The 43,862-nt window shown below is 35.7% G+C and carries 37 protein-coding genes and 1 pseudogene; 15 read left to right on the forward strand and 23 right to left on the reverse strand.

Annotated features, from left to right (window positions below; all coding sequences use genetic code 11):
* Positions 1 to 169: 169 nt before the first annotated feature.
* The 14 genes from pgl to pdxR all read right to left on the reverse strand — a co-directional run bounded on the left by pgl (position 170) and on the right by pdxR (position 17,449).
* Positions 170 to 880, reverse strand: coding sequence for a 6-phosphogluconolactonase (gene pgl, locus DRF65_RS26335; protein WP_115973680.1), 711 nt, complete (start codon positions 878 to 880; stop codon positions 170 to 172).
* Between the two features lie 20 nt (positions 881 to 900).
* Positions 901 to 2,382 carry a glucose-6-phosphate dehydrogenase gene (zwf, locus tag DRF65_RS26340; RefSeq protein ID WP_115973681.1) on the reverse strand — a complete coding sequence of 494 codons (1,482 nt, stop codon included), beginning with the start codon at positions 2,380 to 2,382 and terminating at the stop codon, positions 901 to 903.
* Between the two features lie 9 nt (positions 2,383 to 2,391).
* On the reverse strand, positions 2,392 to 3,810 hold the full coding sequence (gene gndA, locus DRF65_RS26345; protein WP_115973682.1) for an NADP-dependent phosphogluconate dehydrogenase: 1,419 nt from the start codon (positions 3,808 to 3,810) through the stop codon (positions 2,392 to 2,394).
* Positions 3,811 to 4,152: 342 nt separating this feature from the next.
* On the reverse strand, positions 4,153 to 4,848 hold the full coding sequence (locus DRF65_RS26350) for an ABC transporter ATP-binding protein (RefSeq protein WP_115973683.1): 696 nt from the start codon (positions 4,846 to 4,848) through the stop codon (positions 4,153 to 4,155).
* Positions 4,842 to 6,188, reverse strand: a complete 1,347-nt coding sequence (locus tag DRF65_RS26355; RefSeq protein WP_115973684.1) for a DUF3526 domain-containing protein — start codon at positions 6,186 to 6,188, stop codon at positions 4,842 to 4,844. Before DRF65_RS26355 ends, DRF65_RS26350 begins: the two co-directional genes overlap by 7 nt.
* A complete protein-coding gene (locus DRF65_RS26360; protein WP_165852319.1) occupies positions 6,188 to 7,627 on the reverse strand; it encodes an ABC transporter permease in 1,440 nt (479 codons plus the stop codon). The genes DRF65_RS26355 and DRF65_RS26360 overlap by 1 nt, the downstream gene beginning before the upstream one ends.
* Before the next feature lie 9 nt (positions 7,628 to 7,636).
* Positions 7,637 to 9,955, reverse strand: coding sequence for a TonB-dependent siderophore receptor (locus DRF65_RS26365; protein WP_115973686.1), 2,319 nt, complete (start codon positions 9,953 to 9,955; stop codon positions 7,637 to 7,639).
* A 958-nt stretch (positions 9,956 to 10,913) separates the two neighbouring features.
* The gene (locus tag DRF65_RS26375) at positions 10,914 to 11,621 is read right to left on the reverse strand and encodes a LytR/AlgR family response regulator transcription factor (RefSeq protein WP_115973688.1); all 708 of its coding nucleotides are present in this window, start codon (positions 11,619 to 11,621) and stop codon (positions 10,914 to 10,916) included.
* Between the two features lie 2 nt (positions 11,622 to 11,623).
* Complete coding sequence (locus tag DRF65_RS26380) at positions 11,624 to 12,808, reverse strand: sensor histidine kinase (RefSeq protein WP_228438965.1); 1,185 nt, start codon at positions 12,806 to 12,808, stop codon at positions 11,624 to 11,626.
* Between the two features lie 50 nt (positions 12,809 to 12,858).
* A complete protein-coding gene (locus tag DRF65_RS26385) occupies positions 12,859 to 13,701 on the reverse strand; it encodes a DUF5694 domain-containing protein (RefSeq protein ID WP_115973689.1) in 843 nt (280 codons plus the stop codon).
* A gap of 18 nt (positions 13,702 to 13,719) precedes the next feature.
* Positions 13,720 to 14,454 (reverse strand): CPBP family intramembrane glutamic endopeptidase, encoded by a 735-nt coding sequence (locus tag DRF65_RS26390; protein ID WP_115973690.1) that lies wholly within the window; start codon positions 14,452 to 14,454, stop codon positions 13,720 to 13,722.
* 505 nt (positions 14,455 to 14,959) lie between these two features.
* Positions 14,960 to 15,397, reverse strand: coding sequence for a carboxymuconolactone decarboxylase family protein (locus DRF65_RS26395; protein WP_115973691.1), 438 nt, complete (start codon positions 15,395 to 15,397; stop codon positions 14,960 to 14,962).
* A gap of 69 nt (positions 15,398 to 15,466) precedes the next feature.
* Complete coding sequence (locus DRF65_RS26400) at positions 15,467 to 15,904, reverse strand: GNAT family N-acetyltransferase (RefSeq protein WP_115973692.1); 438 nt, start codon at positions 15,902 to 15,904, stop codon at positions 15,467 to 15,469.
* Between the two features lie 81 nt (positions 15,905 to 15,985).
* Entirely contained in the window at positions 15,986 to 17,449 is a 1,464-nt protein-coding gene (gene pdxR / locus DRF65_RS26405) for a MocR-like pyridoxine biosynthesis transcription factor PdxR (protein ID WP_165852320.1), read from the reverse strand.
* 76 nt (positions 17,450 to 17,525) lie between these two features.
* On the opposite strand from pdxR, the gene DRF65_RS26410 reads away from it, so the two are divergent.
* The 12 genes and pseudogenes from DRF65_RS26410 (at position 17,526) to DRF65_RS26470 (ending at position 32,032) form a co-directional block, all read left to right on the forward strand.
* On the forward strand, positions 17,526 to 18,188 hold the full coding sequence (locus DRF65_RS26410; RefSeq protein ID WP_115973694.1) for an FMN-dependent NADH-azoreductase: 663 nt from the start codon (positions 17,526 to 17,528) through the stop codon (positions 18,186 to 18,188).
* A gap of 79 nt (positions 18,189 to 18,267) precedes the next feature.
* The gene (locus tag DRF65_RS26415; protein ID WP_228438967.1) at positions 18,268 to 19,383 is read left to right on the forward strand and encodes an efflux RND transporter periplasmic adaptor subunit; all 1,116 of its coding nucleotides are present in this window, start codon (positions 18,268 to 18,270) and stop codon (positions 19,381 to 19,383) included.
* A gap of 14 nt (positions 19,384 to 19,397) precedes the next feature.
* Positions 19,398 to 22,547, forward strand: a complete 3,150-nt coding sequence (locus tag DRF65_RS26420; protein ID WP_115973696.1) for an efflux RND transporter permease subunit — start codon at positions 19,398 to 19,400, stop codon at positions 22,545 to 22,547.
* Positions 22,548 to 22,604: 57 nt separating this feature from the next.
* Positions 22,605 to 23,993, forward strand: coding sequence for a TolC family protein (locus DRF65_RS26425; protein WP_115973697.1), 1,389 nt, complete (start codon positions 22,605 to 22,607; stop codon positions 23,991 to 23,993).
* Between the two features lie 118 nt (positions 23,994 to 24,111).
* Positions 24,112 to 24,843 (forward strand): annotated as a pseudogene (locus DRF65_RS26430) (MFS transporter); the annotation flags it as partial.
* A 349-nt stretch (positions 24,844 to 25,192) separates the two neighbouring features.
* The gene (locus DRF65_RS26435; protein ID WP_228438969.1) at positions 25,193 to 26,026 is read left to right on the forward strand and encodes a helix-turn-helix domain-containing protein; all 834 of its coding nucleotides are present in this window, start codon (positions 25,193 to 25,195) and stop codon (positions 26,024 to 26,026) included.
* A gap of 67 nt (positions 26,027 to 26,093) precedes the next feature.
* Complete coding sequence (locus tag DRF65_RS26440) at positions 26,094 to 27,089, forward strand: DUF6268 family outer membrane beta-barrel protein (protein ID WP_115973699.1); 996 nt, start codon at positions 26,094 to 26,096, stop codon at positions 27,087 to 27,089.
* Positions 27,090 to 27,747: 658 nt separating this feature from the next.
* The gene (locus DRF65_RS26450) at positions 27,748 to 28,659 is read left to right on the forward strand and encodes an NmrA family NAD(P)-binding protein (RefSeq protein ID WP_115973701.1); all 912 of its coding nucleotides are present in this window, start codon (positions 27,748 to 27,750) and stop codon (positions 28,657 to 28,659) included.
* Positions 28,660 to 29,465: 806 nt separating this feature from the next.
* Positions 29,466 to 29,660, forward strand: coding sequence for a cold-shock protein (locus DRF65_RS26455; protein WP_115973702.1), 195 nt, complete (start codon positions 29,466 to 29,468; stop codon positions 29,658 to 29,660).
* A gap of 124 nt (positions 29,661 to 29,784) precedes the next feature.
* On the forward strand, positions 29,785 to 30,240 hold the full coding sequence (locus DRF65_RS26460) for a MaoC/PaaZ C-terminal domain-containing protein (protein WP_115973703.1): 456 nt from the start codon (positions 29,785 to 29,787) through the stop codon (positions 30,238 to 30,240).
* Positions 30,241 to 30,363: 123 nt separating this feature from the next.
* On the forward strand, positions 30,364 to 31,461 hold the full coding sequence (locus DRF65_RS26465) for a calcium:proton antiporter (protein WP_115973704.1): 1,098 nt from the start codon (positions 30,364 to 30,366) through the stop codon (positions 31,459 to 31,461).
* A 364-nt stretch (positions 31,462 to 31,825) separates the two neighbouring features.
* Positions 31,826 to 32,032 (forward strand): hypothetical protein, encoded by a 207-nt coding sequence (locus tag DRF65_RS26470; protein ID WP_115973705.1) that lies wholly within the window; start codon positions 31,826 to 31,828, stop codon positions 32,030 to 32,032.
* Between the two features lie 543 nt (positions 32,033 to 32,575).
* On the opposite strand, the gene DRF65_RS26480 is transcribed toward DRF65_RS26470, so the two are convergent.
* Together DRF65_RS26480 and DRF65_RS26485 are read right to left on the reverse strand one after the other, a co-directional pair.
* Positions 32,576 to 33,544 carry a hypothetical protein gene (locus DRF65_RS26480; RefSeq protein ID WP_115973707.1) on the reverse strand — a complete coding sequence of 323 codons (969 nt, stop codon included), beginning with the start codon at positions 33,542 to 33,544 and terminating at the stop codon, positions 32,576 to 32,578.
* Positions 33,519 to 34,376 carry a hypothetical protein gene (locus DRF65_RS26485; RefSeq protein ID WP_115973708.1) on the reverse strand — a complete coding sequence of 286 codons (858 nt, stop codon included), beginning with the start codon at positions 34,374 to 34,376 and terminating at the stop codon, positions 33,519 to 33,521. Before DRF65_RS26485 ends, DRF65_RS26480 begins: the two co-directional genes overlap by 26 nt.
* Positions 34,377 to 34,381: 5 nt before the next feature.
* Between DRF65_RS26485 and DRF65_RS26490 the strand changes: the two genes are divergently transcribed.
* The 3 genes from DRF65_RS26490 to DRF65_RS26505 all read left to right on the forward strand — a co-directional run bounded on the left by DRF65_RS26490 (position 34,382) and on the right by DRF65_RS26505 (position 36,732).
* Entirely contained in the window at positions 34,382 to 35,197 is an 816-nt protein-coding gene (locus tag DRF65_RS26490) for a hypothetical protein (RefSeq protein ID WP_115973709.1), read from the forward strand.
* A 1-nt stretch (position 35,198) separates the two neighbouring features.
* Entirely contained in the window at positions 35,199 to 35,633 is a 435-nt protein-coding gene (locus tag DRF65_RS26495; protein WP_115973710.1) for a hypothetical protein, read from the forward strand.
* A gap of 415 nt (positions 35,634 to 36,048) precedes the next feature.
* On the forward strand, positions 36,049 to 36,732 hold the full coding sequence (locus tag DRF65_RS26505) for a hypothetical protein (protein ID WP_115973712.1): 684 nt from the start codon (positions 36,049 to 36,051) through the stop codon (positions 36,730 to 36,732).
* A 68-nt stretch (positions 36,733 to 36,800) separates the two neighbouring features.
* On the opposite strand, the gene DRF65_RS26510 is transcribed toward DRF65_RS26505, so the two are convergent.
* From DRF65_RS26510 to DRF65_RS26540, 7 genes are all read right to left on the reverse strand, one after another.
* Complete coding sequence (locus DRF65_RS26510; protein WP_115973713.1) at positions 36,801 to 37,520, reverse strand: SH3 domain-containing protein; 720 nt, start codon at positions 37,518 to 37,520, stop codon at positions 36,801 to 36,803.
* A gap of 120 nt (positions 37,521 to 37,640) precedes the next feature.
* On the reverse strand, positions 37,641 to 39,254 hold the full coding sequence (locus DRF65_RS26515; protein ID WP_115973714.1) for a GIY-YIG nuclease family protein: 1,614 nt from the start codon (positions 39,252 to 39,254) through the stop codon (positions 37,641 to 37,643).
* A 74-nt stretch (positions 39,255 to 39,328) separates the two neighbouring features.
* Positions 39,329 to 40,099 carry an abortive infection family protein gene (locus tag DRF65_RS26520; protein WP_115973715.1) on the reverse strand — a complete coding sequence of 257 codons (771 nt, stop codon included), beginning with the start codon at positions 40,097 to 40,099 and terminating at the stop codon, positions 39,329 to 39,331.
* Between the two features lie 410 nt (positions 40,100 to 40,509).
* Positions 40,510 to 40,839 (reverse strand): DUF4280 domain-containing protein, encoded by a 330-nt coding sequence (locus DRF65_RS26525; protein WP_115973716.1) that lies wholly within the window; start codon positions 40,837 to 40,839, stop codon positions 40,510 to 40,512.
* A gap of 4 nt (positions 40,840 to 40,843) precedes the next feature.
* Positions 40,844 to 41,263 carry a hypothetical protein gene (locus DRF65_RS26530; RefSeq protein WP_115973717.1) on the reverse strand — a complete coding sequence of 140 codons (420 nt, stop codon included), beginning with the start codon at positions 41,261 to 41,263 and terminating at the stop codon, positions 40,844 to 40,846.
* The gene (locus tag DRF65_RS26535) at positions 41,248 to 41,955 is read right to left on the reverse strand and encodes a type VI secretion system amidase effector protein Tae4 (RefSeq protein ID WP_115973718.1); all 708 of its coding nucleotides are present in this window, start codon (positions 41,953 to 41,955) and stop codon (positions 41,248 to 41,250) included. The genes DRF65_RS26530 and DRF65_RS26535 overlap by 16 nt, the downstream gene beginning before the upstream one ends.
* Positions 41,956 to 41,962: 7 nt before the next feature.
* The gene (locus DRF65_RS26540; RefSeq protein ID WP_115973719.1) at positions 41,963 to 43,732 is read right to left on the reverse strand and encodes a phage baseplate assembly protein V; all 1,770 of its coding nucleotides are present in this window, start codon (positions 43,730 to 43,732) and stop codon (positions 41,963 to 41,965) included.
* Positions 43,733 to 43,862: the final 130 nt, after the last annotated feature.

A 43,862-nucleotide genomic window follows, 5' to 3' on the forward strand; every position in this document is an offset into this window, starting at 1 on the left:
GGATAAGGCTTAATCTAAAAGGAAAGAGTCCAGTACAGTACCGAACTCTTTCATATAATAATATTATTTAATTTTGTCTAAACTTTTGGGTGCAGTCTATTAACCGGGATTTTTTGTTTACAATTTTGATACTGTATATTGGTCACCAAGTGAAAAACCTTTACGACATTTAAGCTCCTGCTTCTTTGTCGGTAAAAATCTGAACACCGTCTTTCTTTTCAATTAACTGAAGCGGGTACAGTTTCGGATTGTATTCACCGTTTAAAACTTCGTTCAGAGCATGTTTTTTAGAAGCACCGAATGTGACAATCAAAATATGGTCGGCTTTATTGATGATAGGCTCTGTCAAAGTAATCCTGAACATTTCCTGAGGTTTCAGATAATAAGCTGCCACCCATTTTTCTTTTTCATCCAGAACGGTTTCTCCCGGAAATAAGGACGCTGTATGACCATCATCACCCATTCCTAAAAGGATAAAATCGAAAATACCTTCTTCTCCTAATGTGTTTTTGATCTGCATTTCATATTCTTTAGCATAATCTTCAGGTTCAGTTCCGTTTTTATACATTGGAAAAATCTGATCTTTATGGACGGGAACTTTATTCAAAAGTGTTTCCAGAGTCATTTTAAAATTACTCTTTTCGTCATCAAGAGCAACCCATCTTTCATCCACCCAAAAAATATACACTTTGCTCCAATCTATTTTATCTGCATATTCCGGAGTCGCCAATAAGCTGAAAATGGCTTTAGGAGAAGAGCCTCCGCTCACCGCTGTTACAAATTTTCCATGTTTTTGAATAGATTGTTCTGAAAGCTCAACAAACGTATCTGCTGCTTTTTTATATAAAGTATCGAGCGTATTAAATATTGTAATATCCATTTTTATTTCTTAGTTAAATTCTAAACCCACTCATGCCCTTGTCTTTCCACTAAAGCATTGCTGTCATCAGGTCCCCAGCTTCCTGCATCGTAATTCGGGAAAGAGGGATCTTTGGTTGTTTCCCAGGTTTCCTGAATCGTTTTTACAACATCCCAGGCTTCTTCTACCTGATCAGAACGCATAAACAGGGTAAGATCACCTGCAAGTGCCTCTAACAATAGGGTCTCATAAGCTTCAGGAGTATCTGTCTGACAGGCAAAATTATCAAAAATCATTTCTACCGGTTTTAATTCTAATGAAAGCCCCGGTTTTTTAGACATAAACTGCAGCCTTATATCCATTTGTGGCTGAATATTAATAATCAGTCGGTTAGCGGATAAAGGGGATGAGCTTTCTGAAAATGTAGAATGGGGAAGGGGTTTAAACTGAATGGTAATGTAAGAATGCTTCTCTTTCATCTTTTTTCCGGTACGAACGTAGAAAGGAACGTTTTCCCATCGATGGTTATCCAGATAAAACTTAATAGCAACGAATGTTTCGGTATTGGAATCAGGGGCAATTCCTTCTTCCTCACGATAGCCGTTTACTTTGACTCCATTTACTTTCCCCTTTCCATACTGACCCCGGACAGCATAATGATCTACTTTATCTGATGAAATTCTGCGGATTGATTTTAAAACGTCCACTTTACGATCTCTGATTTCTCCAGACTCCAATGAAACTGGCGGTTCCATAGCGACCATACAGAGAATTTGTAAAAGGTGATTCTGAATCATATCACGCAAAGCCCCTGTCTGCTCATAAAAGCTGGCTCTTGTTTCTACCCCTACTTCTTCTGCAACAGTAATCTGTACCGATTCTATATGCCTGTGATTCCATAAAGGCTCAAAAATTGAATTTCCGAATCTGAATGCCAAAATATTCTGAACCGTTTCTTTTCCTAGATAGTGGTCGATACGGTAAATCTGTTCTTCCTGAAAGGTTTGTGAAAGAAGATTATTCAGTTCTATAGCAGATTCTTTATTGTGGCCAAAAGGTTTTTCGATAATAATCCGGTCTTTTGCAGGATCAGAAGCGATAGAAGTAGTCTTAATATGATTTGAAATAACGGACACAAAGTTCGGCGCAATGGAAAGATAGAAGAGTCTGTTCCCCCTCACTCCATAAACTTTATCAAAATTTTCCAGTTTCTGATGTAAATTTTGATAGGAACTTTCTTCATCCAGCTGATGCTGAAAGTAGCTGATGTGAGCCTGAAAACCTGCCCAATCTTCCTTGGTTACCGTTTTTCTTGAAAAGCTTTCCAGATTTTCTTTAATATAAGCTCTGAATTTTTCATCCGTATTTTCGGCTCTTCCCAACGCTAAAATATTAAAGCCTTTGGGCATTCTGCCATCAATATATAGGTTGTAAAATGCAGGAAAAAGTTTTCTTTTTGCCAAATCTCCCGTTGCACCAAAAATAACAATGGTTGTTGGATGCAGGATTGTATTGTCGCTCATTTTCCGAGTTTAGTTATTTAGGTTTTGCCATGAAGTGTGAAAAACTCCTTCTCTGTCAATTCTTTGGTAAGTATGTGCCCCAAAATAATCCCGCTGAGCCTGAAGTAAATTGATCGGCAAAGATTCTGTAGTGTAGGCTTCGAAATATCCTAAAGCTGACTGAATTCCTAAGCCTGGGATTCCGTTTGATGCAGCAAAAGCAGCCATTTTTCTTAATGCAGGAATCTTATCTTTTACAATTTCTGAAATCTCCTGATCCAATAGAATATTAGATAAATCCTGATCTTTAGAATATGCTGAATAGAATTTTTCTAATAAAACAGAACGGATAATACATCCGCCTCTCCATATTTTGACAACATCTTTTAACGGAATTTCAAACTGATATTCTTCAGATGCTTTTACCAGTAATGCCAATCCTTGTGCATAGCTGATTAAAGTAGCCAAATACAACGCATCACCCACTTCTTTGATGAAGGCTTCTGTATTTTCAGGAATTGTTATTTCCCCTTTAGGATACAACTGAGATGCTTTTATTCTCTCCTCTTTATAAGCTGATAAAATTCTTGAAGTTACAGCAATATCAATAGTCGGGATAGAAACACCGATTTCCATTGCCTGTTCGGATGTCCATTTTCCGGTTCCTTTTGCTCCGGCTTTATCCAGAATTTGATCAACAAGAAATCCATCTGTTAGATCATCTTTTTGCTGGAAAATATCCCTTGTGATTTCAATAAGGAAAGAATTCATTTCACCTTCATTCCACTTTTTGAACACCTCATAAAGCTGATCATTGTTCAGATGAGCTCCTTTTTTCAGTAGATCGTAAGCCTCACTGATCAATTGCATGATGGCATACTCAATTCCATTGTGAACCATCTTTACATAGTTTCCGGCAGAACCTTTGCCCATGTAAGCGGTACAGGCTTCACCATTAACCTTTGCTGAAATTAATTCCAACATAGGTTTTAGCAGGTTGAAAGCTTCCAAATCGCCACCAGGCATAATACTTGGGCCTCTTCTTGCGCCTTGCTCGCCTCCTGAAACACCCATTCCCATGAAATGTAGGTTTTTAGAAGCTAAATCAGCAATGCGTCTTTCAGTATCTTTGAAATAAGAATTCCCAGCATCAATTACGATATCTTTTGGGCTGAGAAGCGGTGTAATGCTTTCCAGAACAGCATCTACAGGTTTTCCTGCGGGTACCATTAAAATAATTTTTCTCGGACTGTCCAAAACTGAGACGAACTCTTCCATAGAAGCGGTTCCCTTCACTGAAGTTCCCGGAGTTGCTCCATTATGCAGTTCTCTTACTTTTTCCTCATCCAAATCGAATCCTGCTGTAGAAAAACCGTTATCGGCAATATTGTAAAGCAGGTTTCTTCCCATGACTCCGAGACCGATGACCCCGTAATTGTACTTTTCCATTCTTATCTTATTTAAGATTTATTTTATTTTTACAGATCAAATTTACGGAAATGCATAGCAGTAAAAAAATTATACAAAATTTTCTTTCAATCATTATAGTAGTTATCATCAACTGAAAAATCTAAATACATTCATATAATTTATTTCAGCTATTTAGTTTGCATGATGATTATATTAGAAAAAGGATTTGATCTATTTGAGATTGCCTTGAAATACAGATGATTGGGTTCATTTAAGGGCAATAGGAAAGCTGGGTCTTATCATTCAATGGCCAAAAAGCCAGATAGGATCATCATCTGGCTTTTTTTAATTGCTTATATTATTGAATGTGTGGAAACAAAATCAGATTGTTTTAAGATAAAGTTCCTGAAGTTCTTCTGCCGTAAATGCTTTGGACTGGAGATTCTGTACCAGCTGTCCCTGTTTCATAATTCCGATATTTGAGGCCACACTTACTGCATTGAAAATATCATGGGTAGCCATGAGTATGGTTCTGCCTTCCTGTCCCAGCTGACGGATAATTTCTGTAAACTCTGCCGTGGCAATAGGATCCAGACCGCTCGTAGGCTCGTCCAGTAAAAGGACTTTGGCATCTTTGGCCAGAGCGATGGCAATTCCTACCTTTTGACGCATTCCCTTAGAATAGCCGCCCAATGTTTTATGATGGGCTGCTTCCTGCAATCCGGTGTGTCTCAGAAATGCGGACAGTTCGACTCTGGTATAATTGAATCCTGCTATTTTGGAAAAGAAATCCAGATTTTCCATGCCGGTAAGATTAGGGTATAAAAGCACGGTCTCCGGAATATAAGCCAGTTCTTTTTTTATTTTCTGCGGATGATCTGTCACCGATATATTATTGATAAAAGCATCTCCGGATGTAGCTTTGATGAGGCCCAGAAGAATATTGATTGTCGTACTTTTGCCTGCTCCGTTTTGGCCTAATAAAGCATAAATTTCTCCCTTCCCAACTTCTAAATTAAGGGATTGAAGCGCTGTGAAATCATTATATTTTTTGTGTAGATTAATGGTTTTTAACATAGTTTTCGGTATTTATTTTGTGAAAAAAGAAGAAGTAAAACGATGATGATCAAATACGGTAAGAAAAGCTGCAGCATATTCAGCTTTTCAGGTTTTGTGAAATGGTCTACAGTTTGTGTAGTCCAGTTAACGGATTCTGCATTCTGACCTGAAAAGATAAGAGGATAAAAAAACAAACGTTTTCCTTCATGAAACTTTTGCAGTGCCGCACTGTATTGCAGGTGATTATCCATTCCGGTCTGAGCCAGCCGGCTCTCGGTAAGCTGAGTATGGATGTTGGGAAGAAAATAACCAAGGAAAACTGCGGCACGGTTACGCTTGTCCATTTTCTCTCTGTAAAGAAGTGCAGATTGTGATGCTTCTGCATCTCCCATATGCTGCATGGCGTAATACCAGGTCCAGGTGAAGGTATCATTCTCTTCTACGGTAAACTTCCTGTACTGAGGATATACTTTGTAAAACTTTTCCATGGTAGGCTTCTTGGGCTCATCCCATTTGTTATGGTAGCCTTCACGCTGTTCCATGACTGCTTTAAGGGATTCCTGAACAGGATAAGACTTTTGGATCAACAGATTACAACCCATCGGAATAATGAAATTCACAGCAACCCACACAATAAGAAGGATGAGGGCATTCTGAGCAGATGATTTTCTGAACAGGATGATCCAGCGGCATAATACAAACCAAAAGAGAATATACAGCCACCCCGAGAGGATAAAAAGTATATAGAACTTATCCAGAGGAATCCGGATCGAAAGTGTTGCAATGACGATCAAAAGAAGGTAGATCACGCTTACCGCAATACCCCGTATGATTATTTTGGCATTTAGAAATCTTCCCAGATGTCCGCTTTGTACAGAAAGAAGTTTCCAGGTTCCTTTTTCCTCCTCTTCGGAGATGAGGTTATAGCAGAAGGCAATAATAACCAGTGGGAAAAGAAAAATCAGGACAAAGCTAAAATCGAAATTCCCGACAGCAGCATTGGCAGGATTATAAAAATCCGAATTGTAACGCTGCTCCTCCAGATTTCTTATGGTAACGCCCTGTATCGATGGATTCAGATCGTGCATACCAATATTCAGTGCTGCAAGTTTTGGCGTTTCATTCACCAGGTTGAATTTGACGTAATATAAGATCAGGCCCAGATCATCCTTGTGAAATTTAACATTGCGTGCAATGCTTTCTTTCTGAAAATTGCCACTCTTTGCAATGATATCTTCATTTCTGTCGAGGAATTTTTTTCCGGTATAGATAGCCATGAGGCCTGCCGCCAGTAAAAATACCAGGGCGATAAGATAGGCTTTGTTGCGGTAAAATTGTTTATATAAATAATGATTCATTAGATAAGTTTTAGGTTTCTACTGCTTATTTCGATGATTAATATACAGGCTGCAAGCCAGAACAACAGGGCTGCAGCAGATATCCACTGATTCTTCATGCTTTCGGTAAGAGAAGTATACTCGTACTCGAAATCAGGGAATTCTTTCCAGTTTTTTCCGTCGATCACAGCCGGAGGACCTCCTTTTTCCGGTTTTATATTGCTGATATACTGTATCTGCAGATCATTCAGCCGCTGTGCCATCTTGTAGCGGTATTCTTCGGCCTGTTTCTGAAACTGGATGTAAGAGAAAAAATCTGTTCCCGTCGCTGCCATAGAAAAATGTCCGATGGCCAGAGAAGGGTCTATAAACCCGAACAGCTCTGAGAATTTCTGCTGCTGGTGATACTGTTCCTGTAACCTTTTTTGGTGCGAGATGTAAATCTGAGAACTGATCTTTTCTCCTTCCTTCATCACAAACCCACTGTAGTTAAAGGGCAACTCATTGGGATTGCTTACTCCGTAGTGAAGAAGCAGAGAGTCTTTAATCTTTTTGAAATGAGGATCATCCGGATTATGGCTGTCTCCCGCTTTCAGAATATCTTTTTCCAGCTGGGTTTCAAAAGCAATACGGGATGGGGTAGAGTACAGGTTCTGTGCGGCAAACTGGACCCCTTTCGGAAGAAAAATGACCAGGAGAAGCCAGCATCCGATCAGGCTTACCAAAGCTGTTGCAGAAGTCCTGCTTACTGATGATATTACCATCGCCAGGGTGCTGATAAAGAAATAATAAATCATATAAGCGGGCAGGAGAGAAAGTATTCTCAGTACAATATCGTTAAGGAGAACCGTTTCCGAAAATGCGGCAGTAAACAGGACCAGAGGTAATACAGGCAGCAGAAAGAATAATGAAAACTGCCATAATCCAAGGATCTTGCCCCAAAGAATATCCCTGTTGGACGCCCCCTGAATGCTCAGTATTTTCAGGGTGGTGTTCTCACGCTCCTGAACAATGAGTCCGAAACCAAGAAACAGGATGATCAGCGGTACGATGCTCTGAAGAATGAATGCACTGCTGAAGGCTCCGAAACGGACCAAAGCTCCGGAACTTCCTGCCTCGGAAAGGTTGGCGGTATTCTGTTTGTGGGCTTCCAGAAAAATAACATTTCCCAGATAATCATCCAGTCCGTTATCAAAAAGACTTAAAGGATGAGCGGTCCGGAATACCAGATATCCGTAGTGGGCCATCCTGTGCGGATGCTTGTCTGGCCGGTCTTCCCAATGTTCCCGCACCTCGCTGCGGTATTCTTTGATCTGGGAAACGTTGTCTGTATATTGCATGAATCTGCCCCCAATGCTCATCATACAGAATAAGAGCACAATAACGGTGATAAGCAGGTTTTGTTTTCCTTTGAGCAAATCCTGCCGGGTTTTTCTGACGATATGTCGTAAGTTTGACATAGGCATAGTTTAAAAATTATAGGTAGCAGTTAATAGATAATTTGTGGGAGCTCCCGGAAAAAGTCTGAGATAATTCTGTGCACCCACCCAATAAGACGTGTTGGTGATATTATTGACCGTAAGAGCCAGCTGCACTTTCGACTGTAAAAGAGTATAATAGACCGCAGCATCCAGAGTGGTGTAAGCCGGAAGCTCAAATCCTCGGGTGAACCAGGGAACTTTGGAACTCTGGTACAACATACCCAGCCCAACTCCGAAGTCGCTCAGGAAGCTTGTTTTTGAAAAATTATAACGGGTCCAGATATTGACGGAGTTCTTAGAAGTATTCTCCTTTCTCTGGCCTATGAGACCTGCGTCTGCATCGTCTACTATCCGGGCGTCAATATAACTGTATCCGGCGTAGACATGCCATTGAGGAAGAATATAGCCTGTCACTTCAGCCTCAAAACCTCTGCTACGGTCGGCACCACGCTGTATCAGCTGATCCGGTTCTGCAGGATTATTGGCATTGATCAGGATATTTTTCTGATTGATTTCATATACCGCAAGGCTGGCCGAAAGCATCCCGAACAAACGCCCTTTAATCCCTATTTCCTTAAGATCAGAAGTTAAAGGTTTGAATTGGGCAGCAGATTCTGAACCGGTAAACCGCCCGGTGTTGGGCATTAATGTCACTGTATTGGACTGAGGCTGGTATCCGGTAAGATACGTTCCATAAAGGTTGATACGATCGGTCAGGCTATAGGTGATTCCCAGTCTGTATAAAAACTTATTGTTGCTGAATGAAGATTCATTGGCTTCTTTAAAGTTGGTTGTATCTTTAAACCATTCATGACGGATTCCGGAAAGTACTTTGAATTTTTTCCACGTAAAAAGATGCTGAATATAGGCTGCATGAGTGGTAGTAAGGGCAGCAGGCAGCTGGGTCGTCACATTGGTCTTATACAAATCTGCTCCCTGATAATTTTGCGCTCCGGGGCTTAAATCAAAAGGAGTGACGTTCGGTTTGGGTACGGTTATTCCATTGTACAGGATCGTTTCATAGCGGTCTGCATTGGCAGGATTATAAGAGGATGCCACAGAACCGTCTTTCATCAGAAATCCTCTTGCAGCATTCTGCAGGCCTCCTTTTCGCTTTTCCCAGATCTGGTTATCGTACCCGATAAGGGTCTGATGTTCCACCTGTCCGGTTTTAAAATTGAAATTAAAATAGGCATTCAGGTTGTCTGTAGCCCAGTTTTGCTTTCTCTGGACAAACTGCATCATAGCCAGGGTGGATATGGGTTTGTTTTCAATATCAGGGACAAAAGCCCCCGTAGTACGATGCTCCTGAAGGTCTTCTTTCCACAGCTGTTTCATGTAGGAGGCATTAAAACTGATATGCTTATTAATATACCTGGAAAAGTTTCCCATAATGATCAGCTCCCTCGTTTTAAAAAAGTCGTCAGGCGCTCCAAGATTTAAACTTTTCGAGGTACTGTTGAGGTCGGTTTTCCCTGCTACGGCTCCAAAAATAGGCTGGCCGCGGTCCAGGTTTCCATTGAGATGATTCATCACTATCTCCACATTCAAAGAAGTTTTTTCATCAGGAATATAGGTAATGGAAGGCGAGATCAGAAAACCACTGTTGTTAATATGATCCCTGAAAGATTTTGCGTTCTGATACGCCCCATTAAAACGGTACAGTAAAGTCTTGCTCTTATTCAGAGGTCCTGTAAGGTCTGTTGTAATCCGGTAGGTATCAAAACTTCCGCCTGAGAGACTGATTTCGTGCCGTGGATCCGATAAAGGTTTTTTAGTCACCATATTGATGGTTCCACCAGGATCTACGCTGGACATGGTGATGCTGGCAGGACCTTTAAAAACCTCTACACGTTCTATATTGGAGGTCATAGGCTGCAGAAAATAATACTGCCTGGTTCTCATTCCGTTGATGATCTGACCTTCTTCATTCTGGCTGATTCCCCGGATGTTGTACTGATTGTAATAACTTGAAGGAGAAACTCCGCTTACATTTTTCAATACTTCTCCCAGCTGAAAGGCCTGGCGTTCACGGATGAACTCTTTGGTAATGGTATTAAGCGTTAAAGGAAGGTCCTTATTCTTCATGGCTGTTTTAGTGGCTGCAAAAGAATAATCAGAAATATAATCTTTTGATTTTCTGCCGATGATCTCTACCGTTTGTATTGATCCTGATGCGGAATCTTTGCTCACAGACTGAGCATTCAGTAAAGAGGATGAAATAATAGCTCCCAAAGCAGAAAGCTGTATGGTTTTGCCGGAAATGATGTTCACTACTTCCGGACCGTTAAAGTGGTTGATGCGCATTATAAATAGAATGATACAGACATCTGTGATGCCGTATATTAATAAAAAGGATTTTGTATACAGAGAGGTATACAAATGCCTACAGAAATAGACTTACAGATCATAAGACCTGCAATAGGTAAAGCGCTGCAGCGAAAAATAATCAGGCTGCAGTATAGAAATCTGATGGGGGTGCGCGGGAGCTGAAAAAATCGAGTAAACACCGGTAATTAATGGCCTTCGGTTGAGGCATTTCACTGTCGTTGGCAGTGTTTACAGCAAAATCTACCGTTAAAGATTCCGGCAGAACCACATTATGCATATGCATATGGAGGGCACACTGGCAATGGTCATCCTTGGAGAATGTAGGTCCTTTTTCTTCTTTAGAATCTTTTTTAGGGAAGGTTTTGGCGGTTGCGTGCTTCGCATGTTCAAGACATATACTTATTCCACTGACATTCGATAGGAAGATCAGTAACAAAGAAAAGACAAAAAAGGTTTTCAATGTTTTTTGCATAAGAAGCGTCAAAAATAGGGATAAAATTTTATAAAATGAAACTTTGTTGCAATAATAAATATGAAACAGACTCAATATAATCACCCAAAACAGAAAATCTATGCTTGTATGGGTATGGCTAAGACCGTGCTATGGTAGTGTTGAATACTGTAACCACCTCAAAGATAGGTTGATCAAGACTTTCATTAGAGGGATTCGGTAGCAAAAAAAACTATGGTGGATAATAGCACTGAAGAAAGGAAGATGCAGAACCGCAGAGTGGAACTGGTGAAAAAATAATGTAAATCCTGTAAGAATATAGGATTAGATATTCTTTTGCTTAAAAATCCCAACGAAAGATGGGATTTTTTTTGTTTTAATTTCTGCTGGGCGAAGTCGGGAGACTTCGGAGACCAGGGGTATCTACTCAAAGACTTTTGCCTTTGCGGGAAGATTTTTTGGTATCAATGATATTCTGAATAATCATCTAATCCCCAAAATTTGATACAATTCCTCTTTCTTATTCAGGGCAATAGAAATATTTTTGCCATTGGTTAATTCAACCATATTTCCATTAAGACTTCTGATGGCTTCCAGATTAACAATGAATGATCTCTGAACCCGGAAAAATTTGGGTAAAGTCAGAACTTCATCCATCGATTTCAACGTTGAAAGAGTGGTGTAAGATTCATTATTAATAACAATTTTCAGATAATCTCCCTGTGCTTCAACGTAAAGGATTTCATCTAAAAGAATCTTCGTGAGTTTCCCGTCAGATTTGATGAAAATTCGGTCGGAATTAACCTGATGAACCGTTGAATTTTGTTTCAGATTGATATAATCTTTTGCTTTATTTACAGCTTTTATAAAACGGTCAAATCGAACAGGTTTTACCAGATAATCAGTAGCTCCTGTTTCGAATCCGTCCAAAGCAAAATCTCTGTGAGCTGTAATGAAAATAATGACCGGCGGATTTTCCAGAGCCTTAACCAAGTCCAAACCATTGATCTTCGGCATCTGAATATCACTAAAAACAATATCCACCGAATTGTTTTCCAGAAACATCAGCGCTTCCACAGAATCTCCAAAAGAATCAGTCAGTTCCAGAAACGGAATTTCCTTAACGAAATTCTCAATAATTTCTCTTCCAATTGGTTCATCATCCAATACGATACAACGTAGTTTTTCCATCGTTACAAGTTAATTTTTAGTTCGATTCTGAAGCTGTTTTCCAAAGTTTGGATATTCAGAATATGTTGGTTTGGGTAGAGGAGTTGTAATCTCTTTTTGATGTTTTCCAGTCCGATTCCCCCAAATTCTTTTTTGATTTCTGCCTGATCAATATCATTTTCCAAAACAAAATGAAACATACCATTTTTGATTTCGATTTCTTGTTTGATGAACTGATTTTGAGAGCTTTGTAAACCATATTTAAAAGCATTTTCTATAAAAGTAAAAGTCATCAGTGGCGCAATATAAAGTCCAGGAATTTCATCTTCTCCAGAGACTTGCAACTGAATATTCTTATCTTTTGGATAACGCATTTTTTCGAGTTCAAAATAATTTTTGATGAAATCGATTTCCTTTTCCAGTGTTACTTTTTCAGAATTAGATTCATAAAGTGTATAGCTCATTATATCGGAAAGGTTGAGAATCACTTCAGGTGCAAGGTCATCTTTCTTGACACTGAGGCCATAGAGGTTATTCAAAGTATTGAAGAGAAAATGCGGGTTCAATTGCGATTTCAGAAAGTCTTTTTCTATATTGATATTCTGGATTTCAACTTCTAATTTTTGTTGCTGTAATTCCGTAGTTCTGTTATAAATTTTGATGATTTCTAACAAAATCTTAACGAAGAAAAATGGCAGCATTGAAAAGATGACAAGAACTGAATTGGCGACAACTGCCTTTACATTTAGGGCTTCCATCAAGCCTCTGGAACCATTTCGCTTGATGATGTCTTTATAAACCGGAAAGTTGATTTCGTAGCCTAAATGATAGTAAATTTTAAATATAAAATGATTGACTGTCACCCAAATGTAAATCAAAACCGGTATACTGAGAATCAGTAAGACGACAGATACCTTTCTGTTTAACAGAAGTATTTTCGGAACTAATAAATAAAAGAAGGCGTAGAAAACAACCATATTGTTTACTGCATTTCTTATGGTTAAAATAACGCTGTCAAAAACAGGTAATTTTAGTTCCCAATAATAATTAAGATATAGCAAAACCGAAAACACAAACCACATCAGAAAATGGAAAATTATTTTGGGGCTTTTGTTATAGAATTTCTCAAAATCCACTAAGAAATTTTGATTAGCAAGAATTTCGATTTGTTTCTGTTCTGTATGCATTTTTCTTTTGTTGAAAGGCATTTCAAAAATAGGCTTTTGAGATTAGAATTAATAACCGGATTGAGATTATTCTACAAAATATCATCAACTTCAATTAAATTAAAATTTTCATCATTTTCAAAAAATTCTTTGAAGATTGCAGCATGTCCGGTACCGACCAGAACAAAAATATTCTTAGTTTTAGGCTCCAGCTGATTCTGAATATTAGCATACATGATCAGGTTTCTTTTGTACCAATCTGCAACCAGATTTGAACCGAAATATTTACCATCAGAATTGATTTTGTTAGCAACAGAAATATAAAAACCTTTATTCTGAGCCAGATCTTCTTTTTCATTTAAGCAAATGAAAACATCCCTTAATGATTTTTTTTCCATACATCTATTACTTGATTGGGTCATTTTGGCTAGTTCTTTTTCAAAAAGTACCTTTGTTTCATTCTTCGAATACATTTCTTTCTTAAGGATATCCAATCTCATTTCTATAAGGCTGTCGATTGGGTAAATCTGATTGATATTGGCTCTTTTTGCTAATCTGAAAGCCAATTGAGAGGTTTCTCCTTCTATATAATATCGCTTATACCGTGGTTTTTTTACAGTGTCTGTAAACTTGCTGTATTGGTTATTTAGATACAGTTGATACTGGTTGTTTAAATCATCTTTTTTATTAAAATTACTTTCCACAAATATCTGATCCGGTTTGAATTTTGAAATAATGGATTGAGTGATTTGATCCAGATCTTTCTGGTTTTCTGGTGTTAAAATATTGCGCTCAGTATTTTTGACGGCATCACTTCCCGGATTGTTAAAATGATAGGTTCCTAATAACAAAACGTTGATTTTTTCCTGAGAAAAACTAAAGCTGAAAACGAATAAAACAATAAGTAGTGAAACTTTTTTGAGTGTGATAAGCATAATTATATATTTTTAAAATTAAAGAATTCTGATAATAGCGTTCATTAGGTTGATTACATTATGACCAACAACAGAGTAGATAAGATTTCCGGAGAATTTTCTAAGAATTCCAACGCTTAAAGATGAGATCAGAGTGAGATAAACAATTGTGATCAAATCGAATTTGAATTGATGATCCGAAGTCAAAACAATGCCGTGAGCAACTCCGAAAAGCACTGTCACAATAACAAATGACCAACCGAATTGGATTCCTTTGAAATTCCAATTGGGTAAAAAGACTTTGTCAAAAATCCATAGATAGATTCCACGGAATAATAATTCTTCTGTCAACCCTGGCATTGTGGCTTGAAAAAGAAATGTTTCCCAATCAAATTCACCACCTTTTGGAAATAGAATGAGTTTGAAAATAAAATCGAAAATCAGGAATCCCAGAAAAACCAAAACTCCGTATTTGATCTGACTTTTTGAAGTAGTGGAAGTCGTGAATCCAATTTCTTTTCTGTCATTTTTATTGACGAAATAGATGACTGATAAAGACAACGTTAAACTTAGAAGTTTTCCAATCCAGGCGAACTTTAATCCTAAAAAAGGAGGAGATAATTGTTTGCTGAATATCTGTAAATAATTGTCAGCTAAAAATATAGCTAAGAATAATAAAAGAAATTTCAGGTTTCCTTTTTTAGATTTGAAGAAAGCCAAAATGAAAATTGGTGATATCAGCAAGAGCCAAATGAATGGAGTAAATAAAGACATAGTGATCGTTTTAATTTCTGATTCAAAAGTAGAATTGAGTGAAACGAATTCAAATCAAAATCGATGAAAGAGAAATTTTATCGGTTAGAATTTTGTTTTTTCCCGATGAAAGAAATTTTATTTTCTAATGATTCGCATTTTCTATAATAGCTGATAAGTATAAAGAATTAGACCGCTGTATATGTAAAGAATTCTAGCTTCAAAAATCGAATTTGAAATATCTCAATTGTAAAGGTTTGGATTACATGTTTTTATGCATAAAAAAGAGACAGCTATCAAATAGTTGTCTCTTTAAGTGAAATTGGCAGGATCCTCAAACATTTTTGTACGGGATTTGATATAATTAGCACAGTTAGTTTGATAATTTCTCTGTTTCTTATTTTACTGCTTCTGTTAAATGCTTGATGTCCGGTAGGCTTCCAGGTGGAAAGATACAGATCAATCAATCTTTGAAATTTACAAGCTACCTAATATCATTTTTTGAATATTTAATTTGCAGATAGAATTAATCTAAAGGTTTATGAGTACTGATTGCCACTCTGTTCCATGCATTAATGGTAATAATAGCCATCATAATCAGGCCAATATATTCTTCTCTAAACAACTGGGCTGCCTTTTCATAAGTATCCTGAGATAATCCATTTTTACTGATCAGCGTTATTTCTTCTGTCATTGCTAAAATAGTGCGTTCTTCTTCTGAAAATAAATCTGTTTCTCTCCATGCATTTAACAGGAAAATCCTTTGGGTAGTTTCTACCTGATTAATGGCATCACGAGTATGTAAATTGAGGCAGTAAGCACATCCATTTATTTGGGAAGCTCTGATCTTGATAAGCTCAAGATGAGTTTTGTCTAATTCTGAATTTTGGATGGAATTATCTAATGCCATAATTCTTTTATAAACAGCAGAAGATACGCTGGATAAATCAATTCTTTTTTTCATATTTCAAGTTTTTAGTTCGTATAATGTATTACTATCTTAATAACAGCCACAATGTATGGCGGGCAGAAATTATTTTAAATAGGAATGTAAATGCACTGCTGAAAGTTTAAACCCATTTTTAAAGTATAATTTTTGTGCGGTATGATTATCAAAACCCGTATCTAAAGTGATGGAATCCATGTTTTTGTACTCTGCTACTGTTCTGACGTGTGATAATAACTGGCTGGCAAGCCCTCTGCCTCTATAACTTTCCAAGGTACATAAATCATCAATGTAAATCATGTTTCCACTGTGCAGCGTAGTCATGATGCGATATCCAATAAAAGCAATCACTTTCTCATGATCAAAAATGCCCATTAAAGTATATTTTTCATTCGAAACCATTTCAGCTATAATATCAGACCATCTGTCTTTATTTAAATGAGGTCTGAGGACCAGAGCAACTTCTAAACACTGCTGAATTTCTGAATTTGACTCAATAGGCTTAATTTCATAAGTATTTTGCATGTCTTATTTTTTGGTAAAATTAAAACACATCTGGAACAACTAAGCATACCAGATTCATAATACTATACAGCCCAGATTCAGTTACCGGATCGTTTTTTTTAAGATAGAAACTGCTTCAGCCATCTCTTTTTCATCTAGTGATGCAAAACCCAGTCTAAGTCCATTGGTAGAAAATAATTCATTTTTATAAAACAAACCGTTGTCAATATAAAGTCCTTTTTTTAAGGTGTTTTCTGCCAGTTTTATAAGATCGATATTATGATCAAAAACAGACCATACTGCGAGCCCTCCCTCAGGAACTTTAAATTCTATTTCGTTGGAAAAATGAACCTTTAACAATTCGCAAAACATATCTCTGCGCTGTTTGTAAATCTTTAGTGCTTTTCTATAATACCGATTCATCTCACCCTGATTAAATAACAAGGCAAAAGCTTCTTCTAAGATGGTATCTCCCTGTCTGTCTATAAGTTCCCTTAGAGCAGTGGCTGAGTGAATAAAATCGGAAGGTCCTGTCATAAAACCTATTCTTAGAGCTGGGGCAAAGGTTTTAGTGATAGATCCTAAGTAAATTACATTTTCATTGTGGTCTATACTGGCCAGGGGTAAAAATGGTTTATTGGTATAATGAAAATCAAAGTCATAATCATCTTCAATAATTGCGAATTTATTTTCTTTAGCAAGCTTCAGAAATTTTAATCTGCGCTCCATGCTTAGCGTAACTGTAGTTGGGCTGTGATGATGGGGAACTAGGTAAACTGCTTTTATCTTTTTTTTCTTAAGTGCTTGCTCCAGATAATCTGGATCCATCCCATACTCATCGACTGGAATTCTAAGAAGCTTAGCTCCGGTTTGTTTAAAAATTTCATCAGCAGTAGAGTAGTTTGATACGCCTACTGCTATTAGATCCCCTTGTTCAAGAAGTAACTGGGCTGACAAATAAATCCCCATCTGACTGCCTTTAGTAATCAACATATCATCAACCTCAACATTTAATCCTCTGGTAGTAGAAAGATATTTGCACAATGATTCTCTTAAATGTTCTGAGCCTTTTGCATTCCCGTATTTTAAGAAATTTCGGCCATAGAATTTTCTGGAAATACTTCTGTACTCACGCATTAATTCATCTATTGGAGCAAGCCGGACATCAGGAAATCCGTCATCTATCGCTAATTGGGGTTTTTGAAAATTCTTGCTAAGAATTGAATGACTGAACTTATTGGTCCATATAAATGCATCATGCTTTATTTCTTTATTTTTTACATTATGAGTTTTCTTTTGGGTAAGAACAGGCAGACTGGATAAGACGTATACTCCTTTCCGCTCTATAGATTCTGTCCAGCCCTGGCTAATTAATTCTTCATATGCTAATTTGATGGTATTACGGTCCACACCAATCAAAAGAGCAAGGTTACGGGTGCTGGGTAACATTTCAGAGGGCTGCAAAGTACCATCAGTAATTAATGATATAAAGTAATTACATATTTGAATGTATAGAGGTATAGAAGAGGCTCTGTCAATTTGAATTAAGGATTTGTAGGGTAACATCTGGGCTGTATGTTTTATATTAATTGGCATACAAATGTAAGCCAATATCCCGCTATTTTTGTAAAAAAATTACATAATGGATTCACAAAACAAGGAACTGAAAAACTTGTTAGTTATCAATTCGAGTGCAAGAACTGCGGGATCTCAAAGTAGAAAGTTGGCAGAAACCCTTATCAATTATTGGAAAAACAAACAAATAAATTATAAAATTCATATTCGGGAACTGGGAAACCAAAACATTCCTCATATAACGGAGGAATGGATAAGTGCTGCATTTAAACCTTTAGCAAATAGAAACCGGGAGGAAGTTAATGCATTAAAGAGAAGTGATGAATATATTACAGAGTTAAAGGATGCAGACATCATTGCTATTGCTTCACCCATGTACAACTGGTCAATACCAAGCAGCCTGAAAGCTTATATCGATCAGATTGTACGGGTTAACGAAACTTGGAAATACAATCCTGATAATATTCAAAATCCATATATAGGTCTTTTAGAAAATAAAAAGGTCATTTTATTACTTACAAGAGGATCTCAGGGTTATGAAAAAGGGAGTTATAATGAACATATTGATTTTCAAACCAATTATCTGAAGAGAGTTTTCAATGTGATGGGAATCTCTGATATTCATGTGGTACATCTTGATGGTGAAGCAAATGATAAAGAAAAGTACAACTTAGCAATCAATTCGGCACATCAAAGAATTATTGACCTCATAGAAACAAAACTCTCCTAGTTATTCAAAATTAGAGTCTATTAAATTAAAGAATAAACATTCTTTAATCGGTTTTATATGTCAATTTATAATGGTAAAAATGAATATAGTAAAAAAGTGGTTAGCGCTGTCCTCATTAATTTTTCTGGCTGCGTGTCAAAAAAAAGAACCGGAGGCCGTAAAAGAAGCTATTGCCTTCTATCCAACTCTTTCTATTGCAGAGGAGGAGGCTGTAGTATATAATGATTATCCGGTAGTGCTGCAGGGGAAAAAAGATGTTGAATTAAGACCTAAGATTGATGGTTTTATAGAAGCAATATTGGTGGATGAAGGACAGAAAGTGAAAAAAGGGCAGGTATTGTTTCGTATTTATGCACCTCAGTTTAAAGAGGAGAATGTAGCAGCCATCGCAGGTTTAAGCCGTGCCGAAGCAGAATTAAAAGATGCTGGTATGAAAGTGAAAAAAGTGAAACCTCTGGTAGAAGAAAGTATCATTAGCAATTATGAATTAGAATCAGCTCAGTATAATTTAAAAAGTAAAGAAGCTCTTTTCAAAGTGGCCAAATCAAACCTAAGCAATACAGAAGCAAATGTGAGATACACCCAAATTGTAGCCCCATTTGACGGAGTGATAGGGTTAATTCCTTTTAAAGAAGGTGCTCTTGTAAGCAGCAGTTCCATAAAACCACTCACTGTCATATCTGATATTTCATCTATTCATACCTATCTGTCGATGAACGAGAAGCAATTTTTTGATTTTACTCAACAAACATTCCATGGGAGTTTACAGGAACGGATAGATCAATTGCCTCAGGTAAGTTTGATTTTAGCAAACGAAACCGAATATTCTCAGAAAGGAAAAATTACCAGCGTTAGCGGACAGTTTGATCCTTTAACCGGGAGTATCAATTTTAGAGCAGTTTTCAACAATAAGGAAGGGTTGTTGCGAAGTGGTAACAGTGCCAGAGTCCGGGTATTTGAGAAAATTAATAATGCGGTTTTGGTTCCACAAAAAGCAACGTTTGATTTGCAGGGAAAGAGATTTGTGTATGTTGTTGGAAGTAATGCTGTTGTGAAAAGCAGGGAAGTCCGGATTATGGAAAAAGAGCCCTCCGGTCAGCAATATATTGTTACATCAGGATTAAATACTGGCGATAGAATAGTGAGTGCAGATATTGGAGGCTTGAAAGATGGAGTAAAAATTAAATTAAAATAAGGCGAGAGTAGATTATGTTGAAGAAATTTATTGAAAACCCCATATTATCAGCTGTAATATCCATTATTATAGTGATCCTGGGGATCTTAGGATTGTCTACACTGCCTATGACACAATATCCTGATATAGCCCCCCCAACAGTAAAAGTAACGGCTAATTATCAGGGAGCCAATGCGGCGGCAGTAATGAAAAGTGTGATTACCCCATTAGAAGAACAGATTAATGGAGTAGAACAAATGGCATTTATGACTTCAAAGGCGAGTAATGATGGTTCCGCTGAAATTACAATTACCTTTAATCAGGGTGCTGATCCTTCAATGGCTGCAGTGAACGTTCAAAACCGTGTTAATCAGGCGATGAGCCAACTTCCGGAAGAAGTAGTAAAACAAGGGGTTTCTACCACGAAAAAGCTGGCCACTGAAGTATTTAGTTTTATGCTTTATAGTGAAGTTCCGGAGTATGACGAGATGTTTTTAGAAAACTATACCCGTATTAACCTTACTCCCCAATTAAAACGGATAAGTGGTGTAGGCGATGTAGCTGTGGTGGGAAATAGTGAATACAGTATGCGTATTTGGTTAAAACCTAATGTGATGGCAGCCTATGGCTTAGTTCCTACCGATATTATTACGGCTTTAAAAGAACAAAATGTAGAGGCCGCACCAGGAAAAATAGGAGAGAACAGCAGGCAAAGCTTTCAGTTCACACTGAAATATACCGGACGTCTGGAAACCCCAAAAGAATTTGGAAATATTGTTATCCGTGCGTTGGGCAATGGAAAAACACTCTACCTAAAAGATATAGCAGAAATAGATTTAGGAGCCTTTTCTTACGAAACAACACAGACGGCATTTGGTCATCTGGGAACCTATATCGCAGTGAACCAGACAGCAGGATCTAACGCTTATGATATCATTAAAGCCTGTGAAGAAAAACTGAAAGAAGCCGAGAAAAATTTTCCAACAGGAGTTAAATTGGTAATTTATACCAATTCAAATGATTTTCTGTTAGCATCCATCAGTAAACTTATTTATACACTTATTGAAGCTTTTGTTTTAGTATTTATAGTCGTATTAATATTTTTACAGGACTGGCGTTCTACCTTAATATCAGCCATTACTGTACCTGTGGCTATTATCGGGACATTCTTTTTCTTGAATCTGTTTGGTTTTACGATCAACTTATTAACCTTATTTGCTTTAGTATTATCCATTGGGATTGTTGTAGATGATGCCATCATTGTGGTGGAAGCTGTACATGCTAAACTACATGGAGGATCCACAACAGTAAAGAAAGCCACGATCAGTGCAATGAATGAGCTATCTACCGCAATTATCTCTATTACTTTGGTGATGGCTGCAGTATTCGTCCCCGTTACATTTATTAAAGGTTCTGTAGGAGTATTTTACAAAGAATTTGGGATCACACTCGCAGTAGCTATTCTAATTTCAGCAGTTAATGCCCTAACATTAAGTCCTGCTCTTTGTGCTCTCCTGTTAAAACCGGAATCAGATAACCATCCTGAGAAGAGAGGTTTTTCTGAACGAATGAAAGTAGCCTTTAACAGCAGTTTTGACCGTATGACTGATCGTTATGTGGATGTTTTAAAATTTCTGAATAAACGGTTGTGGCTAGCACTGGGAGCGGTAGTGGTCTTTGCAGGAATATTTATTTACTTAAGCAAGACAACCCCAACAGGATTTGTTCCCAATGAAGACAGTGGGTTCATTTATGGAAACGTGATTATGCCGCCTTCTACCTCTTTACAGGAAACGGTTCGCATAGCAGATCAAATTGATAGTATCACAGCCACGATTCCACAGTTAGGAATGAGGGCTCGCTGGGTGGGAGGTGATTTCTTCAGTGGGAAAGGAAGTTCCTATGCCGCTCAGTATGTCAAGTTAAAACATTGGAATGAGCGTAAAGACAAAGGAGATGACTCACAGACTATTGTTCAGGAACTCTTTAAAAAAACAGCGCATATTAAAGGAGCCAATATTGTATTTTTTGCAGCTCCCACTTTACAGGGATTTGGTAATAATTCAGGATTTGAATTGCAAATGCAGGATAAAACAGGGGGAGATTACAAGAAATTCGAAGAAGTAATGGGGAAATTCATAAAAGAATTAAGCCAACGTCCCGAAATTATGTTTGCAACAACATCATTTAATACAAATTTCCCGCAATATGAAGTTTCTGTGAATGTGGTTAAAGCAAAAGAATCCGGGGTAAGTGTTACAGAGATCCTGACCACTTTACAAGGGTACTTAGGTGGTGTGTATGCTACTAATTTTAACCGGTTTGGAAAGCAGTATAAAGTAGTTATTCAAGCAGCTCCAAATTTTAGAGAAAATAAAGAAGCCATTGATGGGCTGTATGTAAAAAACAGTGAAGGTACCATGACGCCTATTACTGCTTTTATTAATCTAAAGAAAGTCTATGGTCCTGAATTTTTGACCCGGTTTAATTTGTTTAATTCTGCAATGGTTAATGGAGCTCCTAATGCAGGATATAGCTCGGGAGATGCAATTAAAGCGATTGAAGAAGTAGCAGCAACCCTTCCAAAAGGATATGGATTTGAATACTCAGGACTTTCAAGAGAAGAAAGTACAAGTGGTAATCAGACCGTAATTATTTTTATTCTATCCATAGTGTTTGTGTATTTCTTATTAAGTGCCCAGTTCAAGAGTTTTATCACGCCGCTGGCAGTTTTATTTTCATTACCTATTGGTTTAGCAGGTGCATTTATCTTTGCTCAGCTATTCGGGATAGATAATAATATCTTTCTACAGATCAGTTTGATTATGCTTATTGGTCTTTTGGCAAAAAATGCTATTCTGATTATTGAATTTGCACTTCAGCGAAGACTACAGGGACAATCTATAAAAGAAGCAGCTATAGAAGGAGCTCGTGCCCGGCTAAGACCGATCTTGATGACATCGCTGGCTTTTATCTTTGGATTATTGCCTTTGATGCTGGCTTCTGGTGCGGGTGCTTTGAGTAATAAATCGATAGGGACAGCTGCAGTAGGCGGTATGCTGATAGGGACACTGATAGGAGTATTGGCTATTCCAGCTTTATTTGTTGTGTTTCAATCTATTCATGAAAGAATCACCGGAAAACCTGCATTGGCTTCAGATGAGGTTCTCAATCCAATAAATTAATTAAACATTCCAAAGAGATGGGATGGCCATTTCTTTGGAATATAGTATTACGAAAGAATGAAAATATATCTTAAACTATTAATTACTCTATGTATTACAGGGGCACTCGTTTCATGCAGCCCAGGGAAAGTTTATCAATTTAAAAAAGAGGTCAATGAACCTTTATATAGAGAAATGAACCAGACAGATACCGTTAGTATTGCACAAATGGACTGGCAGGAGTTCTTCTCAGATGCTGATTTAAAAAACTTAATCCAATCTGGTTTACAAAACAATCTAGATTTGAAAATGGGTATACAGCGAATTGAGATCGCTCACTCGATGTTAAAGCAGTCCAAAGCTGCATTTTTACCTGATGTGAGGGGAGGAGGAGGATTTAAACAATCAAAAATGTCATATCCGCAAGGTCTTGGAAATAGTAAGGATACGGCTTTATATGATATATATGCTAATGCTTCCTGGGAAATAGATATATGGGGCAAGTTGGCAAGTAACAAACGGGCTTTCCTCTACAGACTTATGCAGTCGGAGTCTGTGCAGCGAGCTGTACAAACGCAAATAGTGGCGCAAATAGCAGACTATTATTACCAACTTTTAACCTTGGATAAACAGCAGGTCATCTTAGAAAAAACTATTGAAAATATGGCACTGGATGTAAAAACAATGAATAGGCTAAAAGAGTCAAATACAGTAACTGGAGCTGCCGTGGTACAAAGTGAGGCCAACTACTATGATGCCCAAGCTGATTTGCCTCGTATTAAAAGAGAGATAAGGGAAGTAGAGAATGCCATAAATGTATTGTTGGGGCAAGCAGCCCAGCCTATAATCCGGGGAAGTTTAGATCATCAAAAATCCCACTACAATTTGAATGTAGGAGTGCCCTCACAGTTATTAGCGAATAGGCCTGATGTACATGCTATGGAGCTTGAAGTGGCTTCTTATTTTGAAGAGATCAACGTTGCTCAGCGAGCTTTTTATCCCTCGTTGACAATCACTGCATCAGGTGGTTTCTCCAGTTTTGAGTTGAAAGATTGGTTTTCCTCTACAGGTTTTTTTGCCAATATTGCGGGAGGTCTGGTTCAGCCTATTTTCAATAAGCGGCTCAACAAAACTCGTTTAGAAATTGCCCGGGCTAATTATCGGGGGAAAGTATATGATTTTCAAAAAGCTCTCATTACTGCAGGACAGGAGGTTTCGGACGCTTTGTATAGTTATGAATCTGCAGCAGAGCAGGAACAGAAACGTATGGTGCAAATAGATAAACTTAGTTTAGCCGTTGATTATACCAAAAAGTTGTTGGTCTATCATTCGTCAACGAATTATACTGATGTATTGACCTCCGAACAGGCTTACCTGGGTGCTCAAATACAACTGACTAATGATCAATTATTAAAATGGCGGTCAGTTATTAAACTTTATCGTTCATTAGGTGGTGGTGTGAGATAATATAGCTTTTCTAAAAAGTAACGTATATATCCGAACTCTTTTTTTACTGATATAGAAAGTATTGTGGATTTATATTGCTGATTTAGCACCTTATTAACTTAATATATAATTTTATTTTTTTAGATATTTGTACATGACTCTATTGATAACTTTGGATAATCTTAGTGATCAGTATAGAACTCCCAATTATTTTAATTTCTCTTTTGGGATTTGCTATTGATTATGTACTATTAGCGCTGGCGTCTTCTATTTGTTGGTTGTTTTTTGGGAGGGTTGCCGGTCTTACCGGGGCTAGTATTTCAACAGCTAGTGCATATTTGCCCTCCATTCTGTACAAAGCAATTGGCATTTTTTTACTATGTATAAATTTAATTGGACGGAAAGAACTGTAGGTCTGTCGCTCGGTTTGCTTGGCTTAGTACAAGGAATTCTAATTAGATGGACAACTCCAAAATTAGGAGAACATAAAAGTGTATATTTTGGGTTGCTATTTTATGCATTAGGTTTAATGGTTTTTGTATTTACTAATCAAGGATGGATGATGTTTGTTTTTCTCGTTCCCTATTCCTTAGGAGGAATCTGCGGGTCTGCACTTCAATCAATAATCAGTAAAAATGTTCCTGCAAATGAACAGGGGGAGCTGTGGGGAGCATTATCAAGTTTAGTGAGTGCTACCTCTATTTTGGGACTTCCAATTATGACAAACTTATTCTATTATTTCACTCATGATAAAGCTCCATTTCAATTTTCAGGAGCTCCATTTTTTTTAGCATTCATTTTAATGTTTATTAGTGTAATTGTTATATATTTTGCTTTTCGACAAAAAAGTGAAAAGGAAGCTAAAGATTAAAAAATGCAATAATTTGAATAAGTAGGGAGCAAAGATTTAGGCCTAAACCAGTTGATTTATGTAAATGATCATTACGATTTTGAAAAATATTATTGATCTTGCTTTTTTGATGCTGAAACAAGCAAAAGCAAATACCTTATCATCGGCGAGGCTTAGACTCCATTGTTGAAGCCTAATATATACTGCTTTCTATAAACCGGAACAGAAACCAATCAAATTATTGTTTCAGTTCATAAAAAATCTTAATAAGGAAATTTATGTATGTTATTGTATTTGTTGCTAGTTTTGTAAGGTGGTTAAAGTAAAAAGAATAACTCCAACAGATTTCAGGGGACATTACATGTCTGAAATGTCGACTGATTTTCCGATATTAAAAACAGCTGTCCAGATTCATGATATTGGAAAAACATCAGGCTTTATTAAAGTGCCTACGCCTTTACATAGGCCGGAATACAATTTTATTGTTCATATTACCAAAGGTAATGCAAAACAGCAGGTAGATGCGGATTTAATATCAATAAAAGAACATGAAATCTTATTGGTAAGGCAGGGAAATGTAACTTCACTAAAAGAAGTAAGCCCAGATGCCGCAGGGCACATTATTTTATTTGAAGACCAGACGCTTAACCAAATCCTATCAAAGCAGGAGCTCATCAAGCTGTTTTCAGTTAATAATATTATTCATTTACCGCAGGAAAATAGCATCTGGCTAACCTCCCTATTTGAACTTTTGAGTACTGAGCTTTATTCTCAAAATGCAAACTTAGATATTTGCTATTCACTTTTGCAGGCCGGGCTGCAGAAAGTTTTCAGCTCAGGTTGCGAACTGAAGAAAGGGGTCAACCGAAGTGCAGAAATTACTTTCAATTTTAAAGAATTGGTGTATAAACACTATATTGAATATAAAACGATTTTGTTTTACGCTGCTGAACTGTCTGTTTCTGAAAATTATCTTCATAGGTGCATTAAAGAAACGATAGGTGAGAGTCCAAAAGAATGGATTAATAAAGTAAGTATTTTGCAAAGTCAATTGCTATTACAGGATTTAACCAAGAGCATTTCACAAATAGCTTTCGAACTTAATTATGGTGATCCCAGCTATTTTGGACGCCTGTTTAAGAAAATAAGTGGAGTAACACCTTCAGAGTACAGAATGACATTTATGCAGGATTTGTCCGAGTAAAGGTTGATTTAGTTTTAAAGTATTTCTTGTTTTCAGACCACCTTTGTATTATTAAAATTCAAAGAAAATGAAAACATTGATTACGGTAAGAAATGCCATCAGGAAAAGGGTTAAAACGATTTTTTCCTTTAAAAACAGAGCTATTATCAAAAAATACCGCCTTTGTGTAATTGTTTCGGCTTTCTTCCTTTCAAACAAAAGCCAGGGTCAGATTATTCAGGATGTTGCTGGTATTGCTGTCACGGCTCATCATAAAGCTGGCTTTAAAGATGTTCCTTCAGAAAGTTCTCTGTCAGAAAATAAGTTCCAACTCAATACTTATGATGCATGGGTATCTATACCTCCTTTCGAAATTGGTAAAACAAGTGTTGTTAGTAATCTGAACTATCGGATGATGGATTTTAATTATGACACAAATTCTATACAAGATCCCAGTCGTATTGAAAGAATTCATGAGATAAAATCTGTATTTATAATTAGGCACCCACTTTCCGAAAAGTGGTCGGTTTTAGGAATAGCCATGCCAACTATCGCATCCGACTTTAAAAAACCGTTTTCTTTTGATGATTTAATTCTAGATGGTATAATCGGATTGTCGAAGAAATTCGGTAGGGAGTCGAATCTTGAAATCGGACTCGGAGTTCATGTTTTACATTCTTTTGGGGAGACTTTGGTGACTCCAGGAATATCAATTGATTACCAAAGTACCGATAAAAAATGGTTAGCCCAATTTTATTGGCCGAGATTAAATGTGCTTTATAGTCTAAGCCCAAATACACAGATAGGTTTGGCCGGATCGATCGATTGGACACGCTTTAACGTGAAAAATTATAAAGACTATCATCTTAAAGAAGTCGATTATGCTCAGTTTTCTACCATTCATGGAGGTCTTCAGGTTCACCAACGCTTAGTGGGTGGAATCTGGCTGCAGGCTCAAGCCGGAATGGGACTTTTAAATCGGTATGAATTGTTCGATACCCATCAAAAAACAGTCAATGATTTTTCTGTCTCCAATATGGCTTATGGGAAAGTTACCATTACCTATCGTATCGGCAGAAAATAGACAAATAAAAATAATGAAAACAATTATTTTCAGTTTCTTGACTATACAATGTATTAGGTGTTTTCAAGACCTGAAAATGAAGTGAATCAAAACCAATTTCATAATCAATACCCAATTACAATTTTATGAACAGTACCAATTCTCTTGAATCAACTTTTAACTTTCGAGGCCTGATTACTGCAGCTCTGCCTGCCTATGTTTTTCCTGCCTTAATGTCTTTTATATCTGGTTTTCTACTTCAGAACAATAATCTTATGACAGCCAGTTACAGCAGTATTGGTTTGTCTTCCTTATTATCAACACTTTGCAGTTTTACCTTGCTTTGGCAGCTTGAGTCGAAACGAATATTAGTACGAAACAAGCTAATCAGATCTTTGTTGATCATTGTACTGATAATGGGTTTAGCGACCTTAGGTATATGGCTATTCAATTGGCACCACGAACGGTTTAATATTTTGTTCTCCACATTTTTAGGTGCTGCGATACTCATCATTCGCGACCTTGTGATCAAACGTAACAGTTAAATTATTTATGCATAAAAACTCAACAACAGAAACATCTCAAACTTAGAAAAAATGAAGAATAAACTAAATAGAATACCCATGAAGAATAGGGATATTGAACGCTTAATCCATACTAAAAGAATCAATTTATTTCAATGAAAAAAATAAAACCAGTTATCGTTGTTTTTGGATGTACGGGTACCGTTGGAACAGCTGTGATGCAAGAGCTTAAGAGTCGGGATTGTATGGTAAGAGGTATTCTTCGAAACCCTGAAAGACCTTATCCGGTACCATTGGATAAAGCTCCATCGAATATAGCCTATGTAAGTGCCGATTTAAACTCTGTTAACCAGCTTAAAAAAGTTTGCAAAGGGGCTGACGCTTTGTTTCTTTTAACAGCAACTGGTCCCAATCAGGTAGAACATGAAATTAATATTATTGATGCTGCAAGACAAAATGGTGTAAGACGAATCGTCAAGTTATCGGCTCCTATAGTTACAATGCCCAAGGTAGAGGTCAGCCAATGGCATAGCACAATAGATCAGTACCTTTGGCAAAATATAGATGAATATTGCTGCCTTAGGCCACATTCTTTTATGCAAAATTGGGAACGAAATACTTTTACCATTCAGTATTTTGGGAAAATTTACGGAGCACTTGATACAGCAAGAAGAAATTATATCGATTGTCGTGATGTAGCTGATATAGTCGTAAATTACTTGTTGACACCTGAAGAAATAAAAGAAAAATCGGTGGTTCTTGCAGGTCCACAAGCCATTAGTCATATAGAAATGGCAGCTAAATTATCTCATGTTACCGGGCGCACTATTGAATATGTAAATGTAACACCAGAAGAACTGTTTAACCAGTTAATCAACAGAGCGAAATTCCCCATATGGCTGGCTAACCATATTGTAGAGCTTGATGAGCTGGCCATAAAAATTCCTGAACCGGAAAGGGATAACATCACCAATTTAATGTCACGAAAGCCACGCATTATGGAAGAATATTTACAGGAAAATAGACATTTGTTCAAACGAAAGCCATTGTGGAAATTGCTGTTTTAAGCTTCTTTATGGTAATGTTATAGAAATATTGATAAAGAAGTACGATTAATTATTATAGGTTTAAAAATTAGGAGTTATAAATATTTGATATAGAGATTGTTATGTGTGAAAAAGAGAGATAGCTATCAAAGAGTTGTTTCATTAAGTGGCTCAACGAGCGTATCTTCAAACACTTTTTGTCGGTGATTTAATTCGTTTGAGCCAAATTAAACACTTTTTGGCTATCTCCTGAACAACATTTAACTTTTTGTAGCTAATAGGCACCGTATTACCATGATTAAATAAGCGATACGAACCTGTGGTAAAGAATGCTCTTTAATTGTTTAGGATAGGGTCTGTGGCGTAGTTGAATAGGTTTGCATGTTGACGGAATTTTTGATCATCCGCACTGTGTAAATAATTCTTACGTGTGTGTAATATACAAATAAAATAATGATAATCAGTTATTTATATTTTTTAATTTTGAGGAATATTGATCTACATTTGCAAAGTATTCATAAAGAAAGGTTCCTGCCTTCGCTTAACCGGTCTATTGACACTGATCGGTCTTGCTTCTTCAGTTCCCCCGTTTATAGATCCAATTTTTTTAATGATATTGAGAATGCTGATTTCTTGATCTTAAAAAATGACCCGATATTGCAGGCTTGGGATATTTAAATATCTTATGCATAGTATCAATGAGCCGCACAAAGAATGACAGGTAGATAGATGAAAAATTACTGTTTATCCTACATGTTATAATTCACAACAAAAATGAAATCTGTAAAGTGTACAGATCCCATTATATTAATTTTAATTTTATTACAATGCAAAAAGGCACCGTAAAATTTTTCAACGAAGCAAAAGGCTTCGGTTTCATTGCACCATCAGAAGGTGGCGCAGATATCTTTGTACATACCTCAGGACTTGAGTCAAGAGGCATCCGTGAGAATGACCAGGTTGTTTTCAACGTACAGAAAGGGGATAAAGGTTTAAACGCTATCAACGTTAAACTGGCATAATCTGATCGATATAGTAATTTGTTATATTAATTATATTACCGGCCTCCCGCATATTGCGAGAGGTCTTTTATCTTTTTATGAACACTCTAATCGGGAGTATTGAACTATTGAATCAAAAAACATAATGCGGATCGTCAATTACAAAGAATATAAATCACTGGAGGGAGTCATGGTTGGAAATTCTCCATGGCGTACGATTGACCAGAAACAGATCAACAAATTTACAGATGCCATCCAGGATAATCAGTGGATTCATGTGGATAAAGAGCGGGCAGCCAATGAAAGACCTTACAGATCAAGAATTGTACACAGATATTTGACCCTTGCGCTGATCCCTTATCTGTGGAAGCAAATCGCATTGTTGCAGAATGTAAGCCTTAAGATCAATTATGGAATCGTAGACCTCAGATTCGGTATGCCTGTAAAGGTAAATGCTGAAGTATCATTGCTGACAACGATCAAATCGGCCTATAATCTGCTGGGATTAATCAGAGTCATTTTCGGCGAAAGATTCGTATTCAAGGATTCGGCGAGACCTGCCTACACACATGATGTACTGTTTTTCTATCAATTCAACTAAAAAATATTAAGTTTCTGTCATTGGAACTCCCAAGCTAACGGCTTATCTTACATTGATAACATCTTGTTTTCTAAAGAAGGTGAGCTATCATACCACCTAAGAAATTGAACTGCGTTCTTCTTTATGAATCAAAATAAATATTTACGGTATTGGACGATTGTCGTGCCGGTCTTATCATGGCTCTTCTATTTCGGGAGCTTTATCTTTTCATCTGGTTTTTATTCAATCCTGCTAACTTCCTTGTTACTAGGAAGTGTGCTCACTGCGGTCTATCACTCTGAAGTGCTTGCGCACCAGCTGGGCGAGCCTTTTGGTACCCTTCTTCTTGCGTTTGCCATAACGGTGATAGAGGTTGGGCTGATCATTTCCATTATGCTTGGAGCGGAAGATCTCGAGACCATTACCTTGGCAAGGGATACTGTCTTTGCAGCAGTTATGCTCATTCTTAATGGAATTATCGGTATCTGTATCGTCATTGGCTCGATGAGATACAGGGAGCAGGCTTTCACTTTGAAAGGTGTAAGCACAGCTTTGATCACCTTGACGGCGGTGGTCGTTTTTGTTCTGATATTGCCTAACTATACGGTAAGTCACAGAGGAGGTGAGTATACCTCTTTTCAGCTTTTGTTTATTGCATTAGTATGTCTGGCGTTGTATCTCGGATTCACGATGGTGCAGACGATCAGGCATCGGAGTTTTTTTATATCTCCTCGTGATAAGGCTCTGGAGAATACTATTGAATATGACAATAAAATCAAAGTTTCCCAAAAAAGGATGTATGTCAGTAGTTTGATGCTGATCGTAAGTTTGGGAGTGGTCGTTCTGATGGCCAAACTTCTTTCAAAAGACGTCGAATATCTGGTCGTCGCGGTCGGAGCACCAAGATCTGCAGTCGGAGTTATTATTGCGGGAATCGTACTCTTACCGGAAGCTCTTGCGGCAGTCAGGGCAGCCAGAAATGACCGGATACAGACTTCGCTTAACCTTGCATTCGGTTCTGCCCTGGCGAGTATCGGACTAAGTATCCCGGCTATTGCGATCATATCGGTAATCAGCGGGATTCGTATGACATTGGGAATCGATGTCAAATCGACAGTTCTTCTGGGGCTATCGCTTTTCATCATCACGATTTCGTTGGCCACCGGAAAAACCAACATTATGCAGGGCTTTGTGCTTCTCGGCATATTTATGATTTACCTCTTTATTACGATTGTTCCCTAACTCTATCAATAAGATGGGCAAATAATATTCTTATGCTGCAAGTAGACATTAAAAGCTATATTCATCAATAATAAAATAATATTATGATTGGCGGGAACTGTCTGAGATTGAATAGCGCTGTGCTGAGGAGATTTGCCGGATGTTCTCTGCTTTTTAGCGTAGATGAGGAAGTAGGTCATTGCTTTCAGATCGTTAGTGGACTTATAATATTTTCGAGAGCTGATTAGGACATAACATAATCTGTAAAATTTTGGGTAAAGTCGAGGTCAAGTGTTTGGTATTAAGTTAATTGCTATCGATCTGTAATGTCACTGTCATTACCGACTGTACTGTTCTTCCAGTGCCAAAAGACGGTTTCACATATATGATCACATCCGAAAAGGGAATTGTGATGCATATCATGAAATACCTTTCTAAGCAACTATACACTCATATGGAAACAATTCGCAAAGAGTTTAATAAAAGCGCTTCTGACAAAATTGCAGAACTCTTTCAGTTACTAAAATTTGAAGGGACTGACCAGGAATTATTCTCTTTTGAAATGAGTCTGGGCAATGATGGCCGGGCTTAATGTTGAAATATGCAGTGGCACCATAAAGAAGATGGAAGAAAAGGACTCAATCAAGATAAGGATTGACAAAATATATTTCTGTATGTTAAACAAACAATTCGATATTCTAGTAAGGTTACAATTATTATATTTTAGTATCAAAAAGTTACAATTAACCAAAAGAGAAAAAATATTATAACTTTAATGAGATTTCAACCCATGTTTCAAGGTCGCTAAAATCTCTGATAGAGCACTTTTAGACTGTATATTTTAGATAGGCTAAAGATTTTACGTGAAAAAAATCAAACCATAAAATATCAAGCTGTAAAAGATTGATAAATAACTTGTTATGTATATAAAAAAAGAGACAACTAATAAATAGTTGTCTTCTTAAGTGCTTAACAGGACGCTATTCAAACTCTTTTTTTTAAGACCTTGAAAGTGTTTTAAGTGTATTTATTTGAAAATGAATATGTTGAAAGTGGTTATTTTGTTTTTTTAATGCTTTTAATATCATTGATTCTTAAATTTAGAATTGTAAAATCTTCAAATTAATAGATTATCTTATTTGAAATTATAATAAAACATATCTTTCAATACATTTGTCTCCTCTTCAATCCATAAATCTTCTTTAATGAGTTTAGTTATTATTTCTCGTTCTTTGGAAGAGAATACCTCTTTATCTAATCCAGAAAAAGGAACTTTGTAATTCCATCTGCTGTTTTGCATGAAAGAATCTGATGGAAGATATTGATGCGGAGATGGAGGAGTCAAAATTTGGATTTCTGTGCCGCGGTTTTTTAGTTTACTCTTTATGCGTTGGAATATTTCTAACCCATGAAAATCCCAGTCGCAACTGTAATACATAGGGTATACCAGTTCCATTTCGTCAATATTGTCTAAAATTGCGATGTTGTTTCCACCCACATGCCATAGCTTGACTTCCAATTCTTTGGCATTCCAGGGCTGTTTGAGAAAGGATTTGTTTTCACAGAGTATAATGGCTTTTGGAGTGGGATAATCAACAACCAGTCTGTATTGCAAATCTTTTGACGTTTGTGGGAATTCATCTATTTCCAGGATTTTCAGTACTGCGTTGCGAACGCTGTTCCTAAATTTCAAATATTTTGAACCTGCATAGTCGAAAACTTTACCTGAAAAGTCCTCTATGTTTGTGAGGTTGCCTCTGAGCTCGTTCCTGCTTTCGTAAATAACCATTAAGGTACGTATATCTTCTTCGGTGAAATTTTTACCGCCGTCTGGCCGAATGCCTGCCTGATTAAGAAAGTTGTAATAGTATTGGTAAGCAGATTGAAAATTGGCTTCGTAATATTCTTTATAACCATCCCCTGCAACTAGAATATTGCTATTGCCTTTTTTTTGAGCAATAAGTTCTGTTTGTGCCATTAAGTAACGGATATAGTCTACTTGCTGAATTTTTGCTGTTGTTTTCTTTTTTTCATACAAATCATTCAGTGCTTTTAATACGGGCCATGTAAAATCCTTACTATGTAGTTTCTTCAAAGATTTCATTGATGTGTTCTGTTAATTGTCCTCTGTGAAAGATACCTAATGGTGGTACATAGGTCAAGCCATTAGCATCTTTATTGTCGTGCATGATATAGATATATTGTCCTTCGTCATTAATATCACCTGCAGTTTCGATTGACATAGTAACGATTTGGTACTGTTCCTTTTTTGCTAGTTTATGTAACATTTCGTAATTGCTTCCCAAGCCTTCTGCTTCATCAATCGGCATAATTCGTATTCCGGTGCGGTCTTCGTCTTCAATGAGCGATAGTCTGGCGAGGCAAAGCAGTGCATTGGCTGTATAGGTTTGCCCATTGCTTCCAGAATTTTTTTGCCCGTCTTGCCTGATTTCAAAAAGGAGATCAAAATAAGAGCGTGGGTTGAGCAGGTCGTTTATGGTGGCTTCTCTTGTTCCGTTTGCTTCGCGGAATACACTAATCATGATGTCGTCAATGTCTTGTTTGTTATTTGTTGCAAATAGGCCTGTTTCCTGCATTTCGTTGGTGAGCCGTTTTCTGAAAACTTTCATCCAATCATCTGGATATCCAGTAGCTGGTGTATGTTGCAATGTCGCATAATTAGCTCCTGTAATCTTATTTTTTGACAGGTAGTCGCTTATTTTCTGGACTTTGGTCAGATATCCATTATAAATTGTAGTTAATTCTTTAAAAGTGTTGTGTAGAATTTCTATTTTTCTGGAACCAATGCGCTGCAAATCGTTCGTGAGTTCGATAAGTCTCTTTTCAATCTGTTCGCCAATAAGTTCTTCTTGTATTTGTTGCGTAGGGAAAACGGTAGGCAACAGTTTGTTGGCCAGTACACCTAACGGTTGCAAAAAACATGTTTAGTGCATATAGTTCATTTGTTCAGGCAAATGAGCAGAAAATGCTTCAAAAAATGGAGATCTCCAGCGATAAGAAGAAGAAAAAGTTACAAAGTCAGCTAGATGCAGGTTTGATTACCCAGGAGCAGTATAAGAAAGAGACAATAGCCATAGATGCAGAACTTGATCGCAAAAAAGCTGAAATAAAATATAAGCAAGCAAAAAGGCAAAGGATGATGCAAATTGCTGAAATTATATCTAATACTGCTCTTGCTATTATGCAGGCTTGGGTTAACCCAGGATATCCTATGGCAATTCCGTTATCAGTAATAATTGGTGCTCTTGGAGCCGTACAGCTTGGCACTGTTATGAGCCAGCCTCTTCCAGCAGCACCAGGTGCAGAAGACGGTTTCTATCCTGTTCTAAGATCTCAGGACAATAAACTTTTTAATGCAAGAAAAAGAAAGTCTAAAACGGGGATTTATGACGAACCTACTATGTTAGTGGGAGAAGCTGGAGCAAGCATGCCAGAACTTGTTGTATCTGGAAAAACTATGCAAAAGATAGATCCAGCAATTCAAAGAACCTACATGAACGAAATTAAAAGAGTTGAAGGTTTTGAAGATGGACTTTTCCCGAATCAGCCAGTATCTTCAGGAAATGATGATTTACTTATCCAGGCGATAGAAATTATTAAGGCTAATACTGAAATTATGATTTACCTCAAAGAAAATGGTGTTAAAGGCTATTTCTTAAAGAATGCCAGAACTGGAAAGGATGTTCATGAAATGACAGAAGAATATTTAACATTAACTAATAAAAACAAACATTAATATGCCACTAACATTCCCAGAAGGTGGGGGAGAACCACAGGATTATTTGAATGCAAACACACTCACAACCAATATTACCTGGAAAAGAGGTGATCCTTTACCTGCTAATGTGAAAATTGACCTACAGTATTCTACAAGTAAGGTTTATTTACAATATCGTATTAGATTTGATTCTAACAGTTCAGGAACTCCCATTGATGTCAATGATGTTTCTGATGGTAATTCTATTATTGAATCCTTTTCAACACCATTATCTGACTTATATAAGAATTTCTATCTTGTTTTTAAAAATTTTGATAATCTTCAGGATGGTAATTATAATACTGAAGTATACTTTACACTTTATGGTGTTCCTGGTACACCTGGTTTTTTAGAATTTATAAATCAAACTTCTGTAAAAATAGGATTAACCATTCAAGGGAATGATCTATTATAACAGATAAGAAAATTTATAATGTAATTTTTAATAGACAGAATAATCAAATATCTGGAGACAATGATGTGGTGATTCAAGGTAATTCTAATAATGCAGATCTTTCTTTTTTTAATAATCTGGCTATTTTCAATAATATTGATGTAATTCAGAATAATCATTTTTTGCTTGAACCTTCAGAGGTTTTACAAGACTTTGATGAAGAACAAATACAAATAGCGGTAACCCAAAAAAGGTTGTTTCAAAAGTTTATCGAGATGAATCCTCTATTGAAAGATTTGGATGCGCTAATGAAATATGATTTAAAATATATGAATTGAATATTGGTTATTCTACAATCTTGATTAAAAAGGTTTTGAAGTGCCTGATTTTTCTAGAAGTTGTGATTTAATATATTTGCGCCCTAAAAATAAATATTATGAATCAAAAAAATCACATCGAAGAAATTAGTAAATACAATGCTAAGATTTCTATTTACAATTTAGTTTACAAAAAGTTCAAAATTAAATGGTGGGCTTACATTATAATTCCGCCATTGTTGCCAACCATTGCATCTTTTACATTCCTATTCTACGAAAAAGATTTGTGGATTGTTTTGACTTTTCCACTCATGATATTCTTTAGTGCTATTTCTGTTAATTATATGATAGGAAGAATTGAGATCATTATTAGAACATATTATAGTTATGCCCTGAATGAAAATAATAAATATAATTATAGCTCATTTTTGGAAATACAAAAAAGGGCACTAATAGATTTACTGGGAGATACTCTGACTAAAAAAGATAATTTACTCTTTTTGATTGATAAACTTTCAGCTCAACAAAATAAATATTCCTATGGGCTTTCAGTGCAAACGGTAGTAATAACGATTTCTATTATTACAGGAGGGTTCTTATCTAAGTTCTTGGATTATTCGTCAGATATGCAGGATTTTTATGATGGTTCCAGAATTCTAATTTCTGTTATACTATTAATTGGCTTTACAATTATTATTGTTGATTTTTTCCTTGTAAAAGGTTTTGTGGAGCAATATGTAAAAAACAAAAATAGAATGGTAAGGACCTTAGTTAATATTTATCTGGATAAATATATTGAATAATTTAGTTCAATTTACTTAAAATAAGATGATTGGCTTTACTTGTCTTTGGTAAAACCAATCATTTTTTATTACCTAGCAAAGTTTAAATATTCTTTTCGTACCCAACCAGTTTCAGCGGTATTAGTTTTTATAACTAAACACCATTTTATATTGTCTTTTAAAATTTCTACTTGGTTATTTTCTTGCAATGTAAAAATTTCCTTAGATGAGTCTTTGGGGTAATTTCTTATTGAACATTTTTGATTTGCCTTTACTAAAATATTGCTATTACTACTATAATTATTAATAATTTGAACTGTCGTTGGAGTCTTTTGACTTTCTCCTTTAATTTTTTCTAATATTATTGGCACAATAATTTGCTGAATCAAAAACAAAATAAATAATCCAGAATATTTTATAGATGGATTGTTAACAATATAGTTTTTAATTGAAGTAACTAAATTATTGAATATCTCTAATGAACTATCATCTAATTCTTCCGCACGGTTTGCTAACTCTTGTGCCAGTATTTCAATTTCTTCATCGTTAGGTAATTGTATTACATCATTTAATGAGATACTGGCAAGTTGTGTCCAATAACCAATAGGATTAATTCTATTTAAAACTTGATTGTTAAGTAATTGTGAATTAATGCTTTTCATAGCAATCAGAGTTGATTCATTAGTTATATTATCTAACCTTCTAACTAAATCATATATGGAAGGTGGTAATCCTATTTTTGTGTTTTTATTGAATTCTTCTAATATTGTAGAGTTACCAGAAGCGTTTAATTTTCTAGTTATTTCCATAAGAGGGGATGAAATAATACTATTAAGTTACTCAGTAAAAGTAGACAACTTTCTTAAATTTTCAAGGTTATTTAAACTTTGCATTTTTTGTATTTTATTAAATTTTTAAATATGATAGACTTATTTTGTTTGGTTTATGAGTGTTATTACTTCGGAACAAATATTCATAATAATTTCTAAATCACATCTGAAAAATTCCCTTCTGGTTGTTAACCTATACATATCTAATTTTTCGTGTATAATTTTCTCTGCTTCAATACAGTCTTTTGTTAAATATTTGTGGATTACAAAAAAATTATCAATTGTACTTGTATTAGAGAGCTCTTTACTTCTAATTTTTGCATCTCTTTTTGTTAGACCAACTTTGAAAATATTTTCCTCATGCGCAGGTTGTCTCATTATATAAATATATCCTGCATTCTCATTTGTAAACTTTTCAACTTCTTTAATTTTCGTTACAACTTTAGGAGCTGTATAATAAGTATCATTACGCTCTACCCAAGTTTTCCCGATAACTTTTTTTCCATATTTATCTAATCCTTCCTCTTCAATTCCTATTCTTTTCCAAAATCCTGATTTTTCGATTTGAAAACTATTATCATTTAACTCGTGATTTTTGATGTAAGCCTGAGAATCTGATTCTAAGTAATATAAAGGTTTAGCATAGATTTTATACTTATTTGGAGCATTCTGAAAATTACGTTTCACTAAAGGTGACGTTAATAGTTCTGAAAGTTTTGTTTCATATGTTACATCAACCAATTTTTCTTCATTCTCAAATACGTAATATGGAAGTGCTAAGCAATATTTTGCAAAATCAAATACTGCATCATATTTACTTAATTCTTTTAATTGGTTATTAAATATTTCTTTTCTTTCATCACTTGTCAATTGTGTTTGCTCAGCAAAAATTGCAAAAAAATCATCAGTTAAGACTCTGAAACTAAGATTTTCGTCTCTAGCAACATGTCGAATATCAATTGTTTTACGTTTAATATCAAAAAGTAAAGAAACATTATAACTCCATAAATTATTATGCTCTTTAAAATTTACTATTTTCGCATGAGTTTCGTCAGTTTCAATCGTTAATCCTAAAGATTTTTTTCTTTCACTCATAGTCGCATATAATGCTTCTTTTGTTCTGTCTTTTAAATACTCTTCTGCTTCATTTTTATCATATGTTTCACCACATTGTAAAAGCATAGAAACATTATTGCCTTGTCTAATGAGAGATATGTTTCCTATGAAAAATGAAGTATCATTTGTACTAGAAAAGTTATATTCTTCAAAATCAGAATTAAATTGAAAATGATAAATTATATTTTCTGGTATATTTTCAAAATAATCAATACTATCTGAATCAAAATCATTGGAGGTCACAAAGTTTAAAAAATCCAAAAGAGAAACAGAGTAAGCTTCTTCTTCCTCAATTAGTTGAAGAATTGAATTTTCTATATTAAAAATAAAAAAAGGTTCTAATACATTAAATGATGTGGGAAATGAATGTGGACCAAGGTTTATGAATCTCCCAGCATATTCTTGTAAGTAATATCTAATTGTATTCTCATTTGCTGTATCTAAACCATTATATGTTTGCAAAGCTACAATTTGCCTACCAATATCAAACTTTCTCTTTAACTTTTTCCATAATTTGGGATTCTTAAGTTTTAATTTTTCAGTAAGATTTTCATCTTTTTTTTCTTTGAAAATTGAAAATAATGTTTTTGCTCTCATGGTTTAGATTTTTAATAGGTAATAAAATTGCATAATTAAATTTAATTTGTGCAAAATTTCTTAATTATTCATCATTACTTCATCTTTTCTAAACTCAAATAAAATATTGCAAGTTCACTGGATGCTGAAACGGCTAGCTTTATATAAATTACATCTAGACTTTTAAACTCAGGTAAATGTCCGTGCCCAGTTCCATAGGAATTTCGTAATTCAGATATTCCGTGTACTATATTTGAAAAGCCACTCAAAATTTTTGCGATTGATGATTTAGCTAGCTCAACATTTTCAACTTGAAATGGCATTAAATCAATTTGTTTATTAGTTTCTTTTACTAATTTTCCGATATCCCAATCTTTATTAATTTCTACCTTAGCTTTGTTCAATATGTGCTTACAGCAAGTTTCTATTAATTCCTTGGAAATCCCTAAAGCTACATGAGGATTATTTTCTATTGAGTTATTCATAAGCCTTATTTGCTTATCTACATACTCTTGGGTAAGTAATTGTGTTATCTCAATCGCTTTTTTTTCGGATTGTTTTTGATGTTCATTTTTTAGGTATCCTCTCCAGCTAATGCCCCTTACATAGATTCCATTCGATTGCCCTGATTCGGTAATTGCTGATTCGATTGCCGTAACTTCCTGGGAATATTCATTGATTCTGCGATAAATTTTCAAAGGTACATTTACAATTACCTCATACATATAAGTCTCAACATCACTATCCATTGAAAATAAAGTGTCAATGTACATTTGGTTGATTTCACAATTCTCTAAAAAGATGGCAGCTTTTTCTTCCTCAGATTCAATTAACCAATCATAAATATGTCCCTTTAGTCCATCCATTTATCCTCCTATTTTTTTAAATTTAAGTTTTTAATTTGACAACTCAGAATTACATTTTCTTTTGTTATAAATTTTAATAACAATATAAATAATATGTTGTAAATATATAATACCTCGATTGTATCTAAAACATTAAAATAATAAAAGTAATTTATACCAAATTCTCGTAAATATAACCATATGTAAAAAAGTCTATTTCCATCAATACAATGGTTAATTTAGCAGTTTTAATAAGAGTTTTTTTCTACTGATTCATACGCTGAGTTTAATTTATTAGCGATAGCCGCAAATTGGTTTTTAAATTTTTCTTTGTTAAATCTCATGACTAATTTTTTAGGTAGTTGTTAAATAAAAAAACCTTTATCAACAGAGATAAAGGTATGTATTCCAGGTTTTTATTATTTACAATATTATTCTTCTACAAAATTCTGTGCGGACTTTACAACTGATATTTTACCACCAATAGAACATTGACAGGTTGAGTTATCTAAAAGCTCCTTTTTACCCTCAATTTCAAAATCAGAGGTATTATCCCATTTAACAGGAGAAGGTGTACAAGAAGATCTTAAAACACTACATACACCAAAAGGTTTAATATTGGTATTAGGCTGTTTGTCCTCTTCCGTAGCCTGTAACTTTCCATCAATGCTCATAAAAGATTGACTTGTTACTGTGAGTGGAGTTGGTGAAGCTCCTTTATCACATTTTAATTGAGTTGTATCTGTGATATGCTGGGGCATATTATCATTTTTTTGAGGTTTTCTTTTTTGGTGTCAGTCCAATAAGCTTTCTTATATAACTATCTAATTTCTTAGATTCATAGAAGTCAAAACAATTGTAAAATATTATGTTCTTATCTCCTGTTTCAAAATGTAGATTGTTTTTTATTGAATAGTATTGACCCGTTTCATTAATAGTGTAATCTATTATTTTGTTTTTCAGTTCATCATTCTCCAAAAAATTTCCATTTATGGAAAATTGAACCCCTGAAGCATCTTTATATGTATTATAAAAATTTGCATCTATCTTTTGATAGTTATAACTCAGGCATTTATCAAATGCGTATTTTTTCACTTCTGTTAATTTATCCTGTCCTAAAACTTCAACAGTAGACATAATTAAGAACGCAAATGCGTATTTAAAATTCTTTATTTTAATTCCCATAACTTTATTTCATCTGTTTGTATAACAATATTCGTCCTTTTAGAAGAGTCATATCGTTCATATTTCATTTTAAAGTAATAATATTCACTATTAGGATTGTTATGCTGAGGGTCTCCAGGATATATTAAATTACTTCCATCCCAAAGTGTAAAATGTCCAGAGGCGTTCCCCCAACCAGATACTTTAAACATAATAATTCCTTTCATTTTACGAAGTTTATCCCAATTTTCTTTAGACAAACCTTCTTTTACTTGTCCTAATCCTGCTTTTTTTAATGTCTCGTCAAATTCAGGTTTGCCTAAGTGATCTTCCAAGTATTTACCCAATTCCTTAACTCTATACCAGTAATTTAACTTATCATCACCTTTATGGACTCCTCCTTTTGCTCCTTTTGCTTTATATTTAGAATTATCGTAAGGTAATTTGAAACCACTGTAGTTTAATCCTTTACTCATTCTAAAAGCACATGTGTTCTCCCAATCAGTGGCTGATTTATTATAATACCCAATCAAGCCATTACCAATCTCATTATACAATGTAATTACGTCCACGGAGCTATTAGGATAGTTTTTAATCATATCTCTCCAGCTTGGTCTTAAAACCTGAACTGGTCTTGTCTGTTGATTTCCACTTGTTGCAACGATACCTCTCCGTTGTTCAAGTAATGTTGGTATAAAATTATTAATTTTCATAATGTATTTATGTGTTTTCTGTTTCTTCCGTCATAAGCTCAAGAGTGTAAGCTTTTAATGGCTCTTTAAAAATTACCATTCCATCTTTATCAACAGTTCCTGATAAAGTTAATTCATTAATGCCATCTGCTAATGGATCACCATCATCAGACTTTATAGTAACATCAATATTTTCTCCCTCCTCATAGTTTCTTGTCTGAACAATGAGATTCATATCAACAAAAAACTTGGAATCATCCATTAAAGATGTATTTTCTTCTTCATAAGCCCAATACATTGATGCTATTTGCTTTTCTTTTGTATAATCAAACTCACCATTTTGAGGAAGTTTATTCATTTGTGGAGCTTTGTACTCAATTTTATCTTTAGCAGTCAATAATGAGTTTGCTCCGTATACATGCATTCTGTCTTTTGCTCCGAACTCTGTCTGACCATCGGTATATCCTATGAATTTTTCTTTACCATAAAGGTCTAAGTGAGCTTTTGCTGATATTTCAGTATTAGTCCCAGCATTGATGATCGTTTTCTTACCACTGTCTTGACTTATCTCTTGTTTAGCAATAATTTTGATATTTTGCCCAACATTAGTATCCATATTCTTTCCTGCATTGGTTTCAATATTCTCTTCAATATCAAACTTCAGGTTCTTCGACTTTATAGTAATAGTTTCAGGGGCGGTAATATTGATATTGCTTCCTTCTGTGTCAAATCTGAGTTCATTACCACTTTTATCTGTCAAGAGTATGCTTTCGTCTTCTGTAAACACTAATCTATGTCCACTTCTGGTCTGTAAAGATTTTACACGGTTGTTCATTCCACCTCCTAGACCTACACCACCATGAAACATTCCACCCATGGCAAAAGGAAAATCAGGGTTATGATATTCAAAACCCACCATTACCTGATCTCTGATTTCAGGGACAGTAACAAAACCTCTGTTCTGGCTTACAGCATCTGTTCCACCAGCATCAGGACTCATCATTCGGATAAAATGGGTAGTATCATTCAATTGCCAATCAAATCTTACTTGTATTCTTCCCTGGTTTAAAGGATCAACGTTAGAGATCACAGTTGCAACCTGTGGTTCAGCCTTTGGTATTATAAAATCAGGCTTAGGCATAAATCCAGTGCCTTCAGCTATTGCTTCAAAGCTTCCTGTATAGTAGCCTCTTGCATCAACTTCATGATTTACTTCAGTCATCATCAAAGTGGTGAAGTGTGAAGTCTGATTGCTATCTGGTTTTCTCATCGCTAAATCTGCTACACAACCTGTATATAGAAATGGTACAGTTGTTTTTCCTGAAACGGTAAAAACATCTACTGCTTTACTCCCTCTTGCACTTTTCTGAGAATCGTCTATATCAAGAAACATATTAGGATTTACAGGAGCAGGAGTCAGTGAGCGGGTTTTAAATATATTGTTGTTAAGCTCGTATGTTTCAGATGATAATTCACCAAGATGTTTGATTTGATTATCAACTCCGACCATCTTTGCATGGTTACTGCTATTATAGCCAAAATATTCAGGCTTGATATGTACTGCATTAAGTTCTATCTGTACATCATTGACATTACTGCCATCAATAAGCTTTATGGACTTTTCATGAGGTGGTAACTTTCCGAAGTGAAGCACTTCACCATCATAATAAAATTGTTCTCCATAAGCCTCTGCAATTCTGGCAAGGTAGTTATAATGAGTTTCGCAGTATTGTGAACTATAATTAATATATCCCTTGTTTTGGGTGTCTATTCTGAAATCGAAATTATTAGTTCCCAAAGATTCTTTAATTATCCTATCAGCAATAATTTGTAAATCGTCAGCAAAAAGTGTACTGATTTAGGCTCTCACTTAAGGAGTGTTTCATAAGAGATTAATTTTTAAATTTGATATTATGAACACCAGGAAA

It is taken from the genome of Chryseobacterium pennae, assembly GCF_003385515.1.
Lineage (GTDB): Bacteria > Bacteroidota > Bacteroidia > Flavobacteriales > Weeksellaceae > Chryseobacterium > Chryseobacterium pennae.

What these genes read in the sequence shown, in the direction of transcription:
- pgl (WP_115973680.1), bottom strand. Translation starts at nt 880, where the DNA reads ATGGATATTACAATATTTAATACGCTCGATACTTTATATAAAAAAGCA.
- zwf (WP_115973681.1), bottom strand. Translation starts at nt 2,382, where the DNA reads ATGAGCGACAATACAATCCTGCATCCAACAACCATTGTTATTTTTGGT.
- gndA (WP_115973682.1), bottom strand. Translation starts at nt 3,810, where the DNA reads ATGGAAAAGTACAATTACGGGGTCATCGGTCTCGGAGTCATGGGAAGA.
- DRF65_RS26350 (WP_115973683.1), bottom strand. Translation starts at nt 4,848, where the DNA reads ATGTTAAAAACCATTAATCTACACAAAAAATATAATGATTTCACAGCG.
- DRF65_RS26355 (WP_115973684.1), bottom strand. Translation starts at nt 6,188, where the DNA reads ATGAATCATTATTTATATAAACAATTTTACCGCAACAAAGCCTATCTT.
- DRF65_RS26360 (WP_165852319.1), bottom strand. Translation starts at nt 7,627, where the DNA reads ATGTCAAACTTACGACATATCGTCAGAAAAACCCGGCAGGATTTGCTC.
- DRF65_RS26365 (WP_115973686.1), bottom strand. Translation starts at nt 9,955, where the DNA reads ATGCGCATCAACCACTTTAACGGTCCGGAAGTAGTGAACATCATTTCC.
- DRF65_RS26375 (WP_115973688.1), bottom strand. Translation starts at nt 11,621, where the DNA reads ATGGAAAAACTACGTTGTATCGTATTGGATGATGAACCAATTGGAAGA.
- DRF65_RS26380 (WP_228438965.1), bottom strand. Translation starts at nt 12,808, where the DNA reads ATGCCTTTCAACAAAAGAAAAATGCATACAGAACAGAAACAAATCGAA.
- DRF65_RS26385 (WP_115973689.1), bottom strand. Translation starts at nt 13,701, where the DNA reads ATGCTTATCACACTCAAAAAAGTTTCACTACTTATTGTTTTATTCGTT.
- DRF65_RS26390 (WP_115973690.1), bottom strand. Translation starts at nt 14,454, where the DNA reads ATGTCTTTATTTACTCCATTCATTTGGCTCTTGCTGATATCACCAATT.
- DRF65_RS26395 (WP_115973691.1), bottom strand. Translation starts at nt 15,397, where the DNA reads ATGAAAAAAAGAATTGATTTATCCAGCGTATCTTCTGCTGTTTATAAA.
- DRF65_RS26400 (WP_115973692.1), bottom strand. Translation starts at nt 15,904, where the DNA reads ATGCAAAATACTTATGAAATTAAGCCTATTGAGTCAAATTCAGAAATT.
- pdxR (WP_165852320.1), bottom strand. Translation starts at nt 17,449, where the DNA reads ATGTTACCCTACAAATCCTTAATTCAAATTGACAGAGCCTCTTCTATA.
- DRF65_RS26410 (WP_115973694.1), top strand. Translation starts at nt 17,526, where the DNA reads ATGGATTCACAAAACAAGGAACTGAAAAACTTGTTAGTTATCAATTCG.
- DRF65_RS26415 (WP_228438967.1), top strand. Translation starts at nt 18,268, where the DNA reads ATGAATATAGTAAAAAAGTGGTTAGCGCTGTCCTCATTAATTTTTCTG.
- DRF65_RS26420 (WP_115973696.1), top strand. Translation starts at nt 19,398, where the DNA reads ATGTTGAAGAAATTTATTGAAAACCCCATATTATCAGCTGTAATATCC.
- DRF65_RS26425 (WP_115973697.1), top strand. Translation starts at nt 22,605, where the DNA reads ATGAAAATATATCTTAAACTATTAATTACTCTATGTATTACAGGGGCA.
- DRF65_RS26435 (WP_228438969.1), top strand. Translation starts at nt 25,193, where the DNA reads ATGTCGACTGATTTTCCGATATTAAAAACAGCTGTCCAGATTCATGAT.
- DRF65_RS26440 (WP_115973699.1), top strand. Translation starts at nt 26,094, where the DNA reads ATGAAAACATTGATTACGGTAAGAAATGCCATCAGGAAAAGGGTTAAA.
- DRF65_RS26450 (WP_115973701.1), top strand. Translation starts at nt 27,748, where the DNA reads ATGAAAAAAATAAAACCAGTTATCGTTGTTTTTGGATGTACGGGTACC.
- DRF65_RS26455 (WP_115973702.1), top strand. Translation starts at nt 29,466, where the DNA reads ATGCAAAAAGGCACCGTAAAATTTTTCAACGAAGCAAAAGGCTTCGGT.
- DRF65_RS26460 (WP_115973703.1), top strand. Translation starts at nt 29,785, where the DNA reads ATGCGGATCGTCAATTACAAAGAATATAAATCACTGGAGGGAGTCATG.
- DRF65_RS26465 (WP_115973704.1), top strand. Translation starts at nt 30,364, where the DNA reads ATGAATCAAAATAAATATTTACGGTATTGGACGATTGTCGTGCCGGTC.
- DRF65_RS26470 (WP_115973705.1), top strand. Translation starts at nt 31,826, where the DNA reads ATGATCACATCCGAAAAGGGAATTGTGATGCATATCATGAAATACCTT.
- DRF65_RS26480 (WP_115973707.1), bottom strand. Translation starts at nt 33,544, where the DNA reads ATGAAATCTTTGAAGAAACTACATAGTAAGGATTTTACATGGCCCGTA.
- DRF65_RS26490 (WP_115973709.1), top strand. Translation starts at nt 34,382, where the DNA reads ATGTTTAGTGCATATAGTTCATTTGTTCAGGCAAATGAGCAGAAAATG.
- DRF65_RS26495 (WP_115973710.1), top strand. Translation starts at nt 35,199, where the DNA reads ATGCCACTAACATTCCCAGAAGGTGGGGGAGAACCACAGGATTATTTG.
- DRF65_RS26505 (WP_115973712.1), top strand. Translation starts at nt 36,049, where the DNA reads ATGAATCAAAAAAATCACATCGAAGAAATTAGTAAATACAATGCTAAG.
- DRF65_RS26510 (WP_115973713.1), bottom strand. Translation starts at nt 37,520, where the DNA reads ATGGAAATAACTAGAAAATTAAACGCTTCTGGTAACTCTACAATATTA.
- DRF65_RS26515 (WP_115973714.1), bottom strand. Translation starts at nt 39,254, where the DNA reads ATGAGAGCAAAAACATTATTTTCAATTTTCAAAGAAAAAAAAGATGAA.
- DRF65_RS26520 (WP_115973715.1), bottom strand. Translation starts at nt 40,099, where the DNA reads ATGGATGGACTAAAGGGACATATTTATGATTGGTTAATTGAATCTGAG.
- DRF65_RS26525 (WP_115973716.1), bottom strand. Translation starts at nt 40,839, where the DNA reads ATGCCCCAGCATATCACAGATACAACTCAATTAAAATGTGATAAAGGA.
- DRF65_RS26530 (WP_115973717.1), bottom strand. Translation starts at nt 41,263, where the DNA reads ATGGGAATTAAAATAAAGAATTTTAAATACGCATTTGCGTTCTTAATT.
- DRF65_RS26535 (WP_115973718.1), bottom strand. Translation starts at nt 41,955, where the DNA reads ATGAAAATTAATAATTTTATACCAACATTACTTGAACAACGGAGAGGT.